Annotated in this window: 45 protein-coding genes, 2 tRNA genes and 1 riboswitch (2 of these 48 running past the window's edge); of the genes, 21 read left to right on the plus strand and 26 right to left on the minus strand. The window is 70.8% G+C overall.

The annotated features are described in order from the left end of the window. From ACFQRD_RS11175 to ACFQRD_RS11190, 4 genes are all read right to left on the minus strand, one after another. Positions 1-228, minus strand: partial view of a hypothetical protein gene (locus tag ACFQRD_RS11175; protein WP_377017976.1) — the beginning only. It extends 336 nt beyond the left edge of the window; only the first 228 of its 564 coding nucleotides appear in the window; its start codon is at positions 226-228; its stop codon lies off the left edge, out of view. 247 nt (positions 229-475) lie between these two features. Then, a tRNA-Ala gene (locus tag ACFQRD_RS11180) sits at positions 476-548 on the minus strand. Positions 549-581: 33 nt separating this feature from the next. Further along, positions 582-764 carry a DLW-39 family protein gene (locus ACFQRD_RS11185; protein ID WP_377017974.1) on the minus strand — a complete coding sequence of 61 codons (183 nt, stop codon included), beginning with the start codon at positions 762-764 and terminating at the stop codon, positions 582-584. Positions 765-784: 20 nt separating this feature from the next. Continuing rightward, positions 785-858 (minus strand) — tRNA-Ile (locus ACFQRD_RS11190). Positions 859-1,075: 217 nt separating this feature from the next. On the opposite strand from ACFQRD_RS11190, the gene ACFQRD_RS11195 reads away from it, so the two are divergent. The 5 genes from ACFQRD_RS11195 to ACFQRD_RS11215 all read left to right on the plus strand — a co-directional run bounded on the left by ACFQRD_RS11195 (position 1,076) and on the right by ACFQRD_RS11215 (position 5,247). Beyond that, positions 1,076-1,309, plus strand: coding sequence for a hypothetical protein (locus ACFQRD_RS11195; RefSeq protein ID WP_377017972.1), 234 nt, complete (start codon positions 1,076-1,078; stop codon positions 1,307-1,309). Positions 1,310-1,423: 114 nt separating this feature from the next. Continuing rightward, complete coding sequence (sigK, locus tag ACFQRD_RS11200; protein ID WP_377017970.1) at positions 1,424-2,062, plus strand: ECF RNA polymerase sigma factor SigK; 639 nt, start codon at positions 1,424-1,426, stop codon at positions 2,060-2,062. Further along, positions 2,059-2,853: an anti-sigma factor domain-containing protein gene (locus tag ACFQRD_RS11205; protein WP_377017967.1), complete on the plus strand. Its 795-nt coding sequence runs from the start codon at positions 2,059-2,061 to the stop codon at positions 2,851-2,853. The genes sigK and ACFQRD_RS11205 overlap by 4 nt, the downstream gene beginning before the upstream one ends. Continuing rightward, on the plus strand, positions 2,850-4,421 hold the full coding sequence (locus tag ACFQRD_RS11210) for a molybdopterin-dependent oxidoreductase (RefSeq protein ID WP_377017965.1): 1,572 nt from the start codon (positions 2,850-2,852) through the stop codon (positions 4,419-4,421). The genes ACFQRD_RS11205 and ACFQRD_RS11210 overlap by 4 nt, the downstream gene beginning before the upstream one ends. Positions 4,422-4,440: 19 nt before the next feature. Further along, positions 4,441-5,247, plus strand: a complete 807-nt coding sequence (locus ACFQRD_RS11215) for an aminoglycoside 3'-phosphotransferase (protein ID WP_377017963.1) — start codon at positions 4,441-4,443, stop codon at positions 5,245-5,247. A 12-nt stretch (positions 5,248-5,259) separates the two neighbouring features. Here ACFQRD_RS11215 and ACFQRD_RS11220 read toward each other — a convergent pair whose 3' ends face one another. Beyond that, entirely contained in the window at positions 5,260-6,081 is an 822-nt protein-coding gene (locus tag ACFQRD_RS11220; protein ID WP_377017961.1) for a hypothetical protein, read from the minus strand. A gap of 92 nt (positions 6,082-6,173) precedes the next feature. Here ACFQRD_RS11220 and ACFQRD_RS11225 point away from each other — a divergent pair, with 92 nt between their 5' ends. Continuing rightward, positions 6,174-6,647 (plus strand): aminoacyl-tRNA deacylase, encoded by a 474-nt coding sequence (locus ACFQRD_RS11225; protein WP_377017959.1) that lies wholly within the window; start codon positions 6,174-6,176, stop codon positions 6,645-6,647. Positions 6,648-6,652: 5 nt separating this feature from the next. Here ACFQRD_RS11225 and ACFQRD_RS11230 read toward each other — a convergent pair whose 3' ends face one another. Further along, positions 6,653-7,231 carry a TetR/AcrR family transcriptional regulator C-terminal domain-containing protein gene (locus ACFQRD_RS11230; RefSeq protein WP_377017957.1) on the minus strand — a complete coding sequence of 193 codons (579 nt, stop codon included), beginning with the start codon at positions 7,229-7,231 and terminating at the stop codon, positions 6,653-6,655. Between the two features lie 416 nt (positions 7,232-7,647). Between ACFQRD_RS11230 and ACFQRD_RS11235 the strand changes: the two genes are divergently transcribed. After that, a complete protein-coding gene (locus tag ACFQRD_RS11235; protein ID WP_377017955.1) occupies positions 7,648-8,247 on the plus strand; it encodes a GNAT family N-acetyltransferase in 600 nt (199 codons plus the stop codon). 61 nt (positions 8,248-8,308) lie between these two features. Here the strand turns inward: ACFQRD_RS11235 and ACFQRD_RS11240 are convergent, their stop codons facing one another. The 11 genes from ACFQRD_RS11240 to dnaA form a co-directional block, all read right to left on the minus strand. Continuing rightward, positions 8,309-8,899 carry a DUF3566 domain-containing protein gene (locus tag ACFQRD_RS11240; protein WP_377017953.1) on the minus strand — a complete coding sequence of 197 codons (591 nt, stop codon included), beginning with the start codon at positions 8,897-8,899 and terminating at the stop codon, positions 8,309-8,311. A gap of 3 nt (positions 8,900-8,902) precedes the next feature. Further along, positions 8,903-11,509 (minus strand): DNA gyrase subunit A, encoded by a 2,607-nt coding sequence (gene gyrA, locus ACFQRD_RS11245; protein ID WP_377018133.1) that lies wholly within the window; start codon positions 11,507-11,509, stop codon positions 8,903-8,905. Between the two features lie 339 nt (positions 11,510-11,848). Continuing rightward, complete coding sequence (gene gyrB / locus ACFQRD_RS11250; protein WP_377018132.1) at positions 11,849-13,963, minus strand: DNA topoisomerase (ATP-hydrolyzing) subunit B; 2,115 nt, start codon at positions 13,961-13,963, stop codon at positions 11,849-11,851. A 442-nt stretch (positions 13,964-14,405) separates the two neighbouring features. Next, complete coding sequence (ribH, locus tag ACFQRD_RS11255) at positions 14,406-14,897, minus strand: 6,7-dimethyl-8-ribityllumazine synthase (RefSeq protein WP_377017951.1); 492 nt, start codon at positions 14,895-14,897, stop codon at positions 14,406-14,408. After that, on the minus strand, positions 14,894-16,225 hold the full coding sequence (gene ribB, locus ACFQRD_RS11260) for a 3,4-dihydroxy-2-butanone-4-phosphate synthase (RefSeq protein WP_377017949.1): 1,332 nt from the start codon (positions 16,223-16,225) through the stop codon (positions 14,894-14,896). Before ribB ends, ribH begins: the two co-directional genes overlap by 4 nt. Then, positions 16,222-16,881 (minus strand): riboflavin synthase, encoded by a 660-nt coding sequence (locus tag ACFQRD_RS11265; RefSeq protein ID WP_377017947.1) that lies wholly within the window; start codon positions 16,879-16,881, stop codon positions 16,222-16,224. The genes ribB and ACFQRD_RS11265 overlap by 4 nt, the downstream gene beginning before the upstream one ends. 17 nt (positions 16,882-16,898) lie before the next feature. Continuing rightward, a complete protein-coding gene (gene ribD / locus ACFQRD_RS11270) occupies positions 16,899-17,957 on the minus strand; it encodes a bifunctional diaminohydroxyphosphoribosylaminopyrimidine deaminase/5-amino-6-(5-phosphoribosylamino)uracil reductase RibD (RefSeq protein WP_377017945.1) in 1,059 nt (352 codons plus the stop codon). 126 nt (positions 17,958-18,083) lie between these two features. Beyond that, positions 18,084-18,213, minus strand: a riboswitch (FMN riboswitch). 66 nt (positions 18,214-18,279) lie between these two features. Beyond that, a complete protein-coding gene (locus ACFQRD_RS11275) occupies positions 18,280-19,128 on the minus strand; it encodes a DUF721 domain-containing protein (RefSeq protein WP_377017943.1) in 849 nt (282 codons plus the stop codon). Next, positions 19,125-20,384, minus strand: a complete 1,260-nt coding sequence (gene recF, locus ACFQRD_RS11280; RefSeq protein ID WP_377017941.1) for a DNA replication/repair protein RecF — start codon at positions 20,382-20,384, stop codon at positions 19,125-19,127. Before recF ends, ACFQRD_RS11275 begins: the two co-directional genes overlap by 4 nt. Positions 20,385-20,403: 19 nt before the next feature. Then, positions 20,404-21,528 (minus strand): DNA polymerase III subunit beta, encoded by a 1,125-nt coding sequence (dnaN, locus tag ACFQRD_RS11285; RefSeq protein ID WP_377017939.1) that lies wholly within the window; start codon positions 21,526-21,528, stop codon positions 20,404-20,406. Between the two features lie 553 nt (positions 21,529-22,081). Further along, a complete protein-coding gene (gene dnaA / locus ACFQRD_RS11290; protein ID WP_377804250.1) occupies positions 22,082-23,839 on the minus strand; it encodes a chromosomal replication initiator protein DnaA in 1,758 nt (585 codons plus the stop codon). A 411-nt stretch (positions 23,840-24,250) separates the two neighbouring features. Here dnaA and rpmH point away from each other — a divergent pair, with 411 nt between their 5' ends. The 8 genes from rpmH (at position 24,251) to ACFQRD_RS11330 (ending at position 30,793) form a co-directional block, all read left to right on the plus strand. Beyond that, the gene (rpmH, locus tag ACFQRD_RS11295; protein ID WP_377017935.1) at positions 24,251-24,388 is read left to right on the plus strand and encodes a 50S ribosomal protein L34; all 138 of its coding nucleotides are present in this window, start codon (positions 24,251-24,253) and stop codon (positions 24,386-24,388) included. 42 nt (positions 24,389-24,430) lie between these two features. Continuing rightward, on the plus strand, positions 24,431-24,799 hold the full coding sequence (gene rnpA / locus ACFQRD_RS11300) for a ribonuclease P protein component (RefSeq protein WP_377017933.1): 369 nt from the start codon (positions 24,431-24,433) through the stop codon (positions 24,797-24,799). Continuing rightward, on the plus strand, positions 24,796-25,137 hold the full coding sequence (gene yidD, locus ACFQRD_RS11305) for a membrane protein insertion efficiency factor YidD (RefSeq protein WP_377017931.1): 342 nt from the start codon (positions 24,796-24,798) through the stop codon (positions 25,135-25,137). Before rnpA ends, yidD begins: the two co-directional genes overlap by 4 nt. 85 nt (positions 25,138-25,222) lie before the next feature. After that, the gene (yidC, locus tag ACFQRD_RS11310) at positions 25,223-26,329 is read left to right on the plus strand and encodes a membrane protein insertase YidC (protein WP_377017929.1); all 1,107 of its coding nucleotides are present in this window, start codon (positions 25,223-25,225) and stop codon (positions 26,327-26,329) included. Positions 26,330-26,400: 71 nt separating this feature from the next. Continuing rightward, complete coding sequence (locus ACFQRD_RS11315; protein WP_377017926.1) at positions 26,401-27,123, plus strand: protein jag; 723 nt, start codon at positions 26,401-26,403, stop codon at positions 27,121-27,123. 8 nt (positions 27,124-27,131) lie between these two features. Beyond that, entirely contained in the window at positions 27,132-27,797 is a 666-nt protein-coding gene (rsmG, locus tag ACFQRD_RS11320; RefSeq protein ID WP_377017924.1) for a 16S rRNA (guanine(527)-N(7))-methyltransferase RsmG, read from the plus strand. Between the two features lie 34 nt (positions 27,798-27,831). Then, the gene (locus ACFQRD_RS11325) at positions 27,832-28,713 is read left to right on the plus strand and encodes a ParA family protein (protein ID WP_377018131.1); all 882 of its coding nucleotides are present in this window, start codon (positions 27,832-27,834) and stop codon (positions 28,711-28,713) included. An 88-nt stretch (positions 28,714-28,801) separates the two neighbouring features. Then, positions 28,802-30,793: a ParB/RepB/Spo0J family partition protein gene (locus tag ACFQRD_RS11330; RefSeq protein WP_377017922.1), complete on the plus strand. Its 1,992-nt coding sequence runs from the start codon at positions 28,802-28,804 to the stop codon at positions 30,791-30,793. 2,845 nt (positions 30,794-33,638) lie between these two features. Here the strand turns inward: ACFQRD_RS11330 and ACFQRD_RS11335 are convergent. From ACFQRD_RS11335 to ACFQRD_RS11360, 6 genes are all read right to left on the minus strand, one after another. Beyond that, entirely contained in the window at positions 33,639-34,052 is a 414-nt protein-coding gene (locus ACFQRD_RS11335) for a hypothetical protein (protein ID WP_377804252.1), read from the minus strand. Between the two features lie 22 nt (positions 34,053-34,074). After that, positions 34,075-35,178, minus strand: a complete 1,104-nt coding sequence (gene trxB, locus ACFQRD_RS11340; RefSeq protein ID WP_377804254.1) for a thioredoxin-disulfide reductase — start codon at positions 35,176-35,178, stop codon at positions 34,075-34,077. Positions 35,179-35,296: 118 nt separating this feature from the next. Then, positions 35,297-35,866 carry a hypothetical protein gene (locus ACFQRD_RS11345; protein WP_377804256.1) on the minus strand — a complete coding sequence of 190 codons (570 nt, stop codon included), beginning with the start codon at positions 35,864-35,866 and terminating at the stop codon, positions 35,297-35,299. Further along, entirely contained in the window at positions 35,863-38,643 is a 2,781-nt protein-coding gene (locus ACFQRD_RS11350; RefSeq protein WP_377804258.1) for a hypothetical protein, read from the minus strand. Before ACFQRD_RS11350 ends, ACFQRD_RS11345 begins: the two co-directional genes overlap by 4 nt. A 55-nt stretch (positions 38,644-38,698) precedes the next feature. Then, positions 38,699-40,441, minus strand: a complete 1,743-nt coding sequence (gene murJ / locus ACFQRD_RS11355; RefSeq protein WP_377804260.1) for a murein biosynthesis integral membrane protein MurJ — start codon at positions 40,439-40,441, stop codon at positions 38,699-38,701. Then, a complete protein-coding gene (locus tag ACFQRD_RS11360) occupies positions 40,441-42,942 on the minus strand; it encodes a DUF6049 family protein (RefSeq protein ID WP_377804262.1) in 2,502 nt (833 codons plus the stop codon). Before ACFQRD_RS11360 ends, murJ begins: the two co-directional genes overlap by 1 nt. A 206-nt stretch (positions 42,943-43,148) precedes the next feature. Here ACFQRD_RS11360 and ACFQRD_RS11365 point away from each other — a divergent pair, with 206 nt between their 5' ends. The 4 genes from ACFQRD_RS11365 to ACFQRD_RS11380 all read left to right on the plus strand — a co-directional run bounded on the left by ACFQRD_RS11365 (position 43,149) and on the right by ACFQRD_RS11380 (position 49,901). Continuing rightward, positions 43,149-44,564 carry a CCA tRNA nucleotidyltransferase gene (locus ACFQRD_RS11365; protein WP_377804285.1) on the plus strand — a complete coding sequence of 472 codons (1,416 nt, stop codon included), beginning with the start codon at positions 43,149-43,151 and terminating at the stop codon, positions 44,562-44,564. 227 nt (positions 44,565-44,791) lie between these two features. Then, on the plus strand, positions 44,792-47,443 hold the full coding sequence (locus tag ACFQRD_RS11370) for a transglycosylase domain-containing protein (protein WP_377792379.1): 2,652 nt from the start codon (positions 44,792-44,794) through the stop codon (positions 47,441-47,443). 151 nt (positions 47,444-47,594) lie between these two features. Further along, a complete protein-coding gene (locus ACFQRD_RS11375; protein WP_377792378.1) occupies positions 47,595-48,338 on the plus strand; it encodes an MBL fold metallo-hydrolase in 744 nt (247 codons plus the stop codon). Positions 48,339-48,530: 192 nt separating this feature from the next. After that, positions 48,531-49,901 carry an ABC transporter substrate-binding protein gene (locus tag ACFQRD_RS11380; RefSeq protein ID WP_377804264.1) on the plus strand — a complete coding sequence of 457 codons (1,371 nt, stop codon included), beginning with the start codon at positions 48,531-48,533 and terminating at the stop codon, positions 49,899-49,901. 109 nt (positions 49,902-50,010) lie between these two features. On the opposite strand, the gene ACFQRD_RS11385 is transcribed toward ACFQRD_RS11380, so the two are convergent. Further along, complete coding sequence (locus tag ACFQRD_RS11385; RefSeq protein ID WP_377804266.1) at positions 50,011-51,003, minus strand: carbohydrate ABC transporter permease; 993 nt, start codon at positions 51,001-51,003, stop codon at positions 50,011-50,013. 3 nt (positions 51,004-51,006) lie between these two features. Further along, positions 51,007-51,969 carry a carbohydrate ABC transporter permease gene (locus ACFQRD_RS11390; protein WP_377017897.1) on the minus strand — a complete coding sequence of 321 codons (963 nt, stop codon included), beginning with the start codon at positions 51,967-51,969 and terminating at the stop codon, positions 51,007-51,009. Positions 51,970-52,611: 642 nt separating this feature from the next. Here ACFQRD_RS11390 and ACFQRD_RS11395 point away from each other — a divergent pair. Next, positions 52,612-54,264, plus strand: coding sequence for an FAD-dependent oxidoreductase (locus ACFQRD_RS11395; protein WP_377017895.1), 1,653 nt, complete (start codon positions 52,612-52,614; stop codon positions 54,262-54,264). A gap of 79 nt (positions 54,265-54,343) precedes the next feature. On the opposite strand, the gene ACFQRD_RS11400 is transcribed toward ACFQRD_RS11395, so the two are convergent. Continuing rightward, positions 54,344-55,414: a hypothetical protein gene (locus ACFQRD_RS11400; protein WP_377017893.1), complete on the minus strand. Its 1,071-nt coding sequence runs from the start codon at positions 55,412-55,414 to the stop codon at positions 54,344-54,346. Between the two features lie 233 nt (positions 55,415-55,647). Here ACFQRD_RS11400 and ACFQRD_RS11405 point away from each other — a divergent pair, with 233 nt between their 5' ends. Continuing rightward, on the plus strand, positions 55,648-57,671 hold the 5' portion of the coding sequence (locus tag ACFQRD_RS11405) for a catalase (RefSeq protein ID WP_377017891.1). It continues 196 nt past the right edge of the window; only the first 2,024 of its 2,220 coding nucleotides appear in the window; its start codon is at positions 55,648-55,650; its stop codon lies off the right edge, out of view.

A 57,671-nucleotide genomic window follows, 5' to 3' on the forward strand; every position in this document is an offset into this window, starting at 1 on the left:
GGCGCTGATCATGACCATCGCGCGGTCGGCAGGTGTGAGTTGGTCTGCGAGGTCGGCGAACCCGGCGGGGACGTCGGGGTCGGCGCGATGGCGCAGGAGGTCAGCGATCTCGACCCGCACCTGCTGCTGGTGGGCGATGGAGGCGGCGAGCTGGGAATCGAGGGCGCGCAGCGTCCGTGTGAAGGCCTCGCCGGTTTCTTCGAGCTCCGCGATGCTCGACAACGGCATGCCCAGCTCTTGCAGGCGTCCGATCTGCAGCAAACGCACGAGGTGGGACGTACGGTACTGCTTGTAGGCGTTCCCGGCCCGGGCAGGCTCCTCACGAAGGTGGAATTCCGCAAGGCCGCAGGGCCGCGGCGGCAGGCATCTACATGCTGCTGTTCGTGCTCGCCGGTGCCGATGTGAGCGACGCGGCGCACCATCTTGCGGGCCCCACGGATGCAGGAGTGCTCCGTCCCAATTCTCTCGACTTACGTGGAGCCTAGGGGACTCGAACCCCTAACCCTCTGCTTGCAAAGCAGATGCGCTACCAATTGCGCCAAGGCCCCTGAGCGCCGTGGCGCCGGGATGAAGCGGGTGGATCAGATCCGGGCTGCGGGAGCGGACTCGGCCTGCTCCGCGGCTGCGTCCTGCTCTGCGGAGACGCGCTCGGCCTCGCTCCACAGATCATTGCGCATCCGGTCGGATTCGACCTTCCGCCAGGCGAGGAGACCGGCGGCGGACGTGCCGATCAGGACGGCGGCGACCTTGATGAACGTCTTCACGAGTCCTCCGATCCTCGAAGTGGGCCTAACTGGACTTGAACCAGTGACCTCTGTCTTATCAGGACAGCGCTCTAACCGACTGAGCTATAGGCCCATGGGGGCTGATCTCCGAAGCGTACCGGCCTCAGCCACCGACGAACTACGCTACCGCGCCACCTCCCACCGCGTCCAACCGGCCAGGGCAGTTGTACGGGAGGTCACAGGCCCCGGGATCGATGCGATCTCGGACCAATCCGGTCCGCCGTCGGCTCCGAACTCCTCTCGTGGCACCCGATCGGGTGCGACCACGCTGAGATTCGAAGGAGACCGTCATGAAGGTCCGCACTCTGCTCCCCGCCGTCGGCACCCTGGCCGCCTCCGTCGCCCTGCTCGCCGCGTGCTCCGGCGGCACGGACGAGGAGCCGACGATGGACGAGGGCGACCAGCCCTCGATGGAGCAGACCGAGGACGGCTCGATGTCCTCCGATGGCGGTGGCGAGATGTCCGACGGCGGCGGCATGGAGGACCAGGAGCACGAGGACATGGACTCCGACGAGGACATGTGACCCCTCGACGGTGGCGGATCCGCGCACGGCGGCGCACACTGCACGCAGTTGTCGCACCGGCGGGCGCGCCGCACCGGCGTCCTGCCGTCCCTGCGATCCCGGAAGGAGCTGCCGATGCCTCGTGAGCCCCTCGAGGCGGATCCACCCAGCGCGCGGCCGCGGCCCGGTGATGCCGACATGCGCCTGATCGGCGCGGGTACAGGCCAGTCACCTGAGGTCGCCGAGCTGCTGGGCCGGGTGGCCCTCGGGGACGAGGACGCGTTCTCCCACCTGTACGACGAGGTCTCGCCGCTGCTGTTCGCCCTGGTGAGACGAGTAGTGCGCGATGTCCCGATGAGCGAGGAGGTGCTGCAGGAGGTCTTCGTGGAGATCTGGCGGCAGGCCACCCGGTTCGATCCCGCCCGCGGCTCGGCGCACGGGTGGCTGTGCTCCATCGCTCATCGCCGCGCGGTGGACACCGTCCGGGCCAGCGAGGCCGCACGGCGCCGGGACGCCGACGAGGGGATGCGGAGGATCGAGGAGAACGTCATCGACGTGCAGGAGGAGGGGATCATGAGAGCCGAGTCCCAGCGGGTGCGCAACGCCCTGGGGTCCCTGACCCCGCTGCAGGCCGATGCGATCCGCCTGGCCTATTTCGGCGGCTACAGCCATCGTGAGGTGGCCGCCCTGCTCGACATCCCCGTCGGCACCGCGAAGACCCGCATCCGAGACGGCATGGTCGCCCTCCGCGACAGGCTGGGGGTGACCTCGTGAGCGAGCCCCAGCACAGCGCGACCGGAGCTTGGGCGCTGAACGCCCTGGACGCCGGCGAGCGCGCCCGATTCGAGGAGTACCTCGCCGAGGACCCTGACGCCGCGGCCGAGGCCGGATCCTTCGAGGAGACCGCCGGTGAGCTGGCTCGCGGCCTCGACCCGATCGCCCCTCGTCCCGAGCTCAAGGACGCCGTGATGGGACGGATCGCCCGCACCCGCCAGCTGCCCCCGCCAGCCGGTACCCGACCCGCGGGCGACGCCACCGACCCGGACTCCCACGATCCCGCCGTCGTTCCCGCGGATCGGTACCGCTCGAGCGTGCGGCGCACGCGCTGGCTCGCCGTCGCGGCGGCGCTGCTGCTGGTCACCTCCGTGGCCGGCTTCGGCCTGTGGGGCAGCGAGCGGGCCGCCGAGCAGGAGGCCCGGGCCACGATCGAGGCCATGGAGGAGGAGCACGAGATGATGTCGACGATCATGGCGGCCGACGACGCCTCCCACGTCACGCTCCCGGCGGACCCCGGCGGCAGTCTGAGCCTGATGTACTCCCGCCAGCAGGGGGCGATGCTCATCGAGGCCAGTGACCTGCCGCGACCTCCCGAGGGCAGTGCCTACCAGGTGTGGCTGGTCGACCCCGCCGGGTACCACAGCGCCGGGATGATCACCGAGCCGGACGACACCGTGATGATGCACGGAGAGGTCCCCTCCTCGGCAGAGCTGGGATTGACCCTCGAGCCGATGACCGGCTCCGACCAGCCCACGTCCGACCCCATGATGCTGGGAGAACTTTCATGAGCGCCCCCACCGTTCCGCTCCGGACCGGCAACCGCTGGTGGTCGGTGGTCGCGGGCGTGATCGGCGGCATCGTGCTGCTGGCCGTCGCCGAGCTCGCATCCCTGGCCTTCAGCTCCTCCTCCGCGCCGTTCATCGCCGTCGGCGGCGGCTTCATCGACATCATCCCGCCGGCGGTGAAGGACCTCGCCATCGCCCTGTTCGGCACCCACGACAAGATGGTGCTGTTCGCCTCGATGCTCACCGTCTACGTGGTGCTGACGGGACTGAACGGGTGGCTCGGTTCGCGCCGTCCTGCCATCGCCGCCGTGGTGCTGGCCGGGCTCGGGCTGTTCGCCGCCGTGATCGTGCTGACCAGAGCGCAGAACACCGCGGCCGACGCGATCCCGACCGTGCTCGGCACCGTGATCGCGGTGCCGGCGCTGCTGATGCTGCTGCGCCTCGTCCGTGGCCCATCGGTCCCGGCCGATGAGGACGGCGCGGCCGAGGCGGCCTGGACGCGCCGGCGTTCCCTGGTCGGCGTCGGGGCGGTCGGAGTGCTCGCCGTCATCGTCGCCGCGGGGGCCCGCGGGGTGAACGCCTCCCGCGACCTCGCGCGCCGGGCGGCGGAGTTCGCCCTCCCGGCGCCCCGCTCCCGCGCCGAGGAGATCCCGGAGGGCGCCCAGATCGACGTCGCGGGCATGCCCCCGTTCCTGACGCCCACCGGCGACTTCTACCGGATCGACACCGCCCTCGCCGTGCCGCGCGTGGATCCCACGACCTGGCAGCTGCGCATCCACGGACTCGTGGAGCGCGAGCTCACCCTGAGCTTCGAGGACCTCCTCGCCGAGCCCATGACCGAGGCGCACGTGACGCTGGCCTGCGTCTCCAACCCCGTCGGCGGCGATCTGGCGGGCAATGCCACCTGGCTCGGCGTACCCGTGGCCGCCCTGCTCGAGCGCGCCGGGGTGCGCGAGGGCGCGGACATGGTCCTCTCCCGCTCGGTCGACGGGTTCACCGCCTCCACCCCGCTGGAGGCCCTCACCGACGGGCGCGACTCTCTGCTCGCCGTCGGCATGAACGGTCAGCCGCTGCCACTGGAGCACGGCTATCCCGTGCGGATGGTGGTGCCGGGGCTGTACGGGTACGTCTCGGCCACCAAGTGGCTGACGGAGCTGACGGTGACGCGCTTCGCCGACGACACCGCCTACTGGTCCACCCGCGGCTGGTCCGAGCGCGGCCCCATCAAGACCGCCTCCCGCATCGACGTGCCCCGTTCCTCGGCGACCCTCGCGCCCGATGCCGAGGGAGCGGTCATGCTCGGCGGCACCGCCTGGGCGCAGCAGCGCGGTATCGCCGCGGTCGAGGTGCGGATCGACGACGGTGAGTGGAGGGAGGCCACCCTCGGCTCCGAGGTCAGCGCTGACACGTGGGCGCAATGGTCCCTGCGCTGGGAGGAGGCTACCCCCGGCGAGCACACCGCCGAGGTGCGGGCGACGGACGGCGAGGGCGAGGTCCAGACCGAGCAGCGTGCGAACCCGGCTCCGAACGGGGCCAGCGGCTGGCACCGCGTCGACTTCCGGGTGGGATGAGCCTGCGTACTCTGAACGCATGAGCTGGACCTCTGAGGAACGAGTGCTGCTGGGCGACCTCGCCGATGAGCAGTGGCGAGAGGTGGACAGCGGCGAGTCCGCAGCGCGGGTCCACGCCAGTGAGGGCGAACGCCTGTACGCCAAGCTGGTCCCGATGGAGGGGATTGCCGACCTGGCCGCCGAGCGGGACCGTACCCGATGGGCAGGAGGCCACGGCATCCCTGGTCCCCGCGTGGCCCACTGGGCGGCGAACGCCGACGGAGCCTGTCTCGTGACCACCGCGGTCCCCGGCGTCCCCGCGGACCAGGTCGACCGAAGTCACGCCCGGCAGGTCTGGGCGTCCGTCGTGCGGGCCGCCCGCGGACTCCATGCCACGGCGATTTCCGACTGCCCCTTCGATCGGGGGCTGCAGCACATGGCCGCCACGGCCGCCGACGTCGTCTCCCGCGGGGCGGTGAGTCCGGAGTTCCTGCGGCCTGAGCAGGAGCACGTCGACCCGCGTGACCTGCTGACAGCGCTGGAGAGCGAGCTCCCGGCACAGCTCGAGCGCGAAGCGGGCGATCTCGTGGTCTGCCACGGAGACCTGTGCTTGCCCAACGTCCTCGTGGACCCGGACTCCCTCGAGGTCACAGGGTTCATCGATCTCGGTCGGCTCGGCCTCGCGGACCGGCACGCCGATCTCAGTCTGCTGCTCGCTAACTCCGGGGACACCTGGCCCGAGCTCGCCGAGACGTTCGCCGACTCGCTGGAGCCCCTCTATGGGCACCCCGTCGACGCGGATCGGCTCCGGTTCCACCTGCAGCTGGACCCGCTGACCTGGGGTTAACTCCTCGGACGGTCAGCTCGCGGTGCGCGGCAGGCCGTCCTGGGCCACCAGTCCGTGCTGGCGCAGAAGCTGGTTCAGGGCATCGGGCGCCGCGGCGAAGCGGGCGCAGACCTCGGCGGCCGTCCCGCGCGCCTGATCGCTGCCGGTGTGGGCCACGAGCTCGTCGAACATCTCCTGCTGGCGGTGGCGCAGGGGCACGGGCACGTCGCGGCTGACCACTCCCCAGCTGGAGGCGTAGACGTCGTAGTGGGCGGGCCGATGACCCGTGGCCAAGGTGAGCGGGAATCGCGCCGCGTCCAGGCGCACCCGCTCGTAGTTCGGCTCGGTCTCGTCGACCACGGCGAGCTGCTCGTCGTCGAACCAGGTGGCCACCAGCTCGGTGCGCACGTCCTCGGCCCGATAGGGCGCCGCCGGGATGTACCCGCGCCGGGAGGTGTGGGCGCAGTGGCCGACGGCGAGACCGCGCACCGTGCACCGCACGAACGGGGTCGCCGGGTGCAGATCCCGCCCGGAGCGGGCGTACTTGCGGGCGATGGTCTCCGGGGTCTGGTTGGAGCCGACGGCCACCACCAGGGTGCGCTCGGCCAGCGGGGCCGCGCCGTCCGTCACCAGGGCCGACTCGATCGCCCCGACGTCCACCAGGGGCTCGTCCTGGTTCTCCGTGGGGCCGTCGACTCCACCCGTCGGATCGAGGTTCGCGATGCCGGCACTGAGCAGCAGTGCCGAGCGCACCGCCGGTCCTGTCCACGGATAGTCCTCCGGGGCATCGACGCCGGCGTCGACCTCGGTCTCGACGGGATCGGCCTGGGCGGTCACGGCGGGGGAAGGAGGCATCACTCGACTCTAACCACCGGTACCCGCCGGCCCCAGGATCCGGTGTCCCGCCCCACCCCGCCATCGCGCGCCGGGGTCACTATCGTGAGGACATGAGCGAACACCGCGCGATCGAGGCCCTGGAGGCCTCCGGCCTGGAGTACGAGATCACCCGGCACGGGCGGGTGGGTTCCCTCGCCGAGGCGGCCGCCGCGCGCGGGGTCGAGCCCGGATCGATCGTCAAGACGCTCGTGGTGCGCCGCGCCGAGGGGGACTTCCTGTTCGTGCTGGTGCCCGGCGATCGCGAGATCTCCTGGCCGAAGCTGCGCGCCGTGCTCGGCGTCAACCGCCTTTCCATGCCCGACAAGGACGTCGCCAGGGATGTCACCGGCTATGAACGCGGGACCATCACCCCGTTCGGCGCCACCACCGCCTGGCCGGTGATCGCCGACGCATCCCTGGCCGGGGATCCCACGCGCCGCATCTCCCTCGGCGCGGGCGCCCACGGCGTCGCCGTCACCGTTGCGGCCGAGCCCGCTCTCACGCACCTGCAGGCACAGGTCGCTGACGTCACCGAGCTGCAGTAGCGCCCTCAGGCCGTCGGCGCCCCGGCTGCCAGCCCGTCGAGGATCGGGCCGAGGCCCTCCTGGAACGCGCGATCGGCGTCGAACGAGTCGCCGGCATCGTGCGGCTCCTCCGTGAGCTCAGCGAGCCAGGGATGGCCCCGCCGCACGCCGGTACGGTCCAGGCGCCGCACCTCGTCGGCCCACCAGGCACCGTAGGCGATACCGGTGCTGCCGGCCTCCTGCCGCTCTGCCGCGACCAGCAGGCCCATCCCCTGGATGTAGCCGCTCAGCGCCAGGTACCGGCGCAGCGCCGAGTCCGCGTCGAACCCCATCTCGACGAAGGCCTCCACCATGGCGCGGGATGCCTCCAGGACGGCGGGCACCAGCGGAGGGCGGGTGCTGGCCAGGACCTCCACCAGCCACGGATGGGCCAGGTACCGCTGCCACTCCTCCTGCGCGAGAGCCCGCAGCCTCTCGACCGGTGGATCCTTCCGGCGAGTCTCCTGCCCGCTGCGGCCCTCCCGGCTGCTGCGCGCGACGATCCGCTGGACCATCAGGGCCACCAGCCGGTCCCGAGTGCCCACCAGCTGCCGGAGCGTGCTCATCGACGCGCCGGTCCGCCCCGCGAGGGCCGCGAAGGTCACGGCGCCGATGCCCTGCCGGTCAGCCAGGGCGACAGCGACATCGAGCGCGCGTTCGATGTCGACCTGCCCGGCTGCGTCGGAGTCGGGCCCGGTGCGCCTTGCGGCGGGTCGCGCGGCGGAGCGGAGCCGCCCCTCGTCGCGACGCCGACGGTACGCCCGGGCCTGGCACGACCTGGAGCAGTACCGACGAGGGCGCCCGGCCCTGCGCTGATCGGCCCAGCTCTTCCCGCACTCGCAGCACGTCACGTCGGCCTCCCTTTTCGTCACACAGGGTGCTGTGACGAAACTACTCCCCCTCCGGACCCGCTGCCACGAGCCTGGTGGGGAACGCGCGAGAACCAGCAGTCCCAGCAGGACCGGACCGAGGAGCACCCACGATGACGTCAGCCATCACCGCCCGAGCCGCCACCGCCGACGAGTACGACGCCGTCGTCGACCTGTGCGCCACTGCCTTCGCCGACGAGGCCGTCACCGCCTGGGCGCTCTCCGATCCCGCCCGCCGCGATGCGCTGCTGCGCGAGAGCTTCCGCGACTCCCTGCGCGCCGCACTCGAGGCCGATGCGGTGATCCTCGCGCTGGACGCGGCGGAGTCCCCGATCGGGGTCTCCATCTGGGTGCCGGTCCCCGACACCGGCCCGAGCGACGGGGATCCGGAGGACGGCGAGCCCCCGGCCCAGGAGACCGCGACCCGGCGACTGCGGGCCGTGGAACGGGCCACCGCGGCCCGCACGCCGCGCCTGCCGCACCTGCATCTGGTCTCGATGGCCGTGCTTCCCGAGCAGCGGGGCCGAGGAGCGGGCCACGCCCTGATCGAGGCCGGGATCGCCCGTGCCCGGGAGCTCGGGCTGCCCCTGTACCTCGAGGCCTCCACCCCCGCCAATCGGGCCCTCTACCTCCGCCACGGATTCTCGGCCCACGGCGAGCCGATCCGGCTGATCGAGAACGGCCCCACCCTGCAGCCGATGTGGAGGAACTGACCGCAGACGCACAACGGGCGGGCACCCGCAGGTGCCCGCCCGTCCAGTGCGTGGTGCAGGATCAGTCGTCGGTGAAGGTGACCTTCAGCCCGCCCAGGAGCGCGGCGACCAGGTTGTAGAGGAAGGCCAGCAGCGTACCCAGCGCGGTGATGATCACGACGTTGACCACGGCGACGATGGTGCCGTAGCTGACCATCTTGGAGAACTCGAAGAACTCCATGAACGGCAGCGGATCACCGCCGTTGAGGTCACGGCCCAGCTGATCGATCTGGGTCCACAGGCCGATGGCGTCGACCAGGTTCCACATCAGGATCACAGCGACCACGGTCGCGATACCGATGGCGATCGCCACCAGGAAGGACAGCTTCATCACCGAGAACGGGTCGAGCCGGGCCAGCGTCAGCCGCACGCGGCGCGGCCCGCGCCGCTGCTTCTCGGCGGAGGCCGCAGCAGAGCTCGCGGTCTCCTTCTTCGGGCTGCGGCTGGCGCCCCGGGCGGCGGAGCCCTTCCCGGTCCCGATCCTCTCGTCGGAGGAGCCGTCGGTCTCCTTGCCGTCCTCGACGACCGGGAGCTTCGAGGTCGCATCCGGCGACGCGCTCTGGGGGGAGGACGTGCGGGACGTGGAGGCAGTCCTCGAGTCACTCGTGCTCACGGATCACTCCTCGATCGTGTCGTCGCCGCCGGAGGGCGACCGGTCGGACTCGTCAGAGCCTAGATCATCGGAGGGGGCCGGAGCTGACTGCGACTCGTCCTCGCTCGAGATCTCCACAGCATCCCCGCCTTCTGCCGCCGCGCCCTCGTCGAGGTCCGGGGTCTCCGCGACCTCGGCCAGCTCCTCGTCCACCTCGGACTCGGGGCTGGCGGTGACCAGCAGGATCTGATCGCCCTTGTCGGGCTTGGCGAAGACGACGCCCATGGTGGTGCGGCCCTTGGCCGGCACCTCGGCGACGCGGGAGCGGACCACGCGGCCGCGCTCCATGACCACGAGCAGCTCGTCGGACTCCTCCACGGCGGCGGCGCCGACGAGGTGGCCCCGGTCGTCGGGCAGCTTGGCGACCCGGATGCCCAGGCCGCCGCGGCCCTGGACGCGGTACTCATCGATGCTGGTGCGCTTGGCGTAGCCGCCCTCGGTCACGGTGACGACGTACTGGCCGGGTCGGACGACGTCCATGGCCAGCAGCTGGTCGTCATGGCGGAACTTCATGCCGGTCACGCCGGAGGTGGCGCGGCCCATCGGGCGCAGCACGTCGTCACCGGCCGGGAACCGCACGGACTGCCCGTTGCGGGAGACCAGCAGCAGATGGTCCTCGCTGTCGACCGCGCGGGCGGCGATCAGCCGGTCCGGCTCGGGCCCGTCCGGGCCGTCGATGTCGCGGAGGTTGATGGCGATGATGCCGCCGGTGCGGTTGGAGTCGAACGCCGGCATCGGAGTCTTCTTGACCAGCCCCGAACGGGTGGCCAGCACCAGGTACTGGGCATCCTCGTAGGTATCGATCGTCAGGACCGAGGCGATCTTCTCGTCGGGCTGGAAGGCGAGCAGGTTCGCCACGTGCTGGCCCTTGGCGTCCCGCGGGGCCTCGGGCAGCTCGTAGCCCTTGGCGCGGTAGACCCGCCCCTGGTTGGTGAAGAACAGCAGCCAGCGGTGGGTGGTGGTGGTGAAGAAGTGCTCGACCACGTCGTCCGCGCGCAGCGAGGCCCCGCGCACCCCCTTGCCGCCGCGCTTCTGGGCGCGGTACTGGTCGGCGCGGGTGCGCTTGACGTACCCGCCGCGGGTGATGGTGACGACCACGTCCTCCTCGGGGATCAGGTCCTCCATCGACATGTCGGTGTCGAACGGGAGGATCTGGGTGCGGCGGTCGTCGCCGTACTTGTCGACGATCTCGGACAGTTCCTCGGAGACGATGTCGCGCTGGCGCTGCGGGGAGGCCAGGATCGCGTTGTACTCCTCGATCAGGGCCTGCAGCCGGTCGTGCTCCTCGATGATCTTCTGGCGCTCCAGGGCGGCCAGCCGGCGCAGCTGCATCGCCAGGATCGCGTTGGCCTGGAGCTCGTCGATCTCCAGCAGCTCCATCAGCCCGGTGCGTGCCTCGTCGGCGTCCGGGGACCGGCGGATCAGCGCGATGACCTCGTCCAGCGCGTCCAGGGCGCGGAGGTAGCCGCGGTAGATGTGGATCTGCTCCTCGGCCTTGCGCAGGCGGTACTGCGTGCGGCGCACGATGACGTCGATCTGGTGCTTGGTCCACTCACGGACGAACGAGTCGATCGACAGGGTGCGGGGCACATTGCCGGCCAGGGCCAGCATGTTCGCGGAGAAGTTCTCCTGCAGCTGGGTGTGCTTATAGAGGTTGTTCAGCACCACCTTGGCGACCGCGTCGCGCTTGAGGGTGATGACCAGGCGCTGGCCGGTGCGGCCCGAGGTCTCGTCGGTGATGTCGGCGATGCCCTGGATCTTGCCCAGCTTGACCATCTCGGCGATCTTGCGGGCGAGATTGTCGGGGTTGACCTGGTACGGCAGCTCGGTCACCACGAGGCACATGCGGCCGTTGATCTCCTCGGTGGAGACCACGGCGCGCTGCGTGATGGAGCCGCGACCGGTGCGGTAGACGTCCTCGATGCCCTTGGTGCCGACGATCGTGGCGCCGTTGGGGAAATCGGGCCCCTTGATGTGCTCGAGGCAGGCCTCGAGCAGTTCGGGCTTGGTGGCCTCGTAGTTCCTGAGGTACCACTGGACGGCCCCCGCGACCTCGCGCAGGTTGTGCGGGGGGATGTTGGTGGCCATGCCCACCGCGATCCCGGCAGAACCGTTGACCAGCAGGTTCGGGAAGCGGGCCGGGAGCACGACGGGCTCGTCGATGGTGTTGTCGTAGTTGCCCTGGGTATCGACCGTGTCCTGGTCGATGTCCCGCACCAGCTCCATCGCCAGGGGCGCCATCTTGCACTCGGTGTACCGGGGTGCGGCCGCACCGTCATCGCCCGCGGAGCCGAAGTTGCCCTGTCCAAGGATCAGCGGGTACCGCATCGCCCACGGCTGGACCAGGCGCACCATGGCGTCGTAGATCGCGCTGTCGCCGTGGGGGTGGTAGTTGCCCATCACGTCGCCGACGACCTTCGCGCACTTCGAGAAGGAGCGGTCGGGGCGGTAGCCGCCGTCGTACATCGCGTAGACGATGCGGCGGTGGACGGGCTTGAGGCCGTCGCGCACGTCCGGCAGCGCGCGGGAGACGATCACGCTCATCGCGTAGTCGAGGTAGGAGTGCTGCATCTCCTGGTTCAGGTCGACCTGGGTGATGCGGTCGACCTCGTTCTCATCCAGCGGATCGACGAGGGTGACCGTGCGATCGGCCGCCTCGGACTGCGAGACCTCGTGGGAGCCCTCCGGGGTGGAGGGGCCGACGATGCCGCCGGGCAGCGAGGGCGCCTCGGGATCCGGGGTCGCCTCGTCGGCGGGCCCGGTGCCGGGGTCCTGGGGCGTGGTCTCGTCAGGGCTGTTGGGGTCCTGCGGAGTGTCGCTCATGGCGTGGAAGGCCTTTCGGGTGGGGCCGAGGGTCGTGGGCGTTCCCGGGGGCGCTCGGGCCGGGCCGTGCGCGGCCCCGGGGAGCCCTCAGATGTCGAGGAAGCGGACGTCCTTGGCGTTCTCCTGGATGAAGCGGCGCCGGGACTCGACGTCATCGCCCATCAGGACGGAGAAGATGGTGTCGACGTCGGCGGCCTCGTCGACGGTGACCTGCTTCAGGGTGCGCGAGTTGGTGTCCATGGTGGTGGTCTGGAGCTCCTTCCAGTCCATCTCGCCGAGGCCCTTGTACCGCTGGATGCCGTTGTCCTTGGGGATCCGGCGGCCGGCGGCGCGGCCGGCCTCGAGGCGCTCGTCGCGCTCGTCGTCGCTGAAGACGTACTCGTGCGGGGCGTTGGACCACTTCAGGCGGTACAGCGGCGGCATGGCGACGAACACGTGGCCGAGCTCGATCAGCGGGCGCATGTACCTAAACAGCAGAGTCAGCAGCAGCGTGACGATGTGCTGGCCGTCCACGTCGGCGTCGGCCATGAGGATGATCTTGTGGTACCGCAGCTTGGTGGCATCGAAGTCCTCGCCGATGCCGGTGCCGAAGGCGGTGATCAGCGAGCGGACCTCCGCGTTGTCGAGCGCGCGGTCCAGCCGGGCCTTCTCCACGTTCAGGATCTTGCCGCGGATCGGCAGGATCGCCTGGTTGTAGGGCTCACGGCCCGAGACCGCGGAGCCGCCGGCCGAGTCGCCCTCGACGATGAAGATCTCCGACTCCGCAGGATTGCGGGAGGCGCAGTCCTTGAGCTTGCCGGGCATGCCGCCGGACTCCAGCGGCGACTTGCGGCGGGTGGCGTCGCGGGCCTTGCGGGCCGCCTCGCGGGCGGCGGCGGCCGCCTGGCCCTTCATGACGATGGCCTTGGCCTCCTGCGGGTGGGAGACGAACCAGTCCTGGAGCTGGTCGGTCATCACCTTGACCATGAAGGTGCGGGCGATGGTGTTGCCCAGCTTGGTCTTGGTCTGGCCCTCGAACTGGGGCTCGCCCAGCTTCACCGAGATCACCGCGGTCAGGCCCTCGCGGATGTCCTCGCCGGTGAGGTTGGCGTCCTTCTCCTTGAGCAGGCCCTGTGCGCGCCCGTAGCGGTTCACGATCGAGGTCAGCGAGCTGCGGAAGCCCTCCTCGTGGGTGCCGCCCTCGTGGGTGTTGATCGTGTTGGCGTAGGTGTGCACGGACTCCGAGTAGGCACCCGTCCACTGCATGGCCACCTCGACGGAGATGTGCGCCTCGGTGTCCTCGGACTCGAAGGAGATGATGTCGGGGTGGATCACCTCGGCCTTCTTCGCCGTGTTGATGAACTCGACGAAGTCCTGCAGGCCGCGCTCGTAGAGGTAGGTGACCGAGTGCGGCCCGGTCCCCGTGCCGGCGCCCTCGGCCGCCAGCTCGACGTCGACTATGTCGTCCTCGCCGTCCTGATCGTCCTCGGACGGGCGCTCGTCGGTCAACGTGATCCGCAGGCCCTTGTTCAGGAACGCCATCTGCTGGAACCGCTTGCGCAGGGTCTCGAAGTCGTAGACGGTCTCGTCGAAGATCTCGTCATCGGCCCAGAAGGTGATGGTGGTGCCGGTCTCCTCGGTCTCCTCGCCCTTGTCCAGCGGGCCCTCGGGGACGCCGCGCCGGTAGGCCTGGCGCCACACGTGGCCCTGGCGGCGGATCTCCACCTCCATCCGGGAGGACAGGGCGTTGACCACGGAGGAGCCCACGCCGTGCAGACCGCCGGAGACCGCGTAGCCGCCGCCGCCGAACTTGCCGCCGGCGTGCAGCACGGTCAGCACCAGTTCCACCGCGGGCTTCCCCTCGGTGGGGTGCATGTCCACGGGGATGCCGCGGGCGTGGTCGACGACGCGGACGCCGCCGTCGGCCAGCAGGGTCACCTCGATGGCGTCGCCGTGGCCGGCCATCGCCTCGTCCACGGAGTTGTCGACGATCTCCTGGACCATGTGGTGCAGGCCCCGCTCACCGGTGGAGCCGATGTACATGCCCGGGCGCTTGCGGACCGCCTCGAGGCCCTCGAGGACGGTGATGTCCGAGGCCTCGTAGTGCTCGGGAGCGTGGGCGGCCCGTTCGCCGGCGGACCCGGGCACCGGGGCGGCGGCGGTCTCCTCGCTGGTTCCGGACGACGGGTCCGGGATGCTCTGGGGCGCGTCCTGGTCGGGCATGGGTCGGTCGCTGTCGCTCACCTGGTGTGGCTCCTCGCAGTCCTGGGTCCCTCGGCCCGGAGTGCGCCGAGGGGAGTTCGGCAGTGCGCCGCGGCCCATGGGTCCGGCTCAGCACACAGGCGGCCCACGGAGCTCCCGCGCGCGCACGCGCGTACGGGGACCCGTAGGCCACAGCGGCCGAGCCGACGGCATGAGTCCACGAGGACGTCGGAGGACGTCGGCCGAACCTGCTCGATTCTACCGGAAAACGCCGTCTGGACCTACTACGCCACTCCGTCGTGTGGACAACGTGACGCAGAATCGGTGCCACGCGTCGCGCGAAGGGCTCTGCAAGGCGCCGACGGACCGGCCGACGGGGACCGGTACGTCGCCCGGGGTCCGGGCGCGGCACAGGCGAATCTGAGGATCCGATGCGTCCGCGCCGGCCGGTCCCCGCGGCTACTCAGCTCCTCCCGCCAGCGGCCGACGGGATCCTCCCGAGCACTCCGGCCGTGACCAGAGCCGCCGAGGCGGCCTCGTATCCCTTGTCCTCACCGGATCCGGGCAGACCCGCACGATCCAGCGCCTGCTGCTCATCATCGCAGGTCAGGAGGCCGAAGCCCACAGGGATCCCGTGGTCGAGGCTGACCCGGGAGAGTCCGTCGGTCGCCGCCCGGCAGACGTAGTCGAAGTGCGGGGTCCCGCCGCGGATGACGACGCCGAGGGCGACGACGACGTCGTGGGTGCGGGCCAGGCGGTCCGCGACCACGGCCAGCTCCATGCTGCCGGGGACGCGGAGCACGGCCGGATCGGGCAGCTGAGCCTCGGCGCAGGCGCGCAGGGCGCCGGCGATCAGACCGTCCATCACCTGGTCGTGCCAGGAGGCCGCGACGAGGGCGACGCGGGCGCCGGGCAGGTGGGGGATCTCCGCGGTGGGGCTTCCGGATCCGCTCATGGTCTCTCTCCGTTCGGTGCGGTGCCGGCCTCGCGGGGGAGGCCGGCGGAGGTGATCGGTGGCAGGCCGACGAGGTGATGGCCCAGCCGGTCGCGCTTGGTGGTCAGGTACGCGAGGTTCTCGGGGGTGGCGTGGGTGGTGAGGTCCACCGTGCCCGTGACCTCGACGCCTCCGGCGCGCAGCGCGTCGGCCTTCGCCGGGTTCTGGGTGAGCAGCTCGATCGCGCCGACGCCGAGGTGGTCGAGGATCTGCGGGACGATCGTGAAGGATCGGGAGTCGACGGGGAGGCCGAGATCGAGGTTGGCGTCGACGGTGTCGCGGCCGTGCTCCTGGAGCGCATAGGCGCGCAGCTTCTCCAGCAGCCCGATGCCGCGGCCCTCATGGCCGCGGAGCAGGATCAGCACCCCCCGACCGGCGGCATCGATGCGGGCGAGCGACTCCTCGAGCTGGGGACCGCAGTCGCAGCGCCGGCTGCCCAGGATGTCCCCGGTGACGCACTCGGAGTGGACCCGCGTCAGCACCGGCCCGGGCGTGGTGACCTCGCCGCGCACGAGGACCAGGTGCTCTGCCGAGCCCTCGCGGACGGCGAGCGCACGGAACCGGCCGTATCTCGTCGGCAGCTCCACCGGCGCCGTGACCTCCAGCGGCTCGTGCCTCGCCTGCGGGACGGGAGCGGCCGGCAGCTCCGGAGACTCCGCGAACGCCGGAGCGTCGTGGGTCCGCCGGTGCTCGACGAGGGCCTCGATGGAGATCATGGCCAGACCGTGCTCATCGGCGAACTCGCGCAGGGCGGGCCCGCGCATCATGCTGCCGTCGTCGTGGACGAGTTCGACGATCATCCCGACGTCCGGCAGTCCCGCCAGGCGCGTGAGGTCCACCGCGGCCTCGGTGTGGCCGCGCCGCTCGAGCACGCCGCCGTCGCGGGCTCGCAGGGGGAAGACGTGTCCCGGTCGGATCAGATCGCCGGGGCCGGACCGCGGGGAGGCCAGCACCTGCAGGGTGCGGGCCCGGTCGGCGGCGCTGATGCCGGTGGTGACGCCCTCGTGGGCGTCGACGCTGACCGTGTACGCGGTGCGCAGCGGATCGGCGTTGGAGGCGACCATCAGCGGCAGCTCGAGGGCGTCGGCCCGGGCGGCGTTCACGGGCGCGCAGAGCAGACCGCTGGAGTACCGCACGGCGAAGGCCAGCAGCTCCGGGGTCACGGCGCTCGCGGCGAGGATCAGGTCGCCCTCGTTCTCGCGGTCCTCGTCGTCGATCACGATCACGGGCCGGCCGGCTGCGATGTCGTCGATCGCGCGGGGTATCGGGTCCAGTCGCAGCGTGCTCATCGTCCGGTCTCCGCTCCGGCCAGTGCGCCGGCGGTCAGCTTCTCGACGTACTTCGCGAGCACGTCGACCTCCAGGTTGACCCGGTCGCCCACGCGGCGCAGGCCAAGCGTGGTGCGCTCGAGGGTCTCGGGGATCAGCCCGATGGTGACCAGGCCGTCCTCGAGCGCGGCGACGGTGAGGCTCACCCCGTCCACGGTGAGCGAGCCCTTCTCCACGAGGTAGCGATCCAGGCCCGGGGTGCTCAGGCGCAGCAGCGTCCCGCCCTCGCCCTCCTCGCGGCCCAGGATCTCGCCGACCCCGTCGACGTGGCCCTGGACGATGTGCCCGCCCAGGCGCCCGTCGGCGCGCAGCGAGCGCTCGAGGTTCACGCGGTCGCCGGCGCTGAGACCCGCGAGGGTGGTGGCGGCGAGGGTGGTGGGGATGACGTCGGCGGTCCAGATCTCGCCGTCGATGTCCGCGACGGTCAGGCAGCAGCCGCTGACGGCGATCGAGTCGCCGAGGGCGACGTCCTCGAGGACGTGGGGCGAGCGGATCCGCAGCCGGACGGTGCCGTGGTCGGGCCCGGTCCCGTCGGGCCGGGGCTGGTCGGGATGGGACTGGTCGGGCGGGATGACGGCGTCGACCGTCCCCAGCTCCTCGATGAGGCCTGTGAACATGGTGGGTTCCCTTCGGGTCAGGGTCGGGTGGTGCGGGGGCGCAGGGTCAGCTGGAGGTCGGTGCGCCCGTCGGGTGAGGTCAGTGGCTCGGTGGTGACGAGGTCGAGGTCGAGGCGGTCGGCGATCGTGGTGATGCCGAGGTCACCGATCCCGGCGGGGCCGGCGCCGAGCAGGGTCGGGGCGAGGTGGACGATGAGTTCGTCGACCGTGCCGGCGGCGAGGAAGGCGGCGGTGAGAGTGGGCCCGCCCTCGAGCAGCACGTGGCGTTGCCCGCGCTCGAAAAGATCGGTGAGGGCGCTGGAGGGATCCCGGGTGCGCAGCGGGATCTCGGGGCCGGCTCCGTCCAGGGCCGGCAGCGGCGGGTGGTCGCTGGTGCCCATGACGGCCCGGTGCGGCTGCCGGGGCAGGAGCGTGCCGTCGCCCCGGCGGGCGGTGAGGGTCGGATGGTCCGCGCGCGCGGTGCCGGTACCGATCAGCACGGTGTCGCAGGTGGCGCGGAGGCGGTGGACCTCCTGCCGGGCGGTCTCGCCGGTGATCCAGCGGCTGCTGCCGTCGGCCGCGGCAGCCTTGCCGTCCAGGGTGAGGGCGATCTTCGCGGTGACCAGGGGGCGGCCGTGCCGCAGGCCGTGCTCCCAGCCGCGGTTCAGGGCGGCCGCCCGCGCCGCGAGATCCTCCGGGACCTCGTCCTCGACCTCGATCCCTGCGGCGCGCAGCGTCTCGATCCCGCCGGCGGCCACGGGGTTCGGATCCCGGCGGGCGATGACGACCCGGGCGATGCCGGCGGCGATCAGCGCGTCCGCGCACGGATCGGTGCGGCCGACGTGGGTGCAGGGCTCGAGCGTGACGACGGCCGTCGCCCCGGCCGGCGATCCCCTTCCCTCACGGCGAGCGCCGGCGAGGGCGTCGGCTTCGGCGTGGGCCGTGCCGGCCCCGCGGTGGTGGCCTTCGGCGAGGACCGTGCCGTCCGGGGTCAGCAGGACGCAGCCGACGCGGGGATTGGGGCCGAGGGGGACGCCAGGATCCGCCGCGATCTCCAAGGCGCGGCGCAGGGCGTCGCGCTCATGCGTGTTCAGCATGCTCTCTCCTCCGGTCCGCGTCGCTCGCGGTCCGGAGTGAGGGAGGGGTCACGGAGGCGGCGTCACTCCGGGGTGCCGCTGCCAGCGCACGGAGAGTGCGCGGCCAGGGCCGTCCGGAGGACGACGTCGCGTGCGCTTCCCATCCGGACTCTGACCGTCGGTCCAGGAGTTCCACCTGGTCAACCGAGGGCCGAAGGCCATCGGGTCGCGGACTGTCACCGCCGGCTCGGAATTTCACCGACCCCAGTGCACGCGAGCTTTCCAGCTCGTCGGAGCCCACGCTAGCAGTCGGTGGCCCGCCGTGGCGGGGCCGAGGCGCGTATCACCCGTAGGTGTCGCGGGGTCCGCGCCAGGTGACAGTGCGCCGGCCCTTCTTCCAGCTGCGCTCGGCCGCGGCCGGGCCCGTGACCCGCAGCTCGGAGATCACGTGGGCGCCGATGTGCTCCTCGATGGTCGTGATCAGCTGGGGTGAGAGCATCCGCAGCTGGGATGCCCAGGCGGAGGAGGAGGCGCTGACCACGAGCACGCCGTCCTCGAAGCTGACGGGGCGGCAGTGGGTGCTGATCCGTTCGCCCACGATGTCGTCCCATTCCTCCAGCACGCGCCCGGCGCTCATCCCCGCGTTCCAGCCCAGGTTCCCCAGCACTTTGCGCAGCACGGTCTCGATGCTCTGGGGGTCCCGGGGGTCCGGCCGGGAGCCCGAGTAGCCGGGCGCGCTGCCGGATCGGTCGCGCACATCTCGTGCCTGGGTCTTCGCCGAGATGGGGAACAGGCCCCGGTCCCGCGCCGCGGCCCGCGAGCGGTTGACCGTGCGGCGGGCCAGTTCGAAGGGGTCGGCCACGGCGGCGAGGTCCGGCGGGTCGTACAGCTCCTCGGTCTCGTCCGCGCCCACCGTGCCGTCACCGTCGCCGGGACCACCAGGGGCGCCCGCCCCGAAGGCCGCGTCCGGGCCGGTGCTGCCCTCGCGGCGCGACCGGGCCGACCCGCTCGGGGCCGTCGCCCGTGAGCCGCGGCCCGACTCCTCCGGTGGAGCCGGCAGTGCCTGTCCGGCTGAGGGGCCGGGACGCGCGCCGTCGGTGCGACCGGTCCAGGTGGAGAGGTCGTAGGGATTGGCGAGGCGCGGCCGGGAGGGACCGTCGCTGCCTGGGTCGCCGCCGGGACGCGGGGTCATGGCCGGCTCCCGTCCTCGCGGGGCACGGCCGCTCCCAGGCTGACGTCGACGACGTGGATCTCGCCGTCCAGGGACGCGGGGATGTCACTGTCGTTCGCGGTGGTGATCAGCACCTGCGACGCGTGGGTGACGATCCGCCCCAAGCGGTCGCGGCGGCGGGTGTCGAGCTCGCTGAAGACGTCGTCGAGGATGAGGATCGGTTCACCGTCCCCGAGGTCGCCCTCCTCGAGCCGCAGCAGATCGTAGGAGGCCAGTCGCAGGGCGAGGGCCAGGGACCAGGACTCGCCGTGGCTGGCATAGCCCTTGGCGGGGAAGTCGTGCAGCCGGATCTCGAGGTCGTCGCGATGCGGCCCGCTGAGCGTGACGCCGCGGTCGATCTCCTCGTCATGGCGGCGGGCGAGCAGATCCAGCAGCACGTCGTGGATCTCGCGGGTGCTGGGCAGCTGTCCCGGCGCGGCCCCGAGCTCGTCCAGTGCGGTGGAGCGGTAGGCGACGTCGGCCGGGGAATCGACGTCCCCACGCTGGTCGGGCGGGAGGTCGAGGGCCTCTTCGGCGCCTTCGTCCGTGGCGACCCGCAGGTAGGAGTAGCCCAGGTGGGGGCGGAGGCGGTTGACCAGGTGGAGCCGGGCGCGCAGCAGATCCGCGCCGAGGCGGGCGAGCTGCTGGTCCCACACCTCGAGGGTGGAGGCGGCCGTCTCGGATGGGTCCAGGCCGCCGACGGGATTGGCGCTGCTGCCGCGGCGCAGGGAACGCATCTGCTTGAGCAGGTTGCTGCGCTGCTTGAGCACACGGTCGTAGTCGGCCTTGACCGAGGCGTAGCGGGGGGCGATGACGAACAGCAGCTCGTCCAGGAAGCGTCGCCGGCCCTCGGGATCGGCCTTGACCAGGCCCAGGTCCTCGGGCGCGAAGAGCACGGCCCGCACCTCGCCGAGCAGGTCGCGCAGGCGGGAGACGTTCTGGCCCTGCAGCCGGGCGCGGTTCGCCCTGCCCGGGGTGATCTCGAGGTCGACCTGCAGCGGGCGACCGGCACGCTGGAAGGTGGCGCGGATGATCGCGGTCGATTCCCCGCGGCGCACCAGTGCCGCGTCGTGCGGCACGCGGTGGCTGGAGAGGGTCGCCAGGTACCACACGGCTTCGACGATGTTCGTCTTGCCCTGGCCGTTCTGGCCGACCATCACCGTGATGCCCGGATGCACCGGCAGGGTGAGCCGCGGGTAGGAGCGGTAGTCCGTGAGGTCGAGAGCGGTCAGCTGCACGGAGAGACCACTCCCGCCCTCAGATCCGCATCGGCATGATCAGGTACTTGTACGAGGTGTCGGGAGTCCCTTCGAGGGAGTCCTGACCGCTCATGACCGAGGGCTTGATGGAGTCGGTGAACACGAGCCGCGCGAACTCCGCGCCGAGGGCGCCGAGCCCGTCGAGCAGGAACCCGGAATTGAAGCCGACGACGAGATCCTCGCCCTCGAGGTGCGCCTCGAGGACTTCGCTGGCCTGGGCGTCGTCACCGGCGCCGGCCTCGAGGGCGACCTGGCCCTCGGTGAAGGACAGTCGCACGGGGGTGTTGCGCTCGGCGACCAGGGAGACGCGCTTGACGGCCTCCATCAGGGGGCCGGTGGCGACGACCGCGGTGATCGCGGTGGTCTCGGGGAAGAGCCGACGCACCGGGGGGTACTCGCCGTCGACCAGCGTCGAGGTCGTGCGGCGGCCGCCGGCCTCGAACCCGATGAGGTTCGCCGAGGCGTCCTCGGCCAGAGCGATGTCGACGCTGCCGCCGGTGGACATCGAGCGGGCGACCTCGTGGAGGGTGCGGCCGCGCACCAGGGCGGTCTGCTCGGCGCCGGGCGTGGTGGGCGTCCAGGTGAGCTCGCGCATCGCCAGGCGGTAGCGGTCGGTGGCCATCAGGGTCATGGTCTCGCCGGTGATCTCGACCTTCACGCCGGTCAGCAGCGGGAGGGTGTCGTCCTTCGAGGCGGCGACGGTGACCTGGCTGATGGCCTCGGAGAACACGTCGGCCGCGACGGACCCGGCCACGGGCGGCATCGACGGCAGCTGCGGGTACTCCTCGACCGGGAGCGTGGCCAGGGCGAAGCGGGCGCTGCCGCAGCGGACCTGGAGCTTGGTGCCCTCGAGCGCGATGGAGACGTCCTTGTTCGGCAGTGCCCGGACGATGTCGGAGAGCATCCGGCCCTGGACCAGGACCTCGCCGGGCTGCTCGACCTCGGCATCGAGTCGGATCTGGGCGCTGACCTCGTAGTCGAACGTGGACAGCTGCAGTTCGCCGCTGGCATCGGCGACGATGCGCACGCCCTGCAGGATCGGCATCGCCGGCCGGACGGGGAGGGTTCGGGTGGCCCAGGAGACGGCGTCGCCGAGGACGCCGCGGTCGAGGTGGAACTTCACCGTTGCCACTCCTTCGCAGTGGTCGAATGCCAGAACTTGATCGAACGGAGCACAGCGTATCGGTTTCGCGGACCTCTCGCCGACACACCGTCCAGGATCCTTGACAGCCGTCCCGCCATCGCGCGTCGATCACCTGTCATGGGCCACCGCGTCATCGGCCCCGTCGTCGGCGCTTCCGACACCCGCGCATCCACATCCCCGTCGAGCAAAGAACTACAGTCCTCTTCTTCACGGCTGTGTACTTCGTGGACAACCACCATCGTCGCAGGTGAGCCCGTATGACGGTCACGTGGACCAGCCGGGGATCGGCGTCATCGCAACGTGCATCGGTTGTGCATGCACCCTTGCGTGCACGGCATTTTTGTCATTCAGCCGTTCACATCGGCTCCTGCGCAGATGCCGATCACTCCACACCGTCCACAGAGTTGTCCACAATTGGGGAGAAGCTGGCGCTGACCAGGAATGTTCTTCAGACACCCGTCAGGGGCCGGTCACTGTCCACAGCATCGTCCCCAGCGCCGTCGGTTTCTCGGGACCACAGGCCCCGCGAGCCTCACGCCCGGGTCGAGGAGCTGGAGCTCTTGATACGCGCAGTCAGCTCTGTGACCTGGTTGAAGATCGCCCGGCGTTCCTTCATCAGCTCGCTGATCTTCTTGTTCGCGTGCATGACGGTGGTGTGGTCCCGCCCGCCGAACTCCTCCCCGATGCGGATCAGCGGCATGTCCGTCAGCTCGCGGCACAGGTACATGCCGATCTGCCGGGCCGAGACCAGCCGGCGGGAGCGGCCGGTGCCGACGATCTCGTCGACCGAGAGGCCGAAGTAGGTCGCGGTCTGGGCGATGATCGTCGACGCCGTGATCTGGGCGCCGTCGTCGTGGGAGAGCAGATCCTTCAGCACGCTCTCGGCGAGCGTGACGTCCATCGGCTGCCGCGAGAGCGAGTGCAGCGCCTGGACGCGGATCAGAGCCCCCTCCAGCTCGCGGATGTTGGTGGCGATGTGCGAGGCGATGTACTCGAGCACCTCGTGCGGGACCTCGCCGGTGTTCTCCTGGGCGACCTTCTTGCGGAGGATCGCGATGCGGGTCTCGAGGTCGGGCGGCTGCACGTCGGTCATCAGCCCCATCTCGAACCGTGACCGCATGCGGTTCTCGAAGCCTCCGAGCTCCTTCGGCGGCAGATCGGAGGTGATCACGATCTGCTTGTCGGTGTTGTACAGCGTGTTGAACGTGTGGAAGAAGGCTTCCATCGTCTCCGGGGCACGCTGGAGGAACTGGATGTCGTCGATGAGCAGGATGTCGATGTCGCGGTAGCGGCGCTGGAACTCCTGGGCCTTGCCGAACTGGCCGGACTGCACGGAGTTGATGAAGTCGTTGGTGAACTCCTCGGAGTTCACGTAGCGCACCACGATGTCCGGGTACAGGCTCTGGGCGTAGTGGCCGACGGCGTGCAGCAGGTGGGTCTTGCCCAGGCCGGAGCCGCCGTAGATGAACAGCGGGTTGTACGCCTTTGCCGGGGTCTCCGAGACCGCCGAGGCGGCGGCCTGTGCGAAGCGGTTCGAGGACCCGATGACGAACGTCTCGAAGGTGTACTTGCCGTTCAGGCGCGAATCCTCGCCGAGCGTGGGCTCGCCGGCGGCCGGCGCCGACGGGCGACGCGGGGCCGGGCCCGGGGACGGCGCCGAGGACCCGGTCAGCGCTGAGAGTCCCGCGTAGGCGCTGGGATCATCGGCCGCGCTGCCGGTGTAGGACCCCGTCGACGTGAAGCGGGTCGAGGAGAACCGGGGGGAGAACGGGTCGGCGTCGGAATCGGTGCCGGCGGAGCCCGCCGAGGCGCTGCTGGGAAGCGCGGGGCGACCGGTCTGGTCCCCCGAGGGCAGCACGGATCCCTCGTCGCGCCGGAAGGGGCCGCTGGTGTTGTCACCGCTGTGGAACTGGTGGACATCCGGCAGGGACGTGTCCACATCTCCGTCCACAGGATGTGCACCGGAGGCGGTAGAAGCCGAGGTCGCGTCGGCCGAGGGCGCGGGCTCGTCGGTGTCCTCCTCGAGCAGCAGCGACTCGTCGACGGTCACGGCGAAGCGGATGTCGCGGCCGGTGGCCTCGCTGAGAGCAGCCTTGAGGGACCCGGCGATCCGGTGCTCGAACAGCTCTTTCGCCGAGGTCGACGGCGCCGCGAGCAGGGCGGTGTCCGCCACCACGGCCATCAGACGGGACAGGGTCAGCAGGGCGATCACGCGCTGGGACACGGTGTCGTCACGGCGCAGTGTCTGCAGGGTGCGTTCCCAGATCGCGTCGACGTTCGCGTCAGGCATCAGGTTCTCCATAGGGGCGATCAGCGGTCCGGGTAGTTTTCCACAGTAGCCCCTGTATTGTGGATCCCGGCTGTGGACAGCTCACCCGTGAGGTCTCTCTCCCGGCTGCCGGGTCGGTCTCGGCCCGCGGTGGCGTGAGCCGGCGCTCGCAGTGAGAATCCGGCCACAACCGGCGGTCACGGCGTCTCAGCCGTTGACCCCCCGGTCCGCCGCGCCTAACATCGTGCAGTCAGCGCTGCGCGCCGTCCCCGACACGGTCCCGGGCCGCCCCCATGCGGCCTCCGGTTCCGGCGGTGTCGTTCGGTCTCTCGGCAGCCGCCCCGTCACGGCGGGTGCGCCCGGGCAGACCGGTCGCAGCAGACCTCAGACCACCGCGAGGGGCATGTTCGTGCCCACGATCGAGGAGAACCGATGAGCAAGCGCACGTTCCAGCCGAACATCCGCCGTCGTGCCAAGAAGCACGGCTTCCGCGCCCGCATGCGCACCCGCGCCGGCCGCGCCATCCTGAACGCCCGCCGCGCCAAGGGCCGCGCCGACCTCTCCGCGTGAGGCGGAGGGCCGCCGTGACCGGACCCGCAGCACCATGGCTCTGTGAACTGGTCTAGTCACCGGCTCCGCACCGGCGACGAATTCCGCGCCGTCACCCGGGGTGGCGTGCGCAGCGCCCGATCCCACGTGGTCGTGCACCTCAGCCTGCTCTCGCAGGAGGGGGACGCACCCCGCGTGGGATTCGTCGTGTCCAAGAAGATCGGCAACGCCGTCGTGCGGAACCGGGTCACCCGCCGGCTGCGGGAGATCGCCCGTGCCCACCTCGACCGCTTGCCTCCCGGATCGGCGGCGGTGATGCGGGCGCTGCCGGGCATCGAGCAGCAGCCCTTCGCCGCGCTCGAGGCCGACGTCGTCGCCGCGCTGGGCTCGGCCGCGCGCAAGCTCGAGCGTCGTCGGGAGGCGGCGCGATGACGATGCACCAGGCCAACCGGGCTCGAGGGCGCAACCGGGGCAACGCCTCGCACGGCGCGCTGCGGGCGGTGCTGCGGCTCCCGCGCCGGGTTCTCGCACTGCTGGTGCGTGCCTACCAGGTCGGCATCTCCCCGTACACGCCGCCCGCCTGCCGGTACGACCCGGTGTGCTCGCAGTACGGCATGGACGCCCTGCGCGTGCACGGCGCGCTCAAGGGGACGCTGCTGACCATCGGGCGGATCGTGCGCTGCAACCCGCTCACCCGCGGCGGTCCCGATCCGGTGCCTGCACCGGGCATGTGGAGGAATCCACGCCGACTGCGGCACCCGGCCCGCTAGGGCCTACCCTTGTCCAAGACTCCCGACCACAGCCGTCACCTCGTATGAACGTCATGCGCATCCGGGCGGCAGGAAGACCAGGCCGATGAACCCCCTGTTTCCCATCGAGTGGGCCGTCGCATGGCTCATGGTGCAGTTCCATGCGCTGCTGTCCACGTTCATGGAACCGGACTCCGGCATCACGTGGGTGCTGTCGATCGTCGGCCTCACGGCCGTGGTGCGCACCCTGATCATCCCGCTGTTCGTCCGGCAGATCCGGGCCTCGCGCGCGATGCAGATGGTCTCGCCCGAGCTCAAAGAGGTCCAGAAGAAGTACAAGGGCAAGACGGACCAGGCCTCCCGCCAGAAGATGGCGGAGGAGACGATGGCGCTGTACAAGGATGCCGGCGCCAGCCCGTTCTCCTCGTGCCTGCCGATGCTGCTGCAGATGCCGATCTTCTTCGGCCTCTTCCGTGTGCTCTACGTCAAGCTCCCCGATGCGGCCGACGGTGAACGCTTCGGACCGCTGACCTCGGACCTGGCTCGCAGTGCCAGCAACTCCACCATCTTCGGCGACGTCACCATCGCCGATTCGTTCCTCAACGCGGGCGAGGGTGGCATGACCACCCGGATCGTCGCCGCCATCATCATCGCGTGCATGTGTGCAGTCACCTTCTTCACCCAGAAGGAACTGACCATGAAGAACATGCCGAAGGCGGCCCTCGAGGGCCCCATGGCGAACACGCAGAAGATGATGCTGTACATGCTCCCGTTCATCTACGTGATCACGGGGCCGGGCATGCCGATCGGTGTGCTCATCTACTGGCTGACCACCAACGTGTGGACCTTCGGCCAGCAGTACATCGTCATCCGCGCCACCCCCACCCCGGGATCGGACGCGGAGAAGGAGCGCCAGTCGCGCATCAACGCCAAGCGCGAGCGCAAGGGCCTCGAGCCGCTCGACTTCACCCCGCCCAAGAAGGTCAGCGAACCCGAGCCCGATCCGCAGATCCGCGTGCAGCCGGTGAGCAAGAACCGCGGCGGCAAGAAGCTCACTGACCAGGAGAAGCTCGAGCGCGCCCGCGCGGCCCGTGCGAAGGCCGCCGAGGAGCGGCGCAAGGCCCAGGAGGCGGCCGGCGAGACCCCGACGCCGCCCCCGTCGACGTCCCCGCTGAACAAGAGGGCGAAGAAGAAGTCCAAGCGCAAGAAGTGACCTCGCACCCCGGGAGCACGGACGCTCCCGGGAGCGCACCCGATTCATCCCAGCATTCCTCGGAGGACCGAATGAACGACACCACGCCTGATGTCCCGACCGCCGGCGAGGCCGACGACCAGCCGGTGACCGCGCCCGAGCAGTCCGCCGCGTCCGAGGCCTCTGCCCGGTCCGCCCCGGAGCCCGCCGCTGAGTCCGGGCATGCCGGGCAGTCCGGCCCCGAGGTGGCCCGACCTGCCGAGTCGGCCGACGAGGAGGACCGTGGTGCCTCCGGCGACCTGGAGGACGGCGGGGAGGACGAGGCCGATCCGACGGAGTCCTCCCAGGAGCGGCTGCGCCGGCTCGAGGAGGAGGGCGATATCGCCGCCGACTACCTCGAGGAGCTGCTGGACATCGCCGATCTCGATGGCGACATCGACATCGACGTGGACGGGGATCGCGCCTCGGTCGAGATCCGCGGCGCCCACCAGCTGGAGAAGGTGAACCGGCCCAAGGGCGAGGTGCTCGACGCTTTGCAGGAGCTCGCGCGGCTGGCCGTGCAGACCCGCACCGGCAACCGCTCCCGGCTCATGCTCGACATCGGCGGCTTCCGCGCCGAGCACAAGGACAGCCTCGAGGCCCTCGCCGCCCAGGCGGCCGCCGAGGCGAAGGAGACCGGTGCCCCGGTCCCGATGCGACCGATGAACCCGTTCGAGCGCAAGGTCGTCCACGACGTCGCCAAGCGCGAGGGCCTGCGGTCGGAGTCCGACGGGGACGGCAAGAGCCGCCATGTCGTGATCTACCCCGGATCCTGAGGCGCCCGATGCTGTCCCTGCCCGACTCGCTGCGCCCGTCGGCCGAGCGTCTGTTCGCGGACCGTCTCGAGCTGGCGGAGCGCTTCACCGGCATGCTCGCCGAGCAGGGCCCCGAACGCGGACTCATCGGCCCGCGCGAGGTGGAGCGGCTGTGGGAGCGGCACATCCTCAACTGTGCGCTGATGGCCGACGCGATCGACCCCGACGCCTCGACGCTGGCCGACGTCGGATCCGGTGCGGGACTGCCCGGTGTGGTGCTTGCGATCGCGCGGCCGGGAGTGAGGGTCACGCTCATCGAGACCATGCAGCGCCGGGCGACGTGGCTCGAGGAGATCGAGGCGGAGCTCGGCCTGGGGCTGGAGGTCGTGCGCGCCCGCGCGGAGGATCTGCACGGTGCGCGCAGCTTCGACGTCGTCACCGCCCGGGCGGTCGCCGCCCTGGACAAGCTCGCACGCTGGACGCTGCCGCTGGTCGGCGAGGGCGGCCAGCTGCTGGCGATGAAGGGCAGTTCGGCCGCCGACGAGCTGGACGCCGCCCAGAAGGTGCTGCGCCGGCTCGGCGGCACCGATGCCCAGATCTCCCAGTACGGGGTCGGTGAGGTCGAGGTTCCCACTACAGTGGTCCAAGTGCGTCGCCGGGTGCCGGCGAGCAGGAAGGGAGATCCACGTGGCTGACCAGCGCGAAGATTCCTCTCCGGGCCGTGGGCCGATGGAGGACACTCCGCTGATGCGCGAGCTCGCCCGGGATCACGCTCGCCGCAAGGAGCTCGAGGGCCTCGAGTTCGAGGCGCCGGCGAGCACGCGCGTGATCACCATTGCCAACCAGAAGGGCGGCGTCGGCAAGACGTCGACCGCCGTGAATCTGGCGGCGGCTCTGTCCATGGGCGGCCTGCAGGTGCTGGTCATCGACTCCGACCCGCAGGGCAATACCTCGACCGCTCTGAACATCGAGCACCACGCCGAGGTGCCCAGCATGTACGAGGTGCTGGTGGAGTCGGCGGCGATGCAGGACGTGGTCCAGGACGTCCCGGACATGGCCGGCCTCCACTGCGCCCCGGCGACGATCAACCTCTCCGGCGCCGAGATCGAACTGGTCGCTCTGGTGGCCCGTGAGAACCGGCTGCGCAACGCCATCCGGGACTATCTGGCCTTCCGGGAGGAGCAGGGCCTGCCCCGGCTGGATTACGTGCTGATCGACTGCCCGCCCTCGCTGGGCCTGCTGACCGTGAATGCGCTGGTCGCGGCCCGCGAAGTGCTGATCCCCATCCAGGCCGAGTACTACGCGCTCGAGGGCCTGACGCTGCTGCTGAACAACATCGATCTGATCCGCCAGCACCTGAACCCCGAGCTGGTGGTCTCCTCGATCATGCTGACCATGTACGACGCCCGAACCCGGCTCGCCGCACAGGTCGCCCAGGACGTCCGGGACCACTTCCCGGAGCAGACCCTGGAGACGACGATCCCGCGTTCCGTGCGGATCTCCGAGGCGCCGAGCTACGGCCAGACGGTGCTGACGTACGATCCGGGTTCCAGCGGCGCTCTCGCGTATCGAGCAGCGGCGCACGAACTGACCATTCGCCCCGCTCCATGACACCGACCTCGGAACGACGCCGCGGTGAGACCGCGAGCGTTCCTGGTCCCACCCACGGTGGACGACATTTTCCGGAAGGACAACGGCCATGACGCAGAAGCGAGGACTGGGTCGCGGACTCGGCGCCCTGATCCCGGGAGCGGGCGCCACACCCGCACCTGAGCAGGAGCTTCGTACTCGCACGCGCCCGCCGTCGGAGGCCGAGGACCAGGGGGCCAGTGAGCGCCCGGTGGACATGTTCTTCTCCGGCGAGAAGGCGTCGGACGACGAGAACCGCCCCGCGCGTGAGCGGGCCGATCGCCAGGACCTGGCCGACGCGATGGCGCGCGCCGCTGCCGAGCGCCGCGGCCGAGGGTCGACATCGTCATCCCGCTCCGCCGGCTCCCGGGGAGCTTCCGCCGCGAAGCGGTCGACGTCGCGAGCCCCGGCCGCCGGGCAGTCCGACCAGGCCGACCAGGCTCCCGACGGTGCTGCGAGCACGGCCGGTACGGCATCCGGCTCGACATCGAGCGGCGGCAGGAAGCCCGCTGCCGGCAAGAAGACCACCGCCGGCAAGAAGCCGGTCGCCGCCAAGAAGCCCGCCGCTGCCAAGAAGCCTGCCGCCGACAAGGAGACTGTCGCCGACAAGGAGTCTGCCGCGCAGAGCGCGGACAGCAGCACGGAGAGCTCGTCGGCGTCATCTCGTGGCACTGCTGGCGGCACGGGCTCGTCCGCCCGCACGACATCGAGCCGGAAAGCCTCCACCGGGAGCACTTCGATGCGCTCCCGCGGCTCCTCCGCCAGCGCCGCCGCCAGCGGTACGGCCACTGCTCCTGCGACGGCGAAGGAAGCGGACCCGGCAGCGGCAAGCGCTTCCCCGGGACCCGCCCCGGGTCGTTCCACGACCGCTGAAGACAGCCCCGTGGTCGACGTCGAGGCCGTGGAGCTGACTCCTGCGCAGGCTGCCGAGGCTGCCGCGGGCCAGGAGTCGGCTGCCGGCTCCTCGGCGGGGACTTCGCCGGTCACGCACGCCGACACCGACACCGATGGGGCCGGGGCGGTCGATGGGACCGCGCCGGAATCACCGGAGGACGTCCGCGAGAGCCAGGACGGCGCGCCCGGAGGCCGGGATGGCGGGGAGGGCGACTCCGCGGAGACGCGGCGCGAGAGCAGCGTGGAGCCGGCCGCCGAGGGCGCTGAACCGGAAGCGGCGCAGGGGCCGTCGGCGGAGGAGGACCGTCAGGGTCTGCTCAGCGTGCCCGGTGCGGAGTTCGCGGAGGTCCCGATCCACGAGATCCGGGAGAACCCGCGCAACCCCCGCACGATGTTCGACGATGACGAGCTGGATGAGCTGGCGTACTCGTTGCGCGAGGTCGGCGTCCTCCAGCCCGTGGTAGTGCGCCCGATTCCGGTCACGGAGGATGGGGAGTCGTTCGAACTCGTCATGGGTGAGCGGCGCTGGCGCGCCGCTCAGCGTGCGGGACTCACCTCTATCCCCGCGATCATCCGGGAGACCAGCGATGACGATCTCCTGCGGGACGCGCTCCTGGAGAACCTTCACCGCACGCAGCTGAATCCGCTGGAAGAGGCCAATGCCTACCAGCAGCTCCTCGAGGACTTCGGATGCACCCAGGATGAGCTCGGCGAGCGTATCGGTCGCTCACGGCCTCAGATCACCAACACGATGCGTCTGTTGCGCCTGCCCGCCCTCGTGCAGCGACGGCTCGCCAGCGGGGCGCTGAGCGCCGGTCACGCCCGCGCGCTCCTGTCGCTGGACGACCCCTCACTGATGGAGGAGCTGGCGCAGCGAATCGTCAGTGAAGGGCTCTCCGTTCGTGCCGTGGAACGCTTGGTGGCCCGTGGCGGGCAGCAGCAGGCGACCACCCGCACGCCCCGCCGCAGCACGTACGACCCGCACGTGGTCGATCTGACCAGCCGACTGTCGAACCGCCTGGAGACCCAGGTGCGAATCGACGTCGGCAAGCGCAAGGGCAAGATCACGCTCGAGTTCACCAACCTCGATGACCTGGAACGTCTGGTCGAGAACATCGGAGCCGGAGCAGGCGGGCACGCGGACTCGGAGGACCAGCCCGAGAGCTGAATCCGCTGGACTAATGCATGGAGGGGGTCGGCAGTGATGCCGGCCCCCTTGTGCATGGTCGCTGCCCGTGGCCGGGGGCGGGGCGTCGTATCCGCGATGAGCGCCTCGGACAAGTAGCTGCCCCTAGTGAAGCCAGAGGGCGCCCGTGCCAGCTGGGCTCGGCCTGGTGTCGGGAGGGCCCCGACCACGGGCGAGTCTCTTGCTGCGCCCGGAAGTAGACGGTCTGCCGGGGATGGTCCGCAGGGAGCTGACGCGAGGGGCTCTGCATGTCAGAATAACGCGCCATCGCCTCGATCCTTACCCCCCCCCGGCCCGGACAGGCGCGCCGGTGAGCATGTGCGGTACCGCGGGCCGCGGTCTCCCTCTTGCAGTCCGCGGCGCCCTTCTGCCTTTTCCACCGATGTGCATGATGTTGTGGATAGTGCCCGTCGGTGAGGGGTGCCGAGGCAAGGTGGCGACATTGCTTGGGTGAATGTGGATGGTCCCCCGCGCCGGCGAGCCGTCGGGCGATCGTCGGTTCCCTTGTTTCCCGTGGAACGTCAGGCGCGGGTGCGCTGAAAGCCCCGCCTCCGGGCCGGCGGGTTTGGGTCAGCAACGCCTTATCGCTTTGCTGTCGCGAAGGGTCACGCTGGGTTCCCCGTGAAACGTACTGTTGTCAGTGGCGTGGCGAGGACGGAGCGCATCCGTATCTCAGGACGAGTAGACGGCCCGACGGCGACTAGGGTGCCACTCGGCGTTTCCCGTGAAACTCGGTCGTTGCGTCGTTGCGTCGTTGCGTCGTTGCGTCGTTGCGTCGTTGCGTCGTCGCGTCATTGCCTCGTTGCAGCCGCTGCGGGCCGCCTGACCCAGCAAAGGTGCAAGCAGGTTCGGAGCGTTTCCTGTGAAACCACAGCCGACGGGGATGCGGGGACGTTGAGTCGGCTGACAAGCTTCGGGAGAGCCCTTCGCGCCAACCATTGGGCGCGAACGCGATCAGGGCTGCACTTTGCTTGCCGGCACGTACCGGTTCACGTGAATCTCCGTCGATCTCGGCCTCGGATTCGCGATGTCGGATTCGCCGGTGGGTTCACGTGAAACCGGGATCCATTGGAGGGCGTCTCGAGGGCATCGCAGTGGCGCTCCTTCGTGGCGCACAGCGACGCCCTCGCATTCCACGGGGCGGACGCTTCAGTCAGCAGCTTCCCCGCAAAGTCAGTTTCCCGTGAAACCCGTCTCGGGCGGCCTCAGGGGGTCCGGGCTGCAGTTCGGTGCGGCTCGTGGCCGCGATATGGGCCTCGACGGGGTGAGTTGTCCACCGATCGTATTCTGGGAACCCGCGACGTCCGACACGAACGGTCTGACCTCGCTGGCCTGCGTGGGTACCGATCCTGCGGACGTGAAGGCTCTTCGCCTCTCCCATGAGGAGGCCGACCGTCGTAGTGAGCGCGGGTGCGGCATGTTGGCGGGTGAGCCTGCGGCGCAGCTTGCCCCGCCTAGCGTTGCGTTTCACGTGAAGCGGGCAAGGTAATGGCAACAGTCCTGGTTGGACCCCTCGGTCGGCGCCTGTCGCTCCACCTGTCCGGGTCGTCGGCTGGAAGTCGTTCTGGGGCCCGCAGTGAGCTCCCACCGTCACCGCGCTGCGTGGCCACGTAGTAGGGAGGGAGGGAGGCAGCTGGCGTTGCTGTGGTCTCTGGGCCTCGCTACACGTGAAACGCTCTGTGACTGGCGCGAGGTACCGCGGGCGTCCGAGGCCGGACGGTCCCTCCCATGAGGACGCAGGGCTTTCCGTTTCACGTGAAGCCGCCAGGGGCCCATGTGTGGCCGGAGTGGAGTGCGCGGTGGGTCGATCGCCGCGGATTAGTGCGTGTTGTATTGGGCCAATGCGCCGTCGATGTGTCAGAGCAGGCCTCGGGCTCGGTCGGCAACTGGCTCGCCCCGGAACAAACGGCCCTAGTTTCACGGGAAACACGCTGCGGCGACTGCTCCCGGCGTCGGCGTGCGGCGTGGGTGTCCGACGCGCAAAGACTTCTACCGCCGCTCCTGTCTGTTTCACGTGCAACTCGGGCTGCGCGCCCGAGGCTACAACCGGGTCGTGGGTGCGCCTTCAGATGGGCACGCATTCAGACCAGCCTCCGCCCTCCACGATGGTCCGGGTCGGCACGACTCCGCATGGTTTCACGCGAAACTGGGCGCTCATATCGTCGGCGACGGGTGTCTAGGAAGGGCGACCCAGCGGGACCGGCGCCATCCCCGGGCGAGACGTTTCACGGCGAACCGGCAGCACGTGCCTGACATTGCAATCGGGCCGGCGGTTAACGCGAGGTGGACGGCGGATGGCAAGGAAGCGGACCGAGCGCGCTCGGCGCTGTCAACTCCCGGCGCTGGGCTCACGCCAGAGCACGCCAACCAAGGGCCCGAACCACGTGAAACCACGGGGAAGGTACGCCAGTAGCCGGCTACGGGCTCCGTCGGTAGCCGAGTAGTGCGATGTTGACGCGCTCTGCAGTGGGCCGATCCACGTGAGTACCGTGCACAGTGTGCGTAACGATGTGGAAAAGTGCGCCAAGCGGGTTCCAGCACAGTTGGTCCACGTGGAGATAACACCGCCGGGAACGAGTGAAGTACATCACTAGAGCGACCATCTGTGCAGGTCAGCCCCGCGATCGCTCTCCTTGAGGACGGACCGAGACCCTGGACTTGTCCACACCACGTTGTGGACAACGGTGTGGACCACGCGCCCAGCGCCTGTGGACAACAGTGTGGATAACCCTGTGCACAACCTATTCGCGCACGCCACTGCGGTTGTTCTCGGGCAACTTGACAGCCACCGCGCGGAGAGCTCCCGGTGGCGCGTCCCCCTCCAGAACTACGCGTCGGCCCGCCCCGAGCGCGGGCCGAACTCGGAGGCGACCACGTGCTTCGGAAGCGCACCGCGACGGCGGTGGACCAGCCGCCACGGCCCGGCGAGAACGAGATCCTCTCCCGTCATGCCGAGGCCGCGTAGTTCCTCGACGACCAGGAGCGCGGACCCAGTCGCGTGAACGTCCGTGCCGGCCACCCCGTCGTCGGGAACCTCCCCCCGCTCGAACCCCATCCACGTCGGGAGCACATCGACTTCAAGACGATCCAGCACGTCCTCGTGCGCGTCGTCGATGATGAGCGTGGCAACGGTGCTGCCCCAGCGCCGTGAGAGCTCGCGCAGCACCGTCGGGGCCGGCCTCGCCGGGCCGGCCCAGTCAGCCGTGACCAGTACGACGGCCTGAGACGGTGCGTGAACCATGGGTGCGGGCGATCAGGGCACCTCAGCCGGCGGCGGGCTGCGCCTCGGCAGTCACCACGACGGTCTCCTCCGGGTCCGCCGTCTTCGCCTCCGCACCGGCCAGAGCGTCGCGATCGGTCAACCACCGCTCCGCGTCCAGCGCCGCCTGGCATCCGGTCCCGGCCGCGGTGATGGCCTGGCGGTAGGTGTGGTCCACGACGTCCCCCGCCGCGAACACCCCCGGGACGGACGTGTACGTGGAACGGCCCTCGCACACGATGTAACCCTGCTCGTCGAGCTCCAGCTTTCCGCGCAGAAGCTCCGTGCGGGGAAGGTGGCCGATCGCCTCGAACACCGCGGAGGTCGCCATGGTGCGCTCCTCGCCGGTGACGGTGTCCCGCAGCGTCACGGACTCGACCTTGTCGCTCCCGTTGATGCTGACCACTTCGCTGTTCCACGCGAACTGCAGTTTGGGATCGGCTTCGGCGCGGCGGGCCATGATCTTCGAGGCGCGCAGCTGATCACGGCGATGGACCAGGGTGACGGACTTGCCGAAGCGGGTCAGGAACGTCGCCTCCTCCACGGCGCTGTCGCCGCCACCGATCACCACGATGTCCTGATCCTTGAAGAAGAACCCATCGCAGGTCGCGCACCAGCTGACGCCCTTGCCGGAGAGCTCCTTCTCCCCGTCGACGCCGAGTTCGCGGTACGCAGAGCCCGTGGAGATGATCAACGACCGGGACCGGTACACGGTGCCGTCGTCGAGGGTGACCGTCTTGACGTCTCCCTCGAGCTGGAGGTCGACGGCGTCCTCGTAGACGATCTCGGCACCGAAGCGCTCAGCCTGTTCCTGCATCGTGGTCATCAGCTCGGGGCCCTGGATGCCGTCGACGAAGCCGGGGTAGTTCTCGACGTCCGTCGTGGTCATCAGGGCGCCACCGGCGTCGAGCGCGCCCGCGATGACGATGGGCTTCATCTCGGCGCGCGCGGTGTAGATCGCGGCGGTGTAGCCGGCAGGCCCCGAACCGACGATGACCACCTCGTGGATGGTCTCGTCACCCGTGGGCTCGGGTGCGGCCGCCGGTGCGGTGTCCGCCGAGGCGGCGGCGCCCCCGAGGATGTTGAGGGCCTGGATGGGCTGCGACATGGGTGATGTCCTTCCGTGGGATGCGTCGTGGTCGGTCAGCGGGAGCACCGCGATCAAGTATGGAGCAGAGGAGGGCGAGACGCCGGTGGCCGGTCGTGACCGAGGTGCGTCGGTGACGTCAGAGGGAGCCGATCATCACGCTTCCGGACCACAGTCGTGACTGCTGCGGGTCCACGTCGCCTCCGTCGGCCGATCCGCAGTTGGGCAGGACGACGGTCGCCGAGACGGTGCCGCCGTTGGCGCGCAGCGTCTCGCGGTCCATCGGACCGTGGACGAGCAGCCAGCCGTGCGTCTCGTCGGTGCCCCACGCCACCTCCTCCATGATCAGGATCGAGTCCTGGATTCCTTGTTCCCGCAGGCACTCGGTGGCGTCGAAGCTGGTCGGCGGCTGGATCATGCCGGCGTCGACGAGCCTCTGGACCTCGGTGCCGAGAGTTGTCTCCGTGATAACGGGGAGACCGGACGAATTCTTCCCGGCGCCCGTGGGCGCATCGACCGCGGAGGACCCGGAATGGGTGCGACTGGCGGTGGACTGCTCGAGAGCGGCCGCCAGCAGTGCTCCCAGGAGAGCGGCGATCACCATCGCGACCAGGATCAGCTGGACCGGGATGCCCAGTACCGACGTGCGGCGCGGACCGCTCCCGCCCCGGTGATGGCGCGACGAGGAACGGAACCCGAGCCGTCTCATTCGACGCGGATCTCCGCGATGCGGGCCCGGAACTTGCCGGACTCCTCGCTGTCGGGCGGCAGGTCGCTGGGCCACAGGATGACCTTGTCCGTCTCCACGGGCTCGCCCGGCTCCAGACGGACCTCACCGTCTCCGGCGAACTCGCCGCTGGCCAGGACGTCCCCCGGGGAGCCGTCGTCGTTCACGGCGCGCAGCTCCAGCGTCCCGCCGCTGTTGCGGGCGGTGGTGACGGTCACCGCCGAGAGCTTCGACTGCTCCACCAGATTCACCCGGACGCCGACGCCCTCCTTCAGGCCGCCGTAGTCGGGACTCGCGTAGTACTTGGTGGACCAGAAGGTCCCGGGGTCCCCGTCGGTGATCCGCTCCTGCTGGTCGGCGTTGTCCGGCGGCTGATCAGTGCCCTGCGCGAACAGCTCGATGCCGCCGATCTGCGCGGCGGGCAGCTCGGGTTCCTCGGTGTGCTGGGTGGGCTCGACCGGCGCCTCGTCCGTCTCGGTCTCCGTGGGTGAGGCGACGGGCGAGGTGTCCAGCGGGTTGGCCATGCGTTCGCGCAGCCCGGACGTGACGGTGGTCAGCGCGAACACCAGGGCCACGATGACCACCAGCACGCCGCCGATGAGGATCCACTGCGACTGCCGGGAGCGTTCCTCCGCCTGCGTCGGGCCCAGCGCGTAGGTTTCGGGGTCGTCGGCGTCGACAGCGATGCCGACCACGTCGCGGAACAGCGTGCCGCGGCCCGACGGCACCGTGGCCTCCTCGGGCGGATCCTCCAGGGCGGAGCGATCGCGACCGCGCACCACGATGGGGCCGTCGCTGACCACCGGCGCCAGGGACTCGGTGCGTCCCGAGACCGCCATCGGTGCCGGTGACCCGGCGCTGGGGGTGTGATGGACCGGGCCGGCCGAGGTGGGAGTCGCCGCCTCGGCAGCCGCTGCGTCCTCATCCTGCTGCGGGGTCTGCGTATCGGGCACACCGCTCGCGTCGGGATGCTCGGGCGAGGTCCGACGCGGCTGCTCGGCAGGTGCCGTGCTGTGTTCCGGAGCCTGTGACGGCGAGAGCGGATCGGCGGCTTCGGCGTCGTGGACCGGAGTCAGCGGCCACTGGGTGCCTGCGGTGCGCGCGGGGATGTCCGGGTCGACCGATTGCGAGCCGGCGGCCACACCTCCGGCGGCGACGGCGCCCGCTCCCGCTGCGGCAGGGGCCGATGACTGCTCCGGGGAGCCGGAGTGCGGGGCGTGGCCGGAGTGCGACGGCTCCGACGGCTGGGTGCGGTCCGACGCCGCCGGCGCCTCCTGCGGCTCGGGAGCGGCAGGGGTGGTGGGACGCGGCGGCGGCGTGATGTCGAGCTGACCGGGGAACGGGCTGCTGGACCGCTTCTCGTCCAGGTGGAGATCCTCCACCAGCCCTCGGGCCTCGGCCGACGTCTGAGCGGTCTCCTCGGTCTCCACGGTCTCCGCAGGCTCCGCTGTGTCCACCGGCTTGGTCGTGTCCTCCGGCTCCGCAGCACCTGCAGGGCCCGGCGCGGCCCCGCGGGCCGCTGCCACCGCAGGCTCAGCTGCCGGCGCGGATGCTGCGGCGCTCGGGGCCTGGTCGCGCGCGGTATCCACCGGTGGCACGGGGCCGGGCGTTGAGCCGGGCGGAGTCGTCTGAGAGGTCGCCGCACCGACGGCGCCGGCCGCCGCCAGCGCTCCAGCGGTGGTGGGACCGGCAGCGGTGTGTGCCTCCGTGCCGGGGCCGGCCGGGCGGACGACCACCGTGTCCTCGTCCGGCTCTGACGGCTCTGACGGCTCTGACGGTTCGTCCGGGTGCGACGGTTCGTCCGTCACGGACGGTTTGTCCGGCTCGCCTCGCTCGTCCGTCCTGCCCGGCTCCCCGTGCTGCTGCGAGGGGCCGGCCGGGCGGCTCCCGCGCGGGTACGCCTCGAGCGTGACCGGGATGGACTGCCACGGCTCGAGGGCGGCGATCAGCCCGCGGGTGGTCTCGGGGATGTCGTCGGCCGTCTCGTTCAGCACCAGGTCGCACAGCAGGTCGAGATCCGCCGGGATCTCGGTGTCCACGATCGACGAGGGTCGCGGCACGGTTCCCGAGGCGTCGTGCTGCGGACTGCGGCCGGTGAGCGCGCGATACAGCAGCGCGACCAGAGCCGCGGTGTCCTGGAAGGAGGCGACCTCGCGCGAACGGTCGAGGTTGGTGTGCGCAGCCGCCTCCACTCCCACGCCGAGCACCGAGACCTCGCCCGAGGCCGTGTCGACGAACACGCGGTTGGAATCCAGGAACTGGTGGCGCACCCCGCGGCGGCGGGCGACCTCCAGGCCGGTCGCGGCCTCGCCGATGATCGAGCGGGCCGTCTCCGGGTGCAGCGGCCCCTTGCCGAGCAGGGCAGCGAGCGGCGGCGCGGGTGGCGGCGGGTACTCGACGATCGTCATCGGCCCCTCCCCGGTCGGCCCCTCCCCGGTCCGCGCCTGCCCGTCGGCTCCACCGGTTCCCTCGGCGGCGCGGGCGGGGCCGGCATCGCCAGGGTTCTCGTCCGAGCCCTCGAGCACCACGATGTCGCGCACGGGAACCAGGTGCGGGTCCTCGACCAGATAGGCGCGGCGGACGGCGTCGGCGGCCTCGAGAGCGGCCGGGCCGCGCACGATGAACAGGGTGACGCTCTCACCGGTGGCCACCGATCGGGCGCGATGCCACGCGGCGCCCTCGGCGACACCGGCCAGAGGGATCGTCCCCTCCAGGGTCCACCGGGAACGCAGCGCGTCCTGTTGCTCAGTCGTGTTCACGGACCGTCCTTCTCCTCGTCCTGCGGGCGTGCGCCCGTCACGAGCGCCTTCCATGCTACGAGCTCACTCTCGGACCACGGCGGGCCAGCTTATTGGTCGCTCGCTGGGCGTAGCCCACGAGCATCCGCACCTCGGCCACGTTCATCAGCCACGCCAGGGCCACGAACACGGCCGTCATGACGGCCGCGACGATCGCGCCGAGCCCCGCTGCCAGGACCCGGTGGACCCAGAACAGGTCCCCGGCCAGGGCGACCAGTCCCGTGCCGACCGCCCAGCTGACCACGGCGGCGCCGAGCAGCTTGCCCAGCACCCTCGCGCCCACGGCGAGCTGCGGCGGCGTGGTGCCCACGGCGCGCGCGTGGCGGCGCAGCTGCCAGGCGGCCAGGATCCAGGCGATCAGGTTCCCGAAGCTCGTGAAGGCGGCGGCGGAGAATGCCGCCCACTTCGGGTCCACCGTCGTGAGGATGATCGGCACCGAGAGCAAGGAGATCACCGTGATCGGGATCTGCGTGAGGAACGGCGTGCGTGCGTCCTCGTAGGCGTAGAAGACGCGCTTGATGAGGTAGAGCGACGCGAACGGCACCAGGCCCAGGATGTAGCCGATCAGCACCGTGCCGTTGGCGCGGGCCCCGATCTCCCCGGTGCCGCCGCCGATCACCCACATGATCGGCCCCGACAGGGCGATGAACACGGCCGTGCACAGCACCATCGGCACCGCCAGCAGCCGGTTGGTCTCGGCATAGCGGTCCAGCGCCCCGGCGTGCTCGCCCTCGGCCGCGTGCCGTGAGAGCGACGGGAACGCGGCGGTGACCAGGGTGACGGCGATGATGCCCTGCGGCAGCATGAACGCGAGGTAGGCCCACTCCATGGTCAGCAGCGCCGGGTACCGGGCCGCGAGGTCCGGCTGGTCCGCCAGCTGCTCCGTCATCCGCACCGCGTCGCCGGTGGCCCAGCGCGAGGACCAGATGCCCAGCTGACCCAGACCCAGCATGGCCAGCGTCCACAGCCCGATCCGGCTCAGCTTGCCCAGCCCCAGCCCGCGGAAGCCCCAGCGCGGGCGCAGCCGCAGGTCGAGCTTCTTGACGTACCAGAACAGGAACAGCACCTGCGCCGCGGATCCGCCGACGTTGATCGCGGCCATCGCGATGACCATCGGCATGGTCCATTCGTCCGGGGAGCCGACCTTCCCCCACACGCCCAGGAACATCGCGGCGCCGAGGATGGCGACGAGGTTGTTGAGCACGGGTGCCCACTGGTACGGACCGAAGGAGTCATGCGCATTCAGCAGCTGGCCGCACATGACGTACAGCGCCGAGAAGAAGATCTGCGGCATCATCCAGTAGCCCAGTTGCACCGCGAGCGCGAACGTCGCAGGGGGCAGCACGCCGCTGGTGACGGTCAGCAGCAGCGGCACCAGCAGGGTGCAGATGGCCGTGATCCCCAGGGCGACGGCGGCCACCAGCGTCATCAGCCGGGAGATGTAGTCGCTGCCGCGATCGGGACGCTTGACGGCGCGCACGATCGCCGGCACCAGGATCGCGTTCAGGGTGCCGCCGCCGACGAGCAGCCAGATGGTGTTGGGCAGGACGTTCGCGGCGCTGAAGGCGTTGGCGACGGCAGACATGGAGCCGGTGAAGATGGTGCCGAACAGGAAGTTCCGCACGAAGCCGAGCATGCGCGAGACCACCGAGCCGGAGGCCATCAGCACACTGGCCTGCAGCAGCTTCGTGCTGCTGGAGGGGACGGCCCCGACTCGGCGGTGGCGCGGGACATGCTGGACGCGGAGGGACGTGCTCATCAGGTCTCCTCCTCTCCGTGGTGGTGCTCGTGGTCGTTCATGGGACGGCGATGGGTGGCGGGCCCGCTCCGGCGCCCCCGGCGGGGCTCGCCGGCGGCGCCCGGGGGGCCGGAGTCCCCGGGCGGGTCCCGCTCCTCGTCCTCGCTGTGCTGCTCGGCCTCGTCGTCCTCGGCAACCACCGCCTCGGTCGCCGTCGTGTCGAGCATGGAGCGGCCGGTACGGGAGAGCTCGACGGGATCCTCGGGGCCGTGCACGGCGGGAGCCCGGGTGGCGGAGCCGGTGCGCCGGGCCCGGGCCACGCCGACGACCATCAGCACCCCCATGGCGATCACCAGCAGCAACGTGGTCCAGTTCTCCCACGCCGGGTTCACCGTCAGCGGGACATCGACCGGTTCGGTCAACCGCTGGCCGTCCTCGGCGGTCAGCACGGTGGTCAGGGTGACGGTGCCGTTGGCGATCGCCTCGACGGGGACGGTGGCGTCGACCTGTCCCTGGGCGGGGACCTCCACGACGGGCGCCTCACCGATGCGCACCAGCGGACGGTCCGAGGAGACGGCCGTGCGGACCCTGATGGGGGTGTCGAGCTGATTGGTGATGGTGATGGGCACACCGACGGAATCGGAGATCAGGTTGTACCCCGAGGCGGGAACCACCTGGATCTTCTCCTGCAGCTCATCGGAGACTGCGGCGGCGTCCTGGGCGCGCTCGGCAGGCACCTCGGGTGAGCCGCGCCATCGCACCGACGTGCCCGCCAGCACCTCGAGCCGGGGCGCCTCCAGCGGGGTGTCGTCCTCCATGGCGGCACCGAGGGCATCCAGCCGGTTCCAGGTGCCCTCCAGGTCCGCCAGCGCGTCGGGGTCCAGGAGCTGGGGGGACTCGGCCTCGTCCAGGTGGCCCCAGCGGCCGTTCTGCCCGGGGCCCGAGGGCCGGACGTCGCGCATGCTGAGCCGGCCCAGGGCCAGCAGCTCCCCCGATTCGCTCTGGGGGTCGGTCGTCCAGGAGCGATGGTCGGCAGCATCGAGCAGGTCGCCGGTGCGTCCGGGCTCCACCCAGGGCGCCGCGGCCAGCGCGTCCAGGGCGCTTTCGGCGGCCGCGGCATCCAGCGATGCCTCGGGATCCGGAGCGATCAGGAGGTGGCGAGGGGCGTCGGTGTACTCGGAGGCGATGGTGGCCGTCTCGGCGAGCAGGCGCTGGCGCGTCTGCTCCGTATCGGAGTCGCTGGTGAGTTGGGAGAATTCGGAGGACAGCACGGGATCCGGAGCGAGCACGGGCAGCTCCGATCCGGAACCGGCGCCCCCTTCGGCGGTGGATTCGACGACGCCGACGGAGCTCGGTGTCACGCTCGAGCCGGCATCCGCGCGCAGCGAGGTCGACGGCACGATCGCGGTGGTGGCGCCCGCGTCGGCCAGGCGCTGCAGGCCGGCGGCGTCTGTGTTCGGCCCCTCCAGGCGCATCGCCGAGGCGCGGGGCGCGATGTCCGCCTCCTCCCACGTGCTGCGGGCGCTCTCCTCGGCGGCACTGCGCACGCCGTCGGCTCCCGCCTCGCGCAGGCTGACCAGGTCGGCGCGCGCGTAGGGCATGCCCAGCACGGTGCGGTCGCCCACGCCCTGGCCCAGCGCGTCGGCCATCTCGGAAGCGGGCGCCGGGGCCTCGTACTCCCGTGGCGACTCCGGGGCCTCCTCCTCGTCCTCTGCGTCGTCGGGGGCGGGTGTGCCCTCCTCGGACTCGACGGGCAGCTGCGGCGGATCCAGCAGTGCCGGGTCCAGCCACCAGTCGACGTCCTCGCGCAGCGCGAGCTGCTCCAGCGAGGCCAGGCGGCCGGACTCCGCCGACTGCGCATGCGCCTCAGGAGCGGTGACCGGGGCGGAGGCGTCGAGGGCGGCCACCGGCAGCAGCACGGACTGGGTGATGGAGTCCTCGGTGCCGGCGGGCCGCCACACGACGAAGGAGCGGATCGCCGCCAGCGGCTCCTCGTCGGCGACGACGGTCAGCGAGATGCGGCGCGTGCCCCAGAAGTAGGGCTCCTCGGAGTAGGCGAGCTCCTCGGCGGTGGCCTCGATGGACAGGGTCGCGGACTCGCCCGGGTCCAGCTGGGGCACCTCCGGCGAGGTCGTCAGCGCGGGGCCGGTGGTATCCGGTGAGGAGTCGGCCTGCCAGTCGGCCACCATCGCGCGGTCGGTGACCCGGGAGGTGCGGGTGCGCAGCTCGAGCTCGACGTCGCTCAGCGGCTGCGACGAGGTGTTCGTCACCTCGACCTCCGCCTGGACCATCCCGCCCGGAGCGAGCGACGTGGGATCCAGGGAGACGAGATCCATGCTCACCGGCGAGTCGCCGGGAGGGTCCGGTGGCGCCTCGGGAGAGGGGCCGGTGCCCGCGGGACCAGCGGCGTCGGCCGCCGGAAGCAGCGTCGCCGGTCCGCTCACCAGCGCTGATGACGTGAGCAGCAGGACCGCCAGCAGCGCCGCGAGAATCGGGCGCACGAGTGGCGGGGACGACGGCATGGTGACACTGTAAGCGGCCGCTACCGTAGAGGGGCTGCGGGTGCACGAGACCTCTACATCGCGTCGACCCGCTTCCCGACCCCATGACAGGACGAGCAGTGACCAACCCCGTCGACCCCGTCGAGCCGAACCCCGCCGATGGCGATGCCGCTGAGACCGCTGAGACCGCTGAGCGGCTCGACGTCGCGCGCACCCGGTCCGCCTCGATGTTCCGCGCGCTGCCCGAGGAGATCCACGACCTCGGCCGCCGGTTCGAGGCGGCCGGCTTCGAGCTCGCCCTCGTCGGCGGGCCGGTGCGGGACGCGGTGCTGGGCCGCTCCAGTGCCGATCTGGACTTCACGACCTCGGCGCGGCCCGAGGAGACCGAGGCGATCCTGCGCGGCTGGACCCATGACGGTGCGGTGTGGGACATGGGCCGGGAGTTCGGCACCCTGGGCGGTGCCCGCGGGGGCGTGAAGGTGGAGATCACCACCTACCGCACCGAGTCCTACGACCCGGCCAGCCGCAAGCCGCAGGTCGCCTTCGGGGACACCCTTGCCGGGGACCTCTCCCGCCGTGACTTCACGGTCAACGCGATGGCGGTGCGCATCCCCTCGCTGGAGCTGGTCGATCCCTTCGACGGGCTCGGCGACCTCGCCCGCACGGTGCTGCGCACCCCCGTCGGCCCCGAGCAGTCCTTCACCGACGACCCGCTGCGCATGCTGCGCGCGGTCCGCTTCGTCTCCCAGCTCGGATTCCGCATCGAGGACTCCACGGCCGACGCGATCGAGGCGCTCGCGGAGCGTCTGTCCATCGTCTCGGCCGAACGCGTGCGCGAGGAGCTGGTCAAGCTGATGCTCGGTGCGCATCCCCGCGGTGGCCTCGAGCTGATGGTGGAGCTGGGCCTGGCCGACCATGTCCTCCCCGAGCTGCCCGGGCTGCGGCTGGAGATCGATGAGCACCACCATCACAAGGACGTCTACGAGCACTCGCTGACGGTGCTGGACCAGGCGATCGATCTCGAGAGCCCTCGGGGCTCCGGCGGGCCCTGCGAGGCACCCGACCTGGTGCTGCGCATGGCCGCGCTGATGCACGACGTGGGCAAGCCCGCCACCCGCCGGTTCGAACCTGGCGGTGCGGTCACCTTCCGGTTCCACGAGACGGTGGGCGCGAAGATGACCGCGAAGCGGATGCGCGCGCTGACGTTCGACAAGGACACCACCAAGAAGGTGGCCCGGCTGGTGGAGCTGCACCTGCGCTTCCACGGGTACGCCGACGCGCCCTGGACCGACTCGGCGGTGCGGCGCTACGTCACCGACGCCGGTGATCTGCTCCAGCACCTCCACCGCCTCACCCGGGCCGATGTCACCACCCGCAACCGGCGCAAGGCGCGCCAGCTGGCGCTGGCCTACGACGAGCTCGAGGCGAGGATCGATCACCTCGCCGAGCAGGAGGAGATCGGGAGGATCCGGCCCGACCTGGACGGCAACCGGATCATGGAGATCCTCGGGATGAGCCCCGGCCCGGCGGTCGGCGAGGCCTACAAGCATCTGCTGGATCTGCGCATGGAGCACGGCCCCCTCGGCGAGGAGCGTGCCATCGAGGAGCTGAAGGCATGGTGGGCCGCCCGCGGCCAGGAGTGACACCCTCGGGACCGGCGTCCCGGGCGGCCTCCTCGTGAGGGACGTGTGCAGGCGGGCAGGCTGGGTGTGAGCGGCGCCGCACGAGACGTGGATAGTCTGTGTGCTTCGACGCCGGGCCGTTCCGTCAGGCGCAGCGGCGTGCGCATACTGGGGAGCTGCGTGCCCCGGTGGCACGTGCACGCGTCCGTGCCCCCGAAGGACGTGTCCCCGAAGGACCAGGAGCAGCCATGAGCGAATCCCGACGCTCGTCCCGTGGCTCGTCGGACCGATCGAACCGATCGAAGAAGCCGACGAGCGGTGGTGCCCGTCGTGCCGCTGGAGTCCGTCGCGCGACCCCGGCGAAGCCGGCGCCGAAGACTCCCGCGCCCAAGGGCACCAGCCGCACCGGCCGCAGCTCGTCCGCCACGGGTGGCCGCGCCGCCGGGGCAGGGGCCGCAGCGGCAGGCGCGAGCGCCGGCGCCGCAGGCGGCAGCGCCCGGGGCGCAGGCGGCGGCTCCCGGGCCGGCGGTGCCTCGGGTGCCGGCGAGGGCGGTCGCACCTCGGTCGCCGCCCGGCACGCCCGTCCGTCCAAGAGCGCGGGCACCGCACCCCGGGCCGCTCGTCGCGGCGCGGCCACGAGTGCCGCCGCGGCCGGAGCCGGAGCGCGCGGTACGGGCGGTGGCGGCCGGGGCGGAGGAGGCCCCCGCAAGCCGGTCCCGGCCAACTTCCTGAACTACCCGCGGGCCGGTGCGCGGAACCCGTGGCGCTGGATCCCCTCGCTGCGCATGATCGTGGGCGCGATGGCGCTGATGGTGCTCGCAGGCCTCGGCTTCGCCGTATGGCTGTACAACGACACCGAGGTGCCGGAGCCCTCCGACTTCGCGCTGTCCCAGACCACCCGCGTCTACTTCGCCGACGGCGAGACCGAGATGGGCGAGTTCAGCGAGGTCAACCGCACCGAGCTCGATGCCGAGGAGATCCCGCAGAACGTCAAGGACGCCGTCGTGGCCAGCGAGGACTCCAGCTTCTACGAGAACCGCGGCGTCTCCCCGCGCGGCATCGTGCGCGCCATGGTCAACAATCTCTCCGGCGGCGCCCGGCAGGGCGGTTCGACCATCACCCAGCAGTACGTGGAGCGGTACTACACCGGCACCACCACCTCCTACGCCGGCAAGGTGAAGGAGATGGTGATGGCGCTGAAGATCGACCAGGAGCTGAGCAAGGACGAGATCCTCTCCAGATACCTCAACACGATCTACTTCGGGCGAGGCGCCTACGGCATCCAGGAGGCCTCGCAGGCGTACTACGGCAAGGACGCCTCGGAGCTCACCGAGGAGGAGGCCGCACTGCTGGTCGCGGTGATCCCGGGCCCCTCCACCTACGATCCCGCCAAGAATCCCGAGGACGCCCAGAGGCTGTGGAACCGGGTCATCTCCCGGCAGGTCAACACCGGCCAGATGACGGCCTCCGAGGCCGACGCGATGCAGTTCCCCGAGACCATCGAGCCCAAGAGCGAGAACACCCTGGGCGGCACCAACGGGTATCTGCTGGCCCAGGTCCGCAACGAGCTGATCGAGCAGGGCTTCACCGAGGAGGAGATCAACACCGGCGGGTACAAGATCGTCTCCACCATCGATCCCTCGATCCAGAACAACACCGTCCAGGCGATCGAGAACCTGCCGGAGGACCGCCCCGAGCAGAACCGCGTCGGCACGGTGACGATGGATCCCTCCTCGGGAGCGATCCGCGGCATGTACGGGGGGCCGGACTTCGTCTCCCAGTCCGTCAACGACGCCACCCAGTCCCGCATGCAGGCCGGATCGATCTTCAAGACCTTCACCCTGATCTCGGCGCTCGAGGACGGCTACCCGCTGGACTCCCGCTGGGACGGCAACTCCCCGAAGGAGTTCCCCGGCTGGACGGTCAAGAACTTCGGCGACAACTCCTACGGGCGGGTCTCGCTGGCCGAGGCCACGACGCACTCGATCAACACCGCCTACGCGGAGGCGAACATCGAGGTGGGTCCCGAGCGCACCCGGGACACCGCGGTCGCCCTCGGGCTGCCGGAGGAGACGCCGGGCCTGGGTGCCGAGGCCTCCAACGTGCTCGGCTCGGCGTCGCCGACGGTCACGGAGATGGCCGAGGTCTACGGGACGATCGCCTCCGGCGGCGTCGTCCGGGAGTCCTACATCGTCCAGTCCGTCACCCGGCCCGACGGGTCCTCGCGCTATGAGCATCAGAGCGAGGAGAAGCGGGTGATCGACGAGGAGGTCGCCACGAACGCGACCGTCGCCCTGCAGGGCCCGCCGACGGAAGGCTCCGCCCGTGACCTGCAAGGGATCATGGATGGTCGCCCTGTGGCCGGGAAGACGGGCACCTCGGAGAGCTTCCGCTCGGCGTGGTTCGTCGGCTTCACCCCGCAGCTGGTCACCTCGGTGGGCATGTTCCAGCCCTCCGAGGACGGAACCTCCGAGGAGCAGCTGACGGCGTTCGGCGGCGAGCGGAACATCACCGGCGGCACGTTCCCCACCGCGATCTGGGGCGACATCATGTCGAGCTCGCTGGAGGGGCAGGAGAAGCTCGACTTCCCCGAGGAGGTCCAGCTGGACAACGAGGAGCGCTCCCGCAGCACGCCGGAGCCGCAGCCGAGTGAGCAGCCGCCGGCGGAGCCCGAGGAGCCCGCCGACGAGCCGTCGGAGGAACCCTCCGAGGAGCCGTCGGAGGAGCCCGCCGAGCCGAGTGAGGAGCCGTCCGAGGAGCCGACCCCGGAGCAGGGCGAGGACCCGGCCGGTGAAGGCGACCAGGCTGATCAGGGCCAGGGGAACGACGCCGGCCGCAATGAGCAGAACGAGCAGGAGCAGCAGCAGGGCGCCGGCCCCAGCGACGGCGGCGGCGGCTGAGCGGGCCGAAACATCCGGTGGCCGACGGTCGCCGCCGGATCCCACGGGCGCCGTGGCACCGGCTCTCCCTACCACTCGGCCCGTGACCTCCCTGCCGAGCCGCTCGTACACTCGGCAACGCTCACCCGGTCCCCTCGGCAAGGGAGTCGTGATGTTTGTTCCTGATGTGGCGACCGGCGTCCACCTGATTCGTCGCGCTCACGTCAACTGCTATCTCATCGAGGGCGGGAACGGCCTGACCCTCGTCGACGCCGGGCTCCCCGGTGTCTGGCGCGAGCTGGGATCCGCTATCCGCACCCTCGGGCACCGTCCCGAGGATCTCCGGGCGCTGGTCCTCACCCACGCTCACTTCGACCACGTCGGCACCGCTCGCCGGCTCGTGCAGCGCCTCGGCCTGCCGATCTACGCCCACGCCCGGGATGCGGAGCTGGCCGCGCATCCCTACCGCTACGCGCACGAGAACCCCAGCGCCGTGTACCCGCTCCGACACCCCCGCGCCGTGCCCATGCTGGTCTCGATGATGCTGGCGGGTGCCGCCCTGGTGCGCGGGGTCAGCGACACCCTGCCCCTGGCTCCGGACACCACCCTCCACGCGCCGGGTCGCCCTCGAGTGATCGCGACCCCGGGGCACACGGACGGGCACGTCGCCCTCCACCTTCCCGACCGCGACGTGGTCCTCACCGGCGATGCGCTGGTCACGCTGGACCCGTACACCGCAAGCACGGGCCCGCGCATCGTCGCCGGGGCCGCTACGGCCGACAGCGCCCAGGCACTCGAGTCGCTGGCCGCCCTGGAGGCCACGGGCGCGCGCACGGTCCTGCCCGGCCACGGGGACGTCTGGGACCGCGGGGTCCGCTCCGCCGTCGAGCACGCCCGGCGGGTCGGGCCCGCGTAACGGGAGGACGGGACCGGTCCGACACGGGGCCGACGCGGCGATGCGACCGGCCGGCCCGAGCAGGCCGGTGGGCCCCTCCGGACCGTTCGGACGGGTTCATTGCCGCTGGATGAGCGCGGCTCTATTCTCCGACCAGGGGCGATGCCCCGTCGTCGCGAGAGGCGCGCACCGCGCGCCCGGGAGGAGAGCACCATGCTGACCAGACGAGGAGTACTCCAGGCGGGCGCGGCCACCGGCGTTCTCGGGCTCGCCGCGTGCAGCGGCGGCGGCGAGACGTCCGGCGGGGGCGGCGGCGAGCAGGACCACGAGTTCTCGACCGAGGCGACCGGTGCCCTGTCCACGATGGGCTTCAACCCCTCGGACGAGGTCGGCCAGTCCCGCGCCGACTACGCGGCCGAGCAGCTCCCCGATCTCCAGATCGACATGGACACCACGAACTTCGACCCCCAGAAGTTCTCCGCGCAGGCAGCATCCGGGCAGGTGCCCGACCTCATCCAGCTCGACCGGGCGGTGGTGGCGACCTTCGCCGCCCAGGGACTCATCCTGCCTCTCGACCAGGGCTTCGAGGCGCACAGCGTGGATCCCGTGCAGCAGTACTACGAGCCCGCCGTCCACGACGTCACCTACGAGGACGCCAGGTACGCGATCCCGCAGTTCTTCCAGCCCAGCGCGATCCTGGTCAACGCGCGCGCGGCCGAGGCCGCCGGCGTCTCTCCCGAGGACTTCGACACCTCGGACCCCGACGCGTTCCTCAAGACCGTGGAGAAGGCCACCGCCCTCGAGGGCTCCGCCCCCGTGACCCTCGGGTTCGACGGCGACATCCCCGGCTCCACCGAGATGTGGCTGCAGGTGTTCGGCGGCGGCAGCATCGGCGAGGACGGCGCCCCCACCCTCGACAGCGCCGAGAACATCGAGGCCCTCACCTGGATCAAGGAGATCCTCGACCTCCAGGGAGGATACGAGGAGGTCACCTCGCTGAAGAACTCCATGGACGTGTTCGGCGAGCAGAACCAGTACGTGAGCGACCAGGTGGTCTCCCAGTCCTGGGCCCAGTGGTACCTCAACGTCCTCACCGATTTCGCCGACGCGGTCGAGCTGCACGCCGTGCCGATCCTGGGCACCGACGGCACCACCATCGCCTTCGCCGGCGGTTCCGCCTTCGCGGTGCCCACCGGCGCCGCCAACCCGGATGCGGCCCTGGCCTGGGCCCTCGCGGTCACCTCGACGGACGCCTGGCTCAAGGCCGGTGAGGCCCGTGAGGCCGCGGTCGAGGAGGCCGGCGGCATCAACACCGGTGTGTTCACGGGGTCTCCGGAGGCCGATCAGCAGATCCGCGAGCAGTTCGTGGCCGAGTCCGGTGATGCCGACTTCGACCAGGCCATCGGCGTCTACTACGACGTGCTCGCCGAGCCCCGCTCGACCGGTCCGTCCCCGGCGGGCCAGCAGATCCAGCAGGCCCTGAACGACGCCGTCTCCGCCGCGATGACCGGGGAGAAGGACGTCGAGCAGGCGCTCGCCGACGCCCAGTCGACCGCCCAGCAGGAGTACGAGAACAACTCCTGAGCCGGTGAGCGGCCGCCGTTCGCGGCACCGCTCGGCGGCGCCGCTCGGCGGTGTCGTTCGAGGCCGGGCCCGCCCAGGCCGGGCGGGGCCGCCGCCGCTCAGCCCTGGGTCAGCCCTTGACGCCGACCCCGGCCAGGCCGCCCACGAAGTACCGCTGGCCGACGGCGAACAGGATCAGCATCGGCAGGGTCACCACCACGGAGGCGACCATGACGTACTGGTAGTCGCCGTGGCCCCCGGCGGTGGGCGAGAACAGGGTCATGGCGTAGTTGATGCCCAGCGGGACGGTGTAGTCCTCCGGGGAGCCGAAGTTGAGATAGATCAGCGCCCCCTGGAAGTTGTTCCACGAGGCCTGGAACTCGAACAGCCACACGATCACCGCCGAGGGCAGGGCGAGCGGGAAGGCGATGCGCCGGAAGAGCCCGAAGAAGGTGCAGCCATCGACCCTGGCCGCCTCGAACAGCTCGCGGGAGATCCCTCGGTAGAACTGGCGCATCAGGAAGATGTAGAACGCCGATCCGAACAGCGCGCCGCCCCACAGCGGTACCGAGGTGCCCAGGAACCCGAGGTGCTTCCAGATCAGATAGTTGGGCACCAGGGTTACGGCACCGGGAAGCATCATCGTTGCCAGGACCAGGCCGAACAGCACGTTGCGACCGGGGAACCGGAAGTAGGCGAAGCCGAAGGCGACCATCGAGCTGGAGACCGTCATCAGCGTCGCCCCGGCCACGGCGATGAACACGGAGTTCATGAACCAGCTGGCCAGAGGCAGCTGCGACCACACCTCGGTGTAGTTCTGCGGGGACCAGGTGTGGGGGATCAGCCGGTTGTCGAAGACCTCCCCGCGAGGCTTCAGGCTGGCCGAGAGCAGCCACAGCAGCGGGTAGAGGAACAGGGCCCCGATGGCGAGGGTCAGCGCCCAGCGCAGGAAGACGACCACGCGGCGCAGCACACGGCGCGGACCGTCGGCATGACCGGTGACGGCCCCCTCCAGTGCGACCTCGGGACGGGGCGCGCGGGGACGTGTGCGGGCCGGAACGGGCGCCGGCGCCGCGTCGGTCCCGGGGATCGGAGCGGCGGTGACGGACTTCGCGGTGGTCATCGGTTACTCCCCCTGGTAGTGGACGAGGCGCTTGGAGACCCGGATCTGGATCAGGGTGATGATCATGATGATCACGAAGAGCACCCAGGCCATGGCGGCGGCGAGCCCGAAGTTGAACTGCTGGAACGCCTGCTGATAGAGGTGGATGCCGTAGAAGAGGGAGGCCGACGGCGCCGAGCTGCTGGTGTCGCGATAGAACAGCAGATACGCCTGGTCGAACACCTGCAGCGAGGTGATGGTGTTCGTGACGACGAGGAAGAACGTGGTCGGTGAGATCAGCGGGATCGTGATCTTCCAGAACCGGCGGACAGGCCCTGCGCCATCCAGCGCCGCCGCCTCGTAGAGATCCGTCGGGACCCCCTGCAGCGCCGCCATGTAGATGATCATCGACCCGGCCACCGCCCAGGCGGACATCAGCACGATCGAGGGGATGATCCAGTCGGGATCGATCAGCCACTGAGGCCCGGGGATGTTGAAGATCGCCAGGAACTGGTTGACGGCTCCGCGGTTGCCGTTCAACAGCAGCAGGAACACCGCCGCCGTCGCGACGGCAGGAGTCATCTTCGGCAGGTAGTACAGGACCCGGAAGAAGCCCTGCCCGCGCGGGATCGACATCAGCAGCAGCGCCAGCATGAGCGCGAACGCCGTCTCCAGCGGCACCGACATCAGCGCGAAGGTGAAGGTGTTGCCCAGTGACTGCAGCACCTTGGGGTCGTCGATGAGCTGGGCGTAGTTGGCGCCTCCCACCCACGGAGCCTCGTTGGTGGCCAGGTCGTAGTCGGTCATCGAGAGGAACGCGCTGTAGCTCATCGAGATCACGGTGAAGATGAGGAATCCGATGATCCACGGGGAGATGAACGCGTAGCCGGCCAGGGCCTCCCGGGTGAAGCGGCGGCGTCTGCGTCGCGGCGGGCCGGAGGCGGCAGGAGCCGGGACCGGCACTGCGGTGCGGTCGGCTGTCGTCATGTCACGTCCTCTCGAAGAAGTCGTTCCCACGGACCCGGCGGCGGCGCCGGCGAGATGATCTCCGGCAGCGCTGTGACCTCCCGCTTCGCCCGCGCCGAGGCACTGAGGTCGAGGCACGGAGTCGGAGAGGCTCGGCCCGGCAGCGCTTCTCGGCTGACAGTAGAAGTGCTTCTCCAGTGCGACAAGTCGGCGAGCGGTCTGCCGCCCCGGAGAGACGGCTCGCGCAGGCCCGGTATCCGCGGTGGTAGGGGGCCTTCGATGACCGACGAGACGTCGGGATCCGCCGGTCGCTGCCCGACGCCCACTCCGGCCGGTCCGTCCGAGAAGAGCACCGTTCTCCCTGATCAGCCGACGACTTCTCCATACTCTCCCGGCGCCCGGGAGCAACGAACCGCGCGGGCCGGCCGCCTCGTGGGCTGCCCCTGCGGGGGTGCCGTACGGGGCAGGACAGTGATGCCCGCGGCGGGGCGCGACCAGTCGGTCCATCCCCGCTGTGTCGGGCCGCGCCACGCACTCACTCCCTACAGTGGGCCCAGCGGGTCGGTTCCGCCGTCGGGCGCTCCGATCAGCCTCCGATCCGCCCCGATCAGCCCGGACCCGCCCCGATCCCGGCCCATCAGCGACCGATGGAGAACAGACGCCATGACCTCACTCTGGCTGGACACCCACGACCCCTCGCGCGTCCCCGTCTCGGCCATGCCGGCCGGGATCTCGTACGACGTGGCCGTCGCGGGCGCTGGGCTGACCGGGCTCGCCACGGCGGTGGCCCTCGCCCGCACCGGGCGGCGGGTGATCGTGCTGGAGGCCCGCACGGTCGGGGCGGTCGCCACCGGCAACACCACCGGAAAGGTCTCGCTGCTGCAGAGCACCCGACTGTCCCGGATCCGCCGACGGACCTCGCTGGAGGCCGCCGCGGCGTACCTGGCGGCGAATCGGGACGGGCAGAACTGGCTCCTGGAGCTGTGCGCGCAGCACGACGTGCCCTTCCAGCGCCGCACCGCCTACAGCTACGCGAGCACCGATGCCGGCACGGCGCAGCTGCGCGAGGAGCTGGAGACCGCGCAGGAGCTGGGCCTGGATCTGCAATGGCAGGAGACCAGCGAGCTGGCGCTGCCGATGGCCGGCGCGGTCGCCCTCGCGGACCAGGCGCAGTTCGACGCGATGGATGTGCTCACCGCTCTCGCGCGGGAGCTGCGCGGTCTCGGCGGGGTCATCGTCGAGGGGGTGCGGCTGACCGGCGCCTCCCGCCGGGGACCGCTGAGGCTGAGCACCACCGGCGGGGAGGTCCGCGCCGACCGTCTCGTGCTGGCCACCGGCAGTCCGGTCCTGGACCGCGGCGGCCACTCGCTGCGGATGGTCCCCCAGCGCTCGTACGCCCTGGCCTACCGGGTCCCCGAGCACAGGCAGGTGCCGTCGGGCATGTACATCTCCGTGGACGGCCCCACCCGCAGCATCCGCTCGGCGCCCCACGGCGGCGAGGAACTGCTGCTGGTGGGCGGCAACGGGCACGTCACCGGCCGCACCGACTCCCACGCGGCCCGGATCGCCGAGCTGGACGAGTGGGCGCTCCGCCTGGTCCCCGGGGCGCAGCGCACCCACACCTGGGCGGCGCAGGACTACGAATCCGCGAGCGGTCTGCCGCTGATCGGTGCCCTGCCCGGCAGCGACGGCACCATCCTGGCCGCCACCGGGTACGCCAAGTGGGGAATGACCAATGCCGCCGCGGCGGCTCTGGCCATGACCGGGGTCATCGAGGGGCGCACCCCCGTGTGGTTCGAGGTCCTGCGGTCCGCGGGCGGCGGGTTCGGCGCCCTGGCCGCCGAGGCGTCGATGGGCGCGCAGGTGGGCAAGGAGCTCGTGCAGGGCTGGGTCGGCGCGGAGCTGACTCAGCTCCCGACGGGCCCGTCGGGCCCGTTGCAGCCGGCAGCACCGGCCCGAGCCGTCGAGCCCACGGACGTGCCTGGGGCGGACGACCCCGGGGCCGGCGTGACCGAGGCCGACGTGCCCGGGGCGGACATGCCCGAGGCCGACGTGCACGGGGCGGCCGCGACGCCGCCCGAGGGGCGGGGTGTCGTCGGCCGGTGGCGCGGCAGGCCGGTGGGGGTCTCCACCGTGGAGGGACGGACCTGCGCCGTCTCCGGCGTCTGCACCCATATGGGCGGCGTGCTGCGCTGGAACGACGCGGAGCAGTCCTGGGACTGCCCCCTGCACGGCTCGCGTTTCGCCCCCGACGGCGGGCTGCTGGAAGGGCCGGCGGTGAAGGATCTGGACCGGGTTCCGGGCTCCGACACCTGAATCCCGGGCTCCGCTGAGCTGTCGGCAGTCCTCGGTCTCGTCCCGGACCACGAATCCTGAGCAGTTCCGTCGGGACCGGTCAGTGCTCCTCGTCCTCGCGGGAGAGGCGACGCAGCTGCTCGCGGCGACTGTGCGTGAGCTGTCGCATGTCGGCCTCGTCGTCGAATCCGGAGCCCAGGCCGCCGGCGACGACGCCCATCGCGGCGCTGAGCCAGGCGATGTCGACGTAGCGTGCGAACTTCGCCGGTTCCTGAAGGATCGTCGCCATGAAGTCCGGGCTGATGATCACCAGGCTCGCGCACAGGATCAGCACGACCAGCGACAGGTACAGGCCGAGTACGCAGAGGAAGATCGTCAGCACGGTGGAGAGGTTGTAGTACAGCAAGACCATGGTGCGGTCCTTGGTCGAGGGCCTCTCCCACAGGCTGTTGCGGAAGATCAGCCATCCCGTCATCAGGATGATCGCGAGCAGACCGATCAGGAGCAGTCGCACGGTCGACAGGGCCGCGGACATCGTCCAGATGGAGTTGTAGAAGATGCCGAAGGCGCCGGCGCCCGAGGCGGCGGCCAGCGCGCTGGAGAGCTTCGGGAAGGCGCGCCAGGGCGCGTTCGTCGCCACCATGCCCGTGACCGTGCGGACGGCTCCGGTGACAGCTCGCGAGCGCAGCCGAGGAGGACCTTCCGAGGGCTCGGACCACTGGTTCCAGGTGACCGCGTAGCGGTCACGGTCCTCCTCCGTCGCGTCGTCGATCAGCCGCATCACGCAGGCCATCAGCACTTTCACCAGTCGCTGCCGGGAGGCGAACAGCCCGATCGTGGGGTAGGACAGGGTGGCCGCGGACTTCTCCGGATGAAGCTCGGCGATCAGCGGGCGGCCCTCCGAGCGGCGCGGCATCTCGGTGAGCATCAGGGCCACGTCGATCGGTTCGAAGTCCTCGCGCACGGCATCGACGGAGCCGAAGTCGATCGTGTTGTGGTCGCTGATGCCCAGGAACTGGGTCTGCACCGTCACCGTTGCGTTCCCGTAGACCTCGGTCAGCTCCTCCTCGAACAGCTCGCGGGCGGCCTCCGCCCGGCGGGCGCACAGGCCGGGGTCGGCAAGGATCAGGACGTTGATCCCCTCGTCCTGTCCATCCCGTGGGTCGTTCATGCGGCGCTCCCTGGTCGCTGGGGTGGTGGGGTCCCGGCAGGCACGCCCCAGGTTAAGGCTCCACGGTACGGGAGGCCCTGCGCGGCATCACCGGACGAACCGGTCGGTCCATTCGCGGGGCGGGTGGTCACGGGAGCCCCGGGTTCCCGGCCGCCGGTCCCGGCCGTACGGTGAGCGGCGTCACCACGTCCCGGTCCGTCGTGCGGAAATCCGCCGTGTGGAAGGAGCATGTCATGGCACCCACGAAGAACAGCCCGACCCCGCCGCCCGGCCGCCCCAGCAGCCGCCCGCCGTCGTTCGAGGAGCCCACGGAACCGGTCGAGCCGCTTCCCCCGAAGCCTGACCAGCGAGGCGTCGAGCCCCGCACCGCCACCGGGGCCGAGCCGGGCCCGGACCCCGCCACGAGGGCGCAGCAGGGCGAGTTCCTGACCACGTCGCAGGGCGCGAGGCTGCGCGACACCGACCACTCGCTCAAGGCGGGCCGGCGCGGACCCGTGCTGCTGCAGGACCATCATCTGCGCGAGAAGATCACCCACTTCGACCACGAGCGCATCCCCGAGCGCGTGGTCCACGCCCGAGGCGCGGCCGCCCACGGCGTGTTCGAGGGCTACGGCACCGCCGAGTCCGTCACCCGTGCCGGATTCCTCGCCAAGGGGAAGACCACCGAGGTCTTCACACGGTTCTCCACCGTCGTCGGATCCCGCGGCTCGATGGACACCGCCCGCGACACCCGCGGCTTCGCCACCAAGTTCTACACCGACGAGGGCACGTTCGACCTGGTGGCCAACAACATCCCGGTGTTCTTCATCCAGGACGGCATCAAGTTCCCCGACGTCGTCCACGCGGTCAAACCGCACCCGGATCGGGAGATCCCGCAGGCCCAGAGCGCTCACGACACCTTCTGGGACTTCGTCTCCCTGCACACCGAGGCGCAGCACCACACGATCTGGTTCATGGGTGACCGCGGCATCCCGCGCTCGTACCGGATGATGGAGGGGTTCGGCATCCACACCTTCCGCCTCACCAACGCCGAAGGCGCGACGTCGCTGGTGAAGTTCCACTGGAAGCCGAAGCTGGGGGTGCATTCGCTGACCTGGGAGGAGGCCCAGCTGCTCGGCGGCGCCGATCCGGACTTCCACCGTCGGGACCTGGCCGACGCCATCGAATCCGGAGCGCACCCGCAGTGGGAGCTGGGCATACAGGTGTTCCCGGACACCGAGGTGCAGACCTTCGAGGGCATCGACCTGCTCGATCCGACGAAGATCGTGCCCGAGGAGCTCGCCCCCGTCCAGCCCATCGGACGCCTCACCCTGAACCGCAACCCCAGCAACTACTTCGCCGAGACCGAGCAGGTCGCCTTCCATCCCGGCCACCTGGTGCCCGGCATCGACGTCACCGACGATCCGCTGCTGCAGGTGCGCCTGTTCTCGTACGTCGACACGCAGCTGACGCGCCTGGGAGGGCCGAACTTCACGCAGCTCCCGATCAACCGCGCCCACGCCCCGGTCAACGACATGCTGCGGGACGGCTACGGGCAGCAGGGCGATCACGCCGGAGTGGCCCCGTACCAGCCGAACTCCCTGGACGGCGGCTGTCCGTTCATGGCCGGTCACGCCGAGGGGGCGCTGGAGGACGTACCCGTGCGGATCCCGGAAGGGGTCAAGGAGCGCGAGCTGTCGGCATCCTTCGAGGACCACTTCAGCCAGGCCCGCCTGTTCTGGCGCAGCATGAGCCCCGTCGAGCAGGACCACATCGTCGACGCCTACTCCTTCGAGCTCGGCAAGTGCTACGAACCGACGATCCGCGAGCGGCAGCTGCAGTGCCTGGCGAACATCGACAGCGAACTGTGCGCACGGGTCGCGGCGGCGCTCGGCCTGCCGGCCCCGGAGCCGACCGAGCCCGCTCCCGCCTCCCCGGCCGACGGCGAGGTCACCGCCAGCTCACCGCTGTCGCAGCTGGGCGGGCAGTGGCCCACCGAGGGCCGCATGATCGGCATCGTCGTGGACCCCGCCGACGCCGACGACAGCCTGCTCGACCTGCACGAGACGATCGTCGGTGCCTCCATGACGCCCGTGGTGATCGCGCCGCGCGGCGGCGAGGTCGCCGGTGTGCCCGTCGGCAGGACCTTCGCCACCGCGCGCTCGGTGGAGTTCGACGCCCTGCTGCTGGCCGGCAATCCGCTCAGCGCCCCGGATTCGCAGCCGTCCATGGACCCGAAGGCCGGGGCTCCGGCGACCGAGGTGGAGCCTCGCGTGGG

It is taken from the genome of Brachybacterium sp. GCM10030268, from assembly GCF_042666305.1.
GTDB lineage: Bacteria > Actinomycetota > Actinomycetes > Actinomycetales > Dermabacteraceae > Brachybacterium.

Bases quoted from the DNA above. Each gene is read 5' to 3' on its own strand.
- ACFQRD_RS11275 (WP_377017943.1), bottom strand. From the start codon at position 19,128: ATGACCCCGCGTCCCGGCGGCGACCCAGGCAGCGACGGTCCCTCCCGG.
- gyrB (WP_377018132.1), bottom strand. From the start codon at position 13,963: ATGCCCGACCAGGACGCGCCCCAGAGCATCCCGGACCCGTCGTCCGGA.
- ACFQRD_RS11330 (WP_377017922.1), top strand. From the start codon at position 28,802: ATGACGCAGAAGCGAGGACTGGGTCGCGGACTCGGCGCCCTGATCCCG.
- ACFQRD_RS11375 (WP_377792378.1), top strand. From the start codon at position 47,595: ATGTTTGTTCCTGATGTGGCGACCGGCGTCCACCTGATTCGTCGCGCT.
- ribD (WP_377017945.1), bottom strand. From the start codon at position 17,957: ATGCTGAACACGCATGAGCGCGACGCCCTGCGCCGCGCCTTGGAGATC.
- ACFQRD_RS11265 (WP_377017947.1), bottom strand. From the start codon at position 16,881: ATGTTCACAGGCCTCATCGAGGAGCTGGGGACGGTCGACGCCGTCATC.
- ACFQRD_RS11210 (WP_377017965.1), top strand. From the start codon at position 2,850: ATGAGCGCCCCCACCGTTCCGCTCCGGACCGGCAACCGCTGGTGGTCG.
- ACFQRD_RS11220 (WP_377017961.1), bottom strand. From the start codon at position 6,081: ATGCCTCCTTCCCCCGCCGTGACCGCCCAGGCCGATCCCGTCGAGACC.
- ACFQRD_RS11215 (WP_377017963.1), top strand. From the start codon at position 4,441: ATGAGCTGGACCTCTGAGGAACGAGTGCTGCTGGGCGACCTCGCCGAT.
- ACFQRD_RS11385 (WP_377804266.1), bottom strand. From the start codon at position 51,003: ATGACCACCGCGAAGTCCGTCACCGCCGCTCCGATCCCCGGGACCGAC.
- ACFQRD_RS11360 (WP_377804262.1), bottom strand. From the start codon at position 42,942: ATGCCGTCGTCCCCGCCACTCGTGCGCCCGATTCTCGCGGCGCTGCTG.
- ACFQRD_RS11390 (WP_377017897.1), bottom strand. From the start codon at position 51,969: ATGACGACAGCCGACCGCACCGCAGTGCCGGTCCCGGCTCCTGCCGCC.
- ACFQRD_RS11400 (WP_377017893.1), bottom strand. From the start codon at position 55,414: ATGAACGACCCACGGGATGGACAGGACGAGGGGATCAACGTCCTGATC.
- murJ (WP_377804260.1), bottom strand. From the start codon at position 40,441: ATGAGCACGTCCCTCCGCGTCCAGCATGTCCCGCGCCACCGCCGAGTC.
- ACFQRD_RS11225 (WP_377017959.1), top strand. From the start codon at position 6,174: ATGAGCGAACACCGCGCGATCGAGGCCCTGGAGGCCTCCGGCCTGGAG.
- ACFQRD_RS11335 (WP_377804252.1), bottom strand. From the start codon at position 34,052: ATGGTTCACGCACCGTCTCAGGCCGTCGTACTGGTCACGGCTGACTGG.
- ACFQRD_RS11370 (WP_377792379.1), top strand. From the start codon at position 44,792: ATGAGCGAATCCCGACGCTCGTCCCGTGGCTCGTCGGACCGATCGAAC.
- ACFQRD_RS11230 (WP_377017957.1), bottom strand. From the start codon at position 7,231: ATGAGCACGCTCCGGCAGCTGGTGGGCACTCGGGACCGGCTGGTGGCC.
- ribB (WP_377017949.1), bottom strand. From the start codon at position 16,225: ATGAGCACGCTGCGACTGGACCCGATACCCCGCGCGATCGACGACATC.
- trxB (WP_377804254.1), bottom strand. From the start codon at position 35,178: ATGTCGCAGCCCATCCAGGCCCTCAACATCCTCGGGGGCGCCGCCGCC.
- ribH (WP_377017951.1), bottom strand. From the start codon at position 14,897: ATGAGCGGATCCGGAAGCCCCACCGCGGAGATCCCCCACCTGCCCGGC.
- yidC (WP_377017929.1), top strand. From the start codon at position 25,223: ATGAACCCCCTGTTTCCCATCGAGTGGGCCGTCGCATGGCTCATGGTG.
- ACFQRD_RS11235 (WP_377017955.1), top strand. From the start codon at position 7,648: ATGACGTCAGCCATCACCGCCCGAGCCGCCACCGCCGACGAGTACGAC.
- ACFQRD_RS11380 (WP_377804264.1), top strand. From the start codon at position 48,531: ATGCTGACCAGACGAGGAGTACTCCAGGCGGGCGCGGCCACCGGCGTT.
- ACFQRD_RS11315 (WP_377017926.1), top strand. From the start codon at position 26,401: ATGAACGACACCACGCCTGATGTCCCGACCGCCGGCGAGGCCGACGAC.
- rpmH (WP_377017935.1), top strand. From the start codon at position 24,251: ATGAGCAAGCGCACGTTCCAGCCGAACATCCGCCGTCGTGCCAAGAAG.
- ACFQRD_RS11365 (WP_377804285.1), top strand. From the start codon at position 43,149: ATGTTCCGCGCGCTGCCCGAGGAGATCCACGACCTCGGCCGCCGGTTC.
- dnaA (WP_377804250.1), bottom strand. From the start codon at position 23,839: ATGCCTGACGCGAACGTCGACGCGATCTGGGAACGCACCCTGCAGACA.
- sigK (WP_377017970.1), top strand. From the start codon at position 1,424: ATGCCTCGTGAGCCCCTCGAGGCGGATCCACCCAGCGCGCGGCCGCGG.
- ACFQRD_RS11395 (WP_377017895.1), top strand. From the start codon at position 52,612: ATGACCTCACTCTGGCTGGACACCCACGACCCCTCGCGCGTCCCCGTC.
- rsmG (WP_377017924.1), top strand. From the start codon at position 27,132: ATGCTGTCCCTGCCCGACTCGCTGCGCCCGTCGGCCGAGCGTCTGTTC.
- gyrA (WP_377018133.1), bottom strand. From the start codon at position 11,509: ATGCAGCACTCCTACCTCGACTACGCGATGAGCGTGATCGTCTCCCGC.
- ACFQRD_RS11195 (WP_377017972.1), top strand. From the start codon at position 1,076: ATGAAGGTCCGCACTCTGCTCCCCGCCGTCGGCACCCTGGCCGCCTCC.
- yidD (WP_377017931.1), top strand. From the start codon at position 24,796: ATGACGATGCACCAGGCCAACCGGGCTCGAGGGCGCAACCGGGGCAAC.
- ACFQRD_RS11345 (WP_377804256.1), bottom strand. From the start codon at position 35,866: ATGAGACGGCTCGGGTTCCGTTCCTCGTCGCGCCATCACCGGGGCGGG.
- ACFQRD_RS11325 (WP_377018131.1), top strand. From the start codon at position 27,832: ATGGAGGACACTCCGCTGATGCGCGAGCTCGCCCGGGATCACGCTCGC.